Annotated in this window: 51 protein-coding genes (2 of these 51 running past the window's edge); 17 read left to right on the top strand and 34 right to left on the bottom strand. The window is 64.1% G+C overall.

Going from position 1 to position 57,355, the window contains the following annotated elements:
- From P3C39_RS23270 to P3C39_RS23245, 6 genes are all read left to right on the top strand, one after another.
- Window positions 1-1,342, top strand: partial view of an aspartate aminotransferase family protein gene (locus P3C39_RS23270; RefSeq protein ID WP_275954282.1) — the 3' portion only. The gene continues 32 nt to the left of window position 1, outside the view; the window shows 1,342 of its 1,374 coding nt (coding positions 33-1,374); its start codon lies off the left edge, out of view; the stop codon is at window positions 1,340-1,342.
- Window positions 1,343-1,578: 236 nt separating this feature from the next.
- Window positions 1,579-2,301 (top strand): HAD-IA family hydrolase, encoded by a 723-nt coding sequence (locus tag P3C39_RS23265; protein WP_275954283.1) that lies wholly within the window; start codon window positions 1,579-1,581, stop codon window positions 2,299-2,301.
- Window positions 2,302-2,364: 63 nt separating this feature from the next.
- Window positions 2,365-3,975 carry an ABC transporter substrate-binding protein gene (locus tag P3C39_RS23260; protein WP_275954284.1) on the top strand — a complete coding sequence of 537 codons (1,611 nt, stop codon included), beginning with the start codon at window positions 2,365-2,367 and terminating at the stop codon, window positions 3,973-3,975.
- Window positions 3,976-4,058: 83 nt separating this feature from the next.
- A complete protein-coding gene (locus P3C39_RS23255) occupies window positions 4,059-5,009 on the top strand; it encodes an ABC transporter permease (RefSeq protein WP_275954285.1) in 951 nt (316 codons plus the stop codon).
- A 2-nt stretch (window positions 5,010-5,011) separates the two neighbouring features.
- Window positions 5,012-5,857 carry an ABC transporter permease gene (locus P3C39_RS23250; RefSeq protein ID WP_275954286.1) on the top strand — a complete coding sequence of 282 codons (846 nt, stop codon included), beginning with the start codon at window positions 5,012-5,014 and terminating at the stop codon, window positions 5,855-5,857.
- The gene (locus tag P3C39_RS23245) at window positions 5,854-7,509 is read left to right on the top strand and encodes an ABC transporter ATP-binding protein (protein ID WP_275954287.1); all 1,656 of its coding nucleotides are present in this window, start codon (window positions 5,854-5,856) and stop codon (window positions 7,507-7,509) included. The genes P3C39_RS23250 and P3C39_RS23245 overlap by 4 nt, the downstream gene beginning before the upstream one ends.
- Here the strand turns inward: P3C39_RS23245 and P3C39_RS23240 are convergent, their stop codons facing one another.
- On the bottom strand, window positions 7,510-7,986 hold the full coding sequence (locus P3C39_RS23240) for an Lrp/AsnC family transcriptional regulator (RefSeq protein ID WP_275954288.1): 477 nt from the start codon (window positions 7,984-7,986) through the stop codon (window positions 7,510-7,512).
- 57 nt (window positions 7,987-8,043) lie between these two features.
- A complete protein-coding gene (locus tag P3C39_RS23235) occupies window positions 8,044-10,119 on the bottom strand; it encodes an NADH:flavin oxidoreductase (protein ID WP_275954289.1) in 2,076 nt (691 codons plus the stop codon).
- A 72-nt stretch (window positions 10,120-10,191) separates the two neighbouring features.
- On the opposite strand from P3C39_RS23235, the gene P3C39_RS23230 reads away from it, so the two are divergent.
- On the top strand, window positions 10,192-11,133 hold the full coding sequence (locus P3C39_RS23230) for a LysR substrate-binding domain-containing protein (RefSeq protein WP_275954290.1): 942 nt from the start codon (window positions 10,192-10,194) through the stop codon (window positions 11,131-11,133).
- Window positions 11,134-11,171: 38 nt separating this feature from the next.
- Here the strand turns inward: P3C39_RS23230 and P3C39_RS23225 are convergent, their stop codons facing one another.
- A complete protein-coding gene (locus P3C39_RS23225) occupies window positions 11,172-11,648 on the bottom strand; it encodes an Lrp/AsnC family transcriptional regulator (RefSeq protein ID WP_275954291.1) in 477 nt (158 codons plus the stop codon).
- 224 nt (window positions 11,649-11,872) lie between these two features.
- On the opposite strand from P3C39_RS23225, the gene P3C39_RS23220 reads away from it, so the two are divergent.
- Window positions 11,873-13,198 (top strand): FAD-binding oxidoreductase, encoded by a 1,326-nt coding sequence (locus P3C39_RS23220; protein ID WP_275954292.1) that lies wholly within the window; start codon window positions 11,873-11,875, stop codon window positions 13,196-13,198.
- A 38-nt stretch (window positions 13,199-13,236) separates the two neighbouring features.
- Here the strand turns inward: P3C39_RS23220 and P3C39_RS23215 are convergent, their stop codons facing one another.
- From P3C39_RS23215 to P3C39_RS23195, 5 genes are all read right to left on the bottom strand, one after another.
- A complete protein-coding gene (locus P3C39_RS23215) occupies window positions 13,237-14,604 on the bottom strand; it encodes an FAD/NAD(P)-binding oxidoreductase (protein ID WP_275954293.1) in 1,368 nt (455 codons plus the stop codon).
- Complete coding sequence (locus tag P3C39_RS23210; RefSeq protein WP_275954294.1) at window positions 14,601-14,903, bottom strand: (2Fe-2S)-binding protein; 303 nt, start codon at window positions 14,901-14,903, stop codon at window positions 14,601-14,603. The genes P3C39_RS23215 and P3C39_RS23210 overlap by 4 nt, the downstream gene beginning before the upstream one ends.
- A complete protein-coding gene (locus P3C39_RS23205) occupies window positions 14,900-16,885 on the bottom strand; it encodes a hydantoinase B/oxoprolinase family protein (RefSeq protein ID WP_275954295.1) in 1,986 nt (661 codons plus the stop codon). The genes P3C39_RS23210 and P3C39_RS23205 overlap by 4 nt, the downstream gene beginning before the upstream one ends.
- Window positions 16,886-16,889: 4 nt before the next feature.
- Window positions 16,890-18,968 carry a hydantoinase/oxoprolinase family protein gene (locus P3C39_RS23200; RefSeq protein ID WP_275954296.1) on the bottom strand — a complete coding sequence of 693 codons (2,079 nt, stop codon included), beginning with the start codon at window positions 18,966-18,968 and terminating at the stop codon, window positions 16,890-16,892.
- An 89-nt stretch (window positions 18,969-19,057) separates the two neighbouring features.
- The gene (locus P3C39_RS23195) at window positions 19,058-19,963 is read right to left on the bottom strand and encodes a LysR family transcriptional regulator (protein WP_275954297.1); all 906 of its coding nucleotides are present in this window, start codon (window positions 19,961-19,963) and stop codon (window positions 19,058-19,060) included.
- 113 nt (window positions 19,964-20,076) lie between these two features.
- On the opposite strand from P3C39_RS23195, the gene P3C39_RS23190 reads away from it, so the two are divergent.
- Entirely contained in the window at window positions 20,077-21,195 is a 1,119-nt protein-coding gene (locus tag P3C39_RS23190; protein WP_275954298.1) for an FAD-binding oxidoreductase, read from the top strand.
- 175 nt (window positions 21,196-21,370) lie between these two features.
- On the opposite strand, the gene P3C39_RS23185 is transcribed toward P3C39_RS23190, so the two are convergent.
- Window positions 21,371-22,243 (bottom strand): tyrosine-type recombinase/integrase, encoded by an 873-nt coding sequence (locus P3C39_RS23185; RefSeq protein WP_346016454.1) that lies wholly within the window; start codon window positions 22,241-22,243, stop codon window positions 21,371-21,373.
- 565 nt (window positions 22,244-22,808) lie between these two features.
- Between P3C39_RS23185 and P3C39_RS23180 the strand changes: the two genes are divergently transcribed.
- Window positions 22,809-24,737 (top strand): hypothetical protein, encoded by a 1,929-nt coding sequence (locus P3C39_RS23180; protein WP_275954299.1) that lies wholly within the window; start codon window positions 22,809-22,811, stop codon window positions 24,735-24,737.
- A 150-nt stretch (window positions 24,738-24,887) separates the two neighbouring features.
- Here P3C39_RS23180 and P3C39_RS23175 read toward each other — a convergent pair whose 3' ends face one another.
- From P3C39_RS23175 to P3C39_RS23140, 8 genes are all read right to left on the bottom strand, one after another.
- The gene (locus P3C39_RS23175) at window positions 24,888-25,541 is read right to left on the bottom strand and encodes a hypothetical protein (protein WP_275955453.1); all 654 of its coding nucleotides are present in this window, start codon (window positions 25,539-25,541) and stop codon (window positions 24,888-24,890) included.
- Between the two features lie 451 nt (window positions 25,542-25,992).
- Window positions 25,993-26,346: a cupin domain-containing protein gene (locus tag P3C39_RS23170; protein WP_024503728.1), complete on the bottom strand. Its 354-nt coding sequence runs from the start codon at window positions 26,344-26,346 to the stop codon at window positions 25,993-25,995.
- Window positions 26,347-26,683: 337 nt separating this feature from the next.
- On the bottom strand, window positions 26,684-27,577 hold the full coding sequence (locus tag P3C39_RS23165; RefSeq protein ID WP_275954300.1) for a sugar phosphate isomerase/epimerase: 894 nt from the start codon (window positions 27,575-27,577) through the stop codon (window positions 26,684-26,686).
- Window positions 27,578-27,641: 64 nt separating this feature from the next.
- On the bottom strand, window positions 27,642-28,580 hold the full coding sequence (locus P3C39_RS23160) for an ABC transporter substrate-binding protein (protein WP_013529341.1): 939 nt from the start codon (window positions 28,578-28,580) through the stop codon (window positions 27,642-27,644).
- A 76-nt stretch (window positions 28,581-28,656) separates the two neighbouring features.
- Window positions 28,657-29,655, bottom strand: a complete 999-nt coding sequence (locus P3C39_RS23155; protein WP_064993089.1) for a ribose ABC transporter permease — start codon at window positions 29,653-29,655, stop codon at window positions 28,657-28,659.
- Window positions 29,652-31,196, bottom strand: coding sequence for a sugar ABC transporter ATP-binding protein (locus tag P3C39_RS23150; RefSeq protein WP_275954301.1), 1,545 nt, complete (start codon window positions 31,194-31,196; stop codon window positions 29,652-29,654). The genes P3C39_RS23155 and P3C39_RS23150 overlap by 4 nt, the downstream gene beginning before the upstream one ends.
- Window positions 31,193-32,572 carry a carbohydrate kinase gene (locus P3C39_RS23145; RefSeq protein ID WP_064993090.1) on the bottom strand — a complete coding sequence of 460 codons (1,380 nt, stop codon included), beginning with the start codon at window positions 32,570-32,572 and terminating at the stop codon, window positions 31,193-31,195. Before P3C39_RS23145 ends, P3C39_RS23150 begins: the two co-directional genes overlap by 4 nt.
- On the bottom strand, window positions 32,569-33,345 hold the full coding sequence (locus tag P3C39_RS23140) for a DeoR/GlpR family DNA-binding transcription regulator (RefSeq protein WP_013529337.1): 777 nt from the start codon (window positions 33,343-33,345) through the stop codon (window positions 32,569-32,571). The genes P3C39_RS23145 and P3C39_RS23140 overlap by 4 nt, the downstream gene beginning before the upstream one ends.
- 192 nt (window positions 33,346-33,537) lie before the next feature.
- On the opposite strand from P3C39_RS23140, the gene P3C39_RS23135 reads away from it, so the two are divergent.
- From P3C39_RS23135 to P3C39_RS23125, 3 genes are read left to right on the top strand one after another with little or no spacing between them, the layout of a single operon-like run.
- Window positions 33,538-34,581, top strand: coding sequence for a class II aldolase/adducin family protein (locus tag P3C39_RS23135; protein ID WP_275954302.1), 1,044 nt, complete (start codon window positions 33,538-33,540; stop codon window positions 34,579-34,581).
- A 7-nt stretch (window positions 34,582-34,588) separates the two neighbouring features.
- Window positions 34,589-35,863 carry an FGGY-family carbohydrate kinase gene (locus tag P3C39_RS23130; RefSeq protein WP_275954420.1) on the top strand — a complete coding sequence of 425 codons (1,275 nt, stop codon included), beginning with the start codon at window positions 34,589-34,591 and terminating at the stop codon, window positions 35,861-35,863.
- Window positions 35,860-36,711: a TIGR01459 family HAD-type hydrolase gene (locus tag P3C39_RS23125; RefSeq protein ID WP_275954303.1), complete on the top strand. Its 852-nt coding sequence runs from the start codon at window positions 35,860-35,862 to the stop codon at window positions 36,709-36,711. The genes P3C39_RS23130 and P3C39_RS23125 overlap by 4 nt, the downstream gene beginning before the upstream one ends.
- Here P3C39_RS23125 and P3C39_RS23120 read toward each other — a convergent pair.
- A complete protein-coding gene (locus tag P3C39_RS23120) occupies window positions 36,698-37,708 on the bottom strand; it encodes a sugar-binding transcriptional regulator (protein WP_013529333.1) in 1,011 nt (336 codons plus the stop codon). The two genes, P3C39_RS23125 and P3C39_RS23120, sit on opposite strands and share 14 nt — an antisense overlap.
- Window positions 37,709-37,864: 156 nt before the next feature.
- Between P3C39_RS23120 and P3C39_RS23115 the strand changes: the two genes are divergently transcribed.
- On the top strand, window positions 37,865-38,662 hold the full coding sequence (locus P3C39_RS23115) for a hypothetical protein (RefSeq protein WP_275954304.1): 798 nt from the start codon (window positions 37,865-37,867) through the stop codon (window positions 38,660-38,662).
- A gap of 14 nt (window positions 38,663-38,676) precedes the next feature.
- Here P3C39_RS23115 and ptsP read toward each other — a convergent pair whose 3' ends face one another.
- The 5 genes from ptsP to P3C39_RS23090 form a co-directional block, all read right to left on the bottom strand.
- Window positions 38,677-40,656, bottom strand: a complete 1,980-nt coding sequence (ptsP, locus tag P3C39_RS23110) for a phosphoenolpyruvate--protein phosphotransferase (RefSeq protein WP_275954305.1) — start codon at window positions 40,654-40,656, stop codon at window positions 38,677-38,679.
- 56 nt (window positions 40,657-40,712) lie between these two features.
- Window positions 40,713-41,093, bottom strand: a complete 381-nt coding sequence (locus P3C39_RS23105) for a PTS glucitol/sorbitol transporter subunit IIA (protein ID WP_275954306.1) — start codon at window positions 41,091-41,093, stop codon at window positions 40,713-40,715.
- Between the two features lie 108 nt (window positions 41,094-41,201).
- The gene (locus tag P3C39_RS23100; protein ID WP_024503717.1) at window positions 41,202-42,203 is read right to left on the bottom strand and encodes a PTS glucitol/sorbitol transporter subunit IIB; all 1,002 of its coding nucleotides are present in this window, start codon (window positions 42,201-42,203) and stop codon (window positions 41,202-41,204) included.
- Window positions 42,204-42,219: 16 nt separating this feature from the next.
- On the bottom strand, window positions 42,220-42,981 hold the full coding sequence (locus tag P3C39_RS23095) for a PTS glucitol/sorbitol transporter subunit IIC (protein ID WP_013529328.1): 762 nt from the start codon (window positions 42,979-42,981) through the stop codon (window positions 42,220-42,222).
- A gap of 88 nt (window positions 42,982-43,069) precedes the next feature.
- Entirely contained in the window at window positions 43,070-43,507 is a 438-nt protein-coding gene (locus P3C39_RS23090) for a transcriptional regulator GutM (RefSeq protein ID WP_013529327.1), read from the bottom strand.
- Between the two features lie 196 nt (window positions 43,508-43,703).
- Between P3C39_RS23090 and P3C39_RS23085 the strand changes: the two genes are divergently transcribed.
- Window positions 43,704-44,345 (top strand): hypothetical protein, encoded by a 642-nt coding sequence (locus P3C39_RS23085; RefSeq protein ID WP_275954307.1) that lies wholly within the window; start codon window positions 43,704-43,706, stop codon window positions 44,343-44,345.
- Between the two features lie 94 nt (window positions 44,346-44,439).
- Entirely contained in the window at window positions 44,440-45,114 is a 675-nt protein-coding gene (locus P3C39_RS23080; protein WP_275954308.1) for an HAD family phosphatase, read from the top strand.
- On the opposite strand, the gene P3C39_RS23075 is transcribed toward P3C39_RS23080, so the two are convergent.
- The 6 genes from P3C39_RS23075 to P3C39_RS23050 all read right to left on the bottom strand — a co-directional run bounded on the left by P3C39_RS23075 (window position 45,111) and on the right by P3C39_RS23050 (window position 52,153).
- Entirely contained in the window at window positions 45,111-46,274 is a 1,164-nt protein-coding gene (locus P3C39_RS23075; protein ID WP_275954309.1) for a DUF930 domain-containing protein, read from the bottom strand. The two genes, P3C39_RS23080 and P3C39_RS23075, sit on opposite strands and share 4 nt — an antisense overlap.
- Before the next feature lie 108 nt (window positions 46,275-46,382).
- Window positions 46,383-47,141 carry a 5'/3'-nucleotidase SurE gene (locus P3C39_RS23070; RefSeq protein WP_275954310.1) on the bottom strand — a complete coding sequence of 253 codons (759 nt, stop codon included), beginning with the start codon at window positions 47,139-47,141 and terminating at the stop codon, window positions 46,383-46,385.
- Window positions 47,138-48,304, bottom strand: coding sequence for an MBL fold metallo-hydrolase (locus tag P3C39_RS23065; RefSeq protein WP_275954421.1), 1,167 nt, complete (start codon window positions 48,302-48,304; stop codon window positions 47,138-47,140). The genes P3C39_RS23070 and P3C39_RS23065 overlap by 4 nt, the downstream gene beginning before the upstream one ends.
- Window positions 48,304-49,383: an ABC transporter ATP-binding protein gene (locus tag P3C39_RS23060; protein ID WP_275954311.1), complete on the bottom strand. Its 1,080-nt coding sequence runs from the start codon at window positions 49,381-49,383 to the stop codon at window positions 48,304-48,306. The genes P3C39_RS23065 and P3C39_RS23060 overlap by 1 nt, the downstream gene beginning before the upstream one ends.
- Window positions 49,371-51,074 carry an iron ABC transporter permease gene (locus P3C39_RS23055; RefSeq protein WP_275954312.1) on the bottom strand — a complete coding sequence of 568 codons (1,704 nt, stop codon included), beginning with the start codon at window positions 51,072-51,074 and terminating at the stop codon, window positions 49,371-49,373. The genes P3C39_RS23060 and P3C39_RS23055 overlap by 13 nt, the downstream gene beginning before the upstream one ends.
- A 92-nt stretch (window positions 51,075-51,166) precedes the next feature.
- Window positions 51,167-52,153 (bottom strand): ABC transporter substrate-binding protein, encoded by a 987-nt coding sequence (locus tag P3C39_RS23050; protein ID WP_024503709.1) that lies wholly within the window; start codon window positions 52,151-52,153, stop codon window positions 51,167-51,169.
- Window positions 52,154-52,411: 258 nt separating this feature from the next.
- Here P3C39_RS23050 and P3C39_RS23045 point away from each other — a divergent pair, with 258 nt between their 5' ends.
- Window positions 52,412-53,383: a sugar-binding transcriptional regulator gene (locus P3C39_RS23045; RefSeq protein ID WP_275954313.1), complete on the top strand. Its 972-nt coding sequence runs from the start codon at window positions 52,412-52,414 to the stop codon at window positions 53,381-53,383.
- Here P3C39_RS23045 and P3C39_RS23040 read toward each other — a convergent pair.
- From P3C39_RS23040 to P3C39_RS23020, 5 genes are all read right to left on the bottom strand, one after another.
- The gene (locus P3C39_RS23040) at window positions 53,380-53,748 is read right to left on the bottom strand and encodes a hypothetical protein (protein WP_013529317.1); all 369 of its coding nucleotides are present in this window, start codon (window positions 53,746-53,748) and stop codon (window positions 53,380-53,382) included. The genes P3C39_RS23045 and P3C39_RS23040 overlap by 4 nt on opposite strands.
- A 114-nt stretch (window positions 53,749-53,862) precedes the next feature.
- Entirely contained in the window at window positions 53,863-55,257 is a 1,395-nt protein-coding gene (locus P3C39_RS23035) for a pyruvate dehydrogenase complex dihydrolipoamide acetyltransferase (RefSeq protein ID WP_275954314.1), read from the bottom strand.
- 3 nt (window positions 55,258-55,260) lie between these two features.
- Entirely contained in the window at window positions 55,261-56,259 is a 999-nt protein-coding gene (locus tag P3C39_RS23030; protein WP_275954422.1) for an alpha-ketoacid dehydrogenase subunit beta, read from the bottom strand.
- Window positions 56,259-57,287: a thiamine pyrophosphate-dependent dehydrogenase E1 component subunit alpha gene (locus tag P3C39_RS23025; RefSeq protein WP_063169131.1), complete on the bottom strand. Its 1,029-nt coding sequence runs from the start codon at window positions 57,285-57,287 to the stop codon at window positions 56,259-56,261. The genes P3C39_RS23030 and P3C39_RS23025 overlap by 1 nt, the downstream gene beginning before the upstream one ends.
- A gap of 2 nt (window positions 57,288-57,289) precedes the next feature.
- On the bottom strand, window positions 57,290-57,355 hold the final stretch of the coding sequence (locus P3C39_RS23020) for an NAD(P)H-dependent oxidoreductase (RefSeq protein ID WP_275954315.1). 1,263 nt of this gene lie beyond the right edge of the window; only the last 66 of its 1,329 coding nucleotides appear in the window; its start codon lies off the right edge, out of view; its stop codon occupies window positions 57,290-57,292.

Here is a 57,355-nt window from a genome sequence, read left to right as displayed (position 1 = left end):
CGCCCATCTCATCCACCCGGTCTCTTCATACCGTGGTCATGAGGCGCAAGGCGTGCACGTCTTGAAATCGGCGAAGGGGGCGACCGTGACCGATGCGTCCGGCCGGCAACTTCTCGACGGCTTCGCGGGGCTGTGGTGCGTCAATGCCGGCTACGGCCATGACAGCATCGTCGAGGCGGCGGCCCGGCAGATGCGCGAGCTTCCCTACGCCACCGCCTATTTCGACCTCGGCTCGGAGCCGGCCATCCGGCTCGCCTCGGAGCTGGCCGAGCGCACGCCAGGCGATCTCAACCACGTCTTTTTCACGCTTGGCGGGTCGGACGCGGTCGACAGCACGATCCGTTTCGTCCGCTACTACTGGAATGCCAGGGGCGAGCCGAAGCGCGACCAGTTCATTTCCATCGAGCAGGGCTATCACGGATCATCGGTGGTCGGCGCCGGCCTGACCGCCCTGCCCGCCTTTCACGCCGGTTTTGGCATTCCCTTCGAATGGCAACACAAGATCCCGTCCCCCTATCCCTATCGCAACCCGGTCGGCGAGGACGGCAACGCGATCATCGCCGCATCGCGCGCCGCGCTGAAGGCCAAGATCGAGGCGATCGGACCGGAGCGGGTCGCTGCCTTCTATGCCGAGCCGATCCAGGGTTCGGGCGGCGTCATCGTGCCACCGAAAGGTTGGATCAAGGCGATGCGCGAGCTCTGCCGGGAGTACGGCATCCTGTTCATCGCCGACGAGGTGATCACCGGTTTCGGCCGCACGGGACCCTTGTTCGCCTGCACCGATGAGGACATCGTTCCCGATTTCATGACGGCCGCGAAGGGGCTGACCTCGGGCTATGTTCCCATGGGCGCCGTGTTCATGGCCGATCATGTCTACGACGTCATCGCCGATGGCGCGGGCGCCTCGGCGGTCGGCCACGGCTACACCTATTCCGCCCACCCCGTCAGCGCCGCCGTCGCGCTCGAAGTGTTGAAGCTCTACGAAGACGGCCTGTTGGAGAATGGCATCAAGGCCGGCGCTCGCCTGATGGCGGGCGTGGAGGGCCTGAGGGATCATCCGCTGGTCGGCGATGTACGCGGTCGCGGTATGCTTGCCGCCGTCGAACTGGTGGTCGACAAACAGAAGAAGACACCGCTTCCGGCGTCGGCCATGCCGGCGCGGCGTGTCTTCGACAGGGCGTGGGACAACGGCCTGATCATCCGTGCCTTTGCGCATGGGGTTGTCGGCTATGCACCGCCGCTCTGCTGCACCGACAGCGACATCGACGCGATCATCGAGCGCACGCGCCGGACGCTCGACCAGACACTGGACGATCCCGACGTCCGGCAGGCCCTGGCATGACGGCGGACGAATACCATGTGTTTCGAAATAGCGCCGGGGAGACGATTTCGCAATTTTGTGCCGCCCCCTCGCGCCTTTTCGGCGAATCCAGCGCGGGGGAAGTGCCAGACTGCTCATAAGACAAGGCCAGAAAGCCCGGATTTCGGGGCCTTCGAAAAGGGCCTACGCCCCGGACAGCACGGAATTTTGTTCTGTTCAACACATGCAATTCGGCCGCGCGCAGAGGAGACCCAGTCTTGGCCAGGGGCTTTAGCGAATTCAAATACATGACCTTCGATGTGGTCGGCACGCTGATCGACTTCGAAGGCGGCATCACGACTTGCCTGGCCGGGATTGCCGCCGAGGCCGGCGTTTCGCTCGATGGCGAGGAGGCGCTGAGCCTTTACCGGCAAGCCCGCTACATGCCCGATGCAGGCCTGTTTCCCGACGATCTCCTACGTGTCTACATGGTCATCGCGCCACGGCTCGGCCTGCCGGCCGAGGAGAAATACGGCATCCGCCTGCGCGACTCCGCCAGCGCCTGGCAAGGCTTCCCCGACAGCGCGGAGGCATTGGCCGAGCTTGCGAAATCGCACCGGCTGATTGCCATGACCAATGCCCGGCGCTGGGCGCTCGATCATTTCGAGAAGCAGCTTGGTTCGCCGTTCTTCGCCACATTTACAGCCGACGATACAGGCACAGAGAAACCGGACCCGGCCTTCTTCCAGAAGGTCTTCGATTTCGTCGCCTCAAGGGGCGACAGCAAGGACGACATCCTGCACGTCGCGCAAAGCCAGTACCACGATATCGGCATATCCCGGGCGCTTGGCATGACCAATTGCTGGATCGAGCGCCGGCATGCCCAGAAGGGCTATGGCGGCACGATCGAGCCCGAGCGCTTCACCACGCCGGACTACCACTTCAATTCAATGGCGGCCCTTGCCGCCGCTGTGCGGGAAAGTCTGAAGGAACGAACCTGAGCCCAAGCCCGGAAAGCCGCGTCAAGACGAGCAAGCCGGAAAACAAACAGAAAGGGGAATGATATGACCGACAAGATCACGAACTGGACCAGTGCAGACGATGCCATGGTCGAAAATGCCATTCGGCGGGGCGCGAGCCGCCGCGAACTCCTCAAGATGCTGCTGGCCGGCGGCGCCGCGGTTGCCGCGGGCAGCATGGTGCTTGGCCGCGCCACCAATGCCGTCGCCGCCACGCCGGTTTCCGGCGGCAGCTTCAAGGCTGCCGGCTGGTCGTCCTCGACCGCCGACACGCTCGATCCGGCAAAGGCGTCGCTGTCGACCGACTATGTCCGCTGCTGTTCGCTCTACAACCGCCTGACGTTCCTCGACAAGGATGGTGTCACGCAGATGGAGCTGGCCGAAAGCTTCGACAGCAAGGACGCCAAGACCTGGACGGTGAAGCTGCGCAAGGGCGTCACCTTCCATGACGGCAAGGCCCTCACCGCCGACGACGTCGTCTTCTCGATGAAGCGCCATCTCGATCCGGCGGTCGGTTCCAAGGTCGCGAAGATCGCCGCGCAGATGACCGGCTTCAAGGCGGTCGACAAGTCGACCGTGGAAATCACGCTCGCCGATCCGAATGCCGACCTCCCGACCATCCTGGCGTTGCATCACTTCATGATCGTCGCCGATGGCACCACCGACTTCTCCAAAGGCAACGGCACCGGCGCCTTCGTGCTGCAAACGTTCGAGCCGGGCGTGCGGTCGGTCGTCACCAAGAACAAGAACTACTGGAAATCAGGCCAGCCCTATCTCGACTCGTTCGAATTCATCGCCATCAGCGACGACAGCGCCCGCGTCAACGCCCTGCTTTCCGGCGACATCAACTTCGCCGCCTCGATCAATCCGCGCGCGATGAAGCTTATCGGCGGCCAGCAGGGCTTCGAACTGTCGAAGACGACCTCGGGCAACTACACCGACCTCAACATCCGGCTCGACATGGATCCCGGCAACAAGGCCGACTTCGTGGCCGGCATGAAATACCTCGTCAATCGCGAGCAGATCGTCAAATCGGCGTTGCGCGGCCTTGGCGAAGTCGGCAACGACCAGCCCGTCTCGCCGGCGAACATCTTCCACAATGCCGACCTCAAGCCGAAGGCCTTCGACCCGGACAAGGCCAAGTTCCACTTCCAGAAGTCGGGCCTGCTCGGTCAATCCATCCCCGTCGTCGCCTCCGATGCCGCGACCTCGTCGATCGACATGGCGGTGATCATCCAGGCCGCCGGCGCCGATATCGGCATGAAGCTCGACGTGCAGCGTGTCCCGTCCGACGGCTACTGGGACAATTACTGGCTCAAGGCGCCTGTCCATTTCGGCAACATCAATCCACGCCCGACGCCGGACATCCTGTTCTCGCTCCTCTACGCCTCCAACGCGCCTTGGAACGAAAGCCAGTACAAGTCGGAGAAGTTCGACAAGCTGATGATCGAGGCGCGCGGCTCGCTCGACCAGGCCAAGCGCAAGGAAATCTACGGCCAGATGCAGGCCATGATCTCCGAGGAGGCCGGCACCATCATCCCGGCCTACATTTCCAACGTGGATGCCCTCTCCAGCAAGGTGAAGGGTTTGGAAGCGAACCCGCTCGGTGGCATGATGGGCTACGCAATGGCGGAATATCTCTGGCTCGAAGCCTGAGAGGCGCCTGCCAGGGACCGCTGGTCCCTGGCACCTTATTGCGCCAACATGGCTTGGCCGAACGCAACCGCAGGAGCGCTTCCATGACGTCTGGGGTTCTAAACCTCGTGTTGAAGCGGCTGGCGATCGCGGTCGTCACGCTTCTGATCGTCCTGTTCGCCGTTTTTTTCGCCACCAGCATGCTGCCCGGCGACACCGCGTCGATCCTGCTTGGCCAGGCGGCGACCCCGGAAGCCGTCGCCGGCCTGCGCGAGGCCATGCATCTCAACGATCCGGCAATCCTGCGCTTCCTGCGCTGGCTTCTCGGCCTGCTCCATGGTGACCTCGGCACCTCCTATGCCAATGAGATGCCGGTCGCGGCGCTGATCGGCGGGCGCTTCGTCAACACCCTGGAGCTCGCCGGCATCACCACGCTGCTCTCGGTGCCGCTGGCGCTGACGCTCGGCATCACCGCCGCGATGTTGCGCGGCTCCCTCTACGATCGCACCGTCACCGTTCTTTCGATCGGCGTCATCTCCGTGCCGGAATTCATGGTCGCGACGCTCGCGGTCCTGCTCTTCGCTGTCTATCTCAAATGGCTGCCGGCGCTGTCCTCGGTCAATGAGGCGCATACGCTGACCGACCTCGTGCGCATCTATGCGATGCCCGTGATCACGCTCACCTTCGTCATCTCCGCCCAGATGATCCGCATGACCCGCGCCGCGGTGATCGAAACGCTCTCCACGCCTTATGTCGAGATGGCGCTTCTCAAAGGCGCCTCACGCGGCCGCATGGTGCTCAAGCACGCACTTCCCAATGCGCTCGGGCCGATCGTCAACGCGGTTGCGCTGTCTTTGTCCTATCTGGTCGGCGGCGTCATCATCGTGGAGACGATCTTCAACTATCCAGGCATCGCCAAGCTGATGGTCGATGCTGTCGCGACCCGCGACCTGCCGCTGATCCAGAGCTGTGCGATGATCTTCTGCCTTGGCTATCTCTTGCTCATCACCGTCGCCGACATCATCGCCATCATGTCCAACCCGAGGCTCAGGTGACGATGGCGCGCGTAGCAGCTTTCCCACGGTCCTTCGTGGGCCACAGCTACAATCTCGTGGGCGTCATGGCCGCGCTGGTCATTCTGACGTGGACGCTGATCGCCATCTTCGCGCCCTATATCATTCCCCATTCGATCGGCGACATCGTCGACGACGATTATTTCGGTCCGATGCGTCAGGGCTTGTGGCTCGGCTCGGACTATCTGGGGCGCGACATGCTCTCGCGGGTGCTGATGGGCGCGCGCTATACCGTCGGCATATCGCTCGCCGCCGTCGCCATCGCCTGCTTTTCCGGCGTGGTGCTGGGGATGATCGCGGCCGTCACCGGCGGCTGGCTCGACAGTTGCCTCAGCCGCTTCCTCGACGCCATGAACTCCATCCCCAGCAAGCTGTTCGGCCTTGTCGTCGTTGCCGCCGTCGGCTCGTCGATCCCGGCGCTGATCCTGACGCTCGCCGTCATTTATATACCCGGCGCCTACCGTTTCGCGCGAGCGCTCGCTGTCAACATCAACAGCATGGACTTCATGACCGTCGCCCGCGTCCGCGGCGAAAGCACCGCCTATCTCATCGGCTCCGAGATCCTGCCCAACATCATCCGCCCGGTGCTGGCCGACTTCGGCCTGCGCTTCGTCTTCATCGTGCTCCTGCTCTCCGGCCTGTCCTTCCTCGGGCTCGGCCTGCAGCCGCCGCTCGCCGACTGGGGCGCGCTGGTGCGCGAGAACATCGGCGGCCTGCCCTTCGCAGCTCCCGCCGTCATCGTTCCCTCGCTGGCGATCGCCAGCCTCACCATCAGCGTCAACCTGCTGATCGACAACCTGCCGCAGAAAATCAGGGACAGGGACGCATGAGCAATCTCGTCGAAGTCAGGAACCTGAAGATCGAGGCGAGGACCGACGCCGGACGTATCGTCGAAATCATCAAGGGCGTCAGCCTCGACATCGCCGATGGCGAGATCGTCGCCCTGATCGGCGAGAGCGGTTCCGGCAAGACGACCATCGCGCTCTCGCTGATGGGCTATGCGCGGCCTGGCTGCCGGATTACCGGCGGCGAGATCAATGTCAACGGCAAGAACATGGCGGCGCTTTCTGAAAAGCAACGCGCAAGGTTGCGCGGCACCGACATTGCCTATGTGCCGCAAAGTGCCGCCGCCTCCTTCAACCCCTCGTCCACCATCATGGAGCAGGTGATCGAGGTTACGCGCATCCACGGGCTGATGCCGCCCGAGCAGGCGCGAAAGCGAGCGGTCGAGCTGTTCCGGGCTTTGTCGCTGCCGGATCCGGAAGAGATCGGCGCGCGTTATCCACACCAGGTTTCGGGCGGGCAATTGCAGCGGCTGTCGGCGGCCATGGCGCTCATCGGCGATCCCAAGCTGATGATCTTCGACGAGCCGACGACTGCACTCGACGTGACGACACAGATCGACGTGCTGAAGGCATTCAAGTCGGTCATGCGGGCGGGCGGGATAGCAGGTGTCTACGTTTCCCACGACCTCGCCGTGGTCGCCCAGATCGCCGACCGCATTGTTGTGCTGAAGAGCGGTGAAGTGCAGGAGACCGGCACCACGGCTCAGATACTTTCGGCTGCCCAGCACCCCTATACGCGCGAACTGCTGGCTGCCTTCGAGCCGAAACCCCGGCAAGCGCATGCGGACGCGGATGCCGGGACGAAGCCGCTGCTGCGCATCGACAATGTGACCGCCGGCTATGGCGCGGTGCGGGCCGACGGACTGCCGCTTATCCGCGCCGTCAATTCCGTCAGTCTGGTCGTCGAGAAGGGACGCAATCTCGGCGTCATCGGTGAATCCGGCTGCGGAAAATCGACGCTGGCGCGCGTCATCGCCGGCATCCATCCGGCGGCGGCCGGCGACATCGTCTTCGACGGCAAGGAGCTGGAGCGCACCGCCAAGAAACGCAGCCAGGACCAGCTGCGCGAGATGCAGATCGTGTTCCAATATGCCGATACCGCGCTCAATCCAGCCAAGCCGGTGGAGGACATCATAGCCCGCCCGCTTGCCTTCTATCACCGGCTCGACAGACAGGCGCGCTCGAAGCGCGTCGACGAACTGCTCGACATGGTTCGCCTGCCCAGGACACTGCGCTACCGCCGCCCGTCGGAGCTCTCGGGCGGCCAGAAGCAGCGCGTGAACTTCGCGCGCGCCTTGGCGGCCGACCCCAAGCTCATCATCTGCGACGAAATCACCTCGGCGCTCGACACGGTGGTGGCAGCGGCCGTGATCGAACTGCTCAAGGAGCTGCAGCGCGAGTTGGACCTTTCCTACATTTTCATCAGCCACGACCTCTCGGTCGTCGAAGCGATCTGCGACGAGATCGTGGTCATGTATAATGGGCAGCGCGTGGAGCACATCACGCCCGACAGGTTGCAGGCACCCACCCACCCTTATTCCAAGCTGCTGTTCTCCTCCGTGCCGAAGCTCGATCCGACGTGGCTCGACGGCCTCGTCCGAGATCCCGAGCTCGTCAGCCAGTATGGCCATCGCTGACTACAAGGGAAACAGGCTGGGCAGCGGCATGTGCGCCTTGACGATGGGAGACTTCAGCACCACGAAGCTGAAATACTTGTCGATGCCGATATCCATGTCGCTCAGCCGCTCCATGATCTCCTGATACTCGCCGATGCCGGCCGCCACGAATTTCATCAGATAGTCGTAACGGGCGGAAACGCGGTGGCATTCGACGGCCGCATCGATCTTGTCGACGGCGGCAAGGAAACGCGCGAAGTCGATCTGACGATGGTTCTTGAGCGTGATTTCCGTGAAGACGGTGAGCGTCCGCCCCAGCTTTGCGATGTCGATCTGCGCCGAATAACGCACGATATAGCCTTCGGCATGCAGCTTCTTTACCCGCATCAGGCATGGACTGGGGGAGAGATTGACCCGCTCCGCCAGTTCCACATTTGTGATGCGGCCGTTCTTCTGCAGCTCATACAGAATCTTGATGTCGACCCGATCGAGTTTCATCGGCTAACGTGCTTCCTGTCAGGGGAATCAGCCTGCCCCGGTCGGCTTTCACCCTGTCTACAATTGCGAGCCGAGCCGATAGGCCTCATAGATCGACGAGTAGATGTCCCGGCTGGCAACTGCGTCTCCAATGCGGTGCAGGACGAACGATCCGGCAGCCTGGGGACCATTGTCCCGCTTCGTTTCCGTTCCTGTCATCAGTGCTATGTCGGTGACGCCGTTATTGGCTGAGCGCGCCCGCAATTCCTGGTAGATATCCTCCATGGGTGCCGTGCCGCGCTCTACAATGAGTTGGGCTGCCATCATTTCCGTTTCGACACCGGTGAGCTCATGCCGGAACGTGGCGGCGATGCCGTTGCCCTGGCGCGCCGCCTTGACCAGGCGTACATCGCTGACGATCCGGATGCCGCGTTGCGCGGCGCGTTTGCGAAAACTCACCCGGTCCGGATAGGGCGTCTCGATCGCCAGCGTGTCATCCGCTATGGCCAAGCTGACCACGCGCCCCGGACGGGCAAGATGCAAGGCGCAGGAAACCGCGGCCTGGCGCCCAGTCTCATCGTAGATCAGCACATCGTCCTTCGCCGGCACGGCCCCGGTCAGGACGTCCCAGACGTTGTCGCAATGCTCAGTGCCCTCCAGCCGTTCCATATCGGGAACGCCGCCGGTGGCAACGATGACCGCATCCGGTTGGTCGGCGAGGACGATCTCTGCGTCCGCATAGATGTTGAGACAGACTTCCACGCCAAGCCGCGCGAGTTCGTCGACGCGCCAGTCGACTATGCCGATGAGATCCTTGCGATCGGACGCCGAGGCCGCGACGAGCACTTGCCCACCAAGCCTCGCTCCGGCTTCGAGCAGCCTCACTCTGTGGCCACGCTCGGCGGCAACCCTTGCCGCTTCCATCCCACCCGGACCTCCGCCGACCACGACCACCCGTTTCGGCGTTTCAGCCCGCACGATGATATGGCTGATGATCGTTTCATGGCCGCTGGCCGGATTGTGAATGCACTGCACCTTCTTGTACAGGCAGTAGGACGCGCCGACACACGGGCGAATGCGTTCTTCTTCTCCGCGCATCACCTTGTTGACGATATGGGGGTCGGCAATATGCGCCCGGGTCATGCCGACCAGATCGACAAGGTTTTCGCGGATGGCATGCCGCGCCGTGGCTATGTCCCGAATGCCCGCGGCGTGCATCACGGGCAGCCTGGTTTCCCGTTTGAACTGCCCGACCAGCGGCAAAAACGGCGCGCTCTGGCTGAACATGCCGGGCATGTTCTGCTCAGCCAGCGACAGGTCGGTGTCCATGCGGCCAAAGATGCAATTGAAGAAGTCGATGTGGCCTTCCCGTTCGAACAGCCTGGCGAAGGCAAGGCATTCCTCGAAATCCGACCCATCCTCGACCGCCTCGTCGATCACGAACCGGATGCCGATGGCGAAATCGTTGCCCACCGCGCGGCGGATCGCCTCGTGAACCATCAGGCCGAAGCGCGCGCGGTTTTCCAGCGAGCCGCCAAAACCATCCGTGCGTCTGTTCGTTCTGAACGATAGGAATTGACCGATCAGATGACCGCCGGTGACGGTTTCGACGCCATCCAGACCGCCGTCCACGCAGCGCCTTGCGGCACTGGCGTAATCCTTGATGATCCTATCGATGTCGGCTGCGTCCATCTCCTTTGGAAAATTCCGGTTTCGCGTCTCGCGAACGCGTGACGGCGCCACCGGCGGCAGCCAGTTCCCGGCATAGGCGGTGGCGCGCCGGCCAAGGTGTGAGACCTGGCACATGACGGCAGCGCCATGGCGATGCACCCGCTGCGACAGCGACTGGAGATGAGGCACGATGCGGTCGGTCGAAAGGTCCAGTTGACCGCCGCCCCAGCTCGAATCGGGCGACGTCATGGCCGAGCCGCCCACCATGGTCATCGCCAGCCCGCCGCGCGCTTTCTCCTCATGATAGCGCTGGTAGCGCTCGAGCGGCAGGCCGCCATCGTCCAGCATCGAGGCATGGCTGGTGCTGACGACACGGTTGCGCAGCGTCAGACCCTTGAGCCGAAACGGCTGAAGCAGAGGATCGCTGGATGTGCTGCCTGTTTGAGATGCCGCTGCCTTCACGTCCTGCTCCGCCCCATTCATGAGGGTTATAGTTTGCCATTTCCGGGGTCCTAGAAAGCTTGTAAATTGTTGGGGTAGCTATACGCTGGGCGTATGGCTGGTTTCGCAAAACTCGTTCCCTCCGCGCGCGGACTGCTTGTCTTCGAAGCCGCTGTCCGGTCGGGTAGCTTCACGGCCGCGGCGCGCGAGTTCAACGTCACCCAACCATCGATCAGCCGCAGCATTGCGCAACTCGAGGCCGATTTTGGTGTTCCTCTTTTCACGCGGGGTCCAGCGGGGTTGATCCCGACCCCGGACGGACGTGCACTCTATTCGGCGGTCCGGGAGGGATTTGACGGCATCGCGGAGGTGATCCGGAGAATCAAGCAGAACAGCGCTGCAAAGCCCGTCGTCACCCTTTCTCTTTCGAGTTCTCTGGCAACCTATTGGTTCGTTCCCAGGTTAGGGGCTTTCAACACGAGGTTTCCCGACGTCGACCTGAGGTTCGAACTGATCGCGGGCGTTCTGCGAGGACCAGCCGAGAACGTCGACCTTGCCACGAGAATCCTGGCCGACGACGACACCCACCATCACCACTGGGCATTCTCGCCGGAAATCATCGTTCCGGTATGCAGCCCATCCTATTTGTCGGCCCACGGCCGGCTGATCCATGCCGGAACCGGGGAAGGTCATGCCTTGCTTCACCTGACCGACGCCAAGGAGCAGTGGCTGGACGCCTGGGGCAGTGTGGCGGACCGCAAGACCAGCAAGGCAAAGTGGCTCGAATTCTCGGACTACGCGGTCGTGCTTCAAGCCGCGATGAACGGGGAAGGCGTGGCGCTCGGCTGGCTCAGCAACGTTTCAAGGGCGTTGCTTCAGGGAACCCTTGTTCCGGCCTCGGACAGACAGATCAAGACGGGCCGGGTCCATCAGCTGATTGCACCGCGCTCAAGGCCGGTACGACCTGTCGTCTCCGATATTCGCGCGTGGATGATCGCCGAGATGCAAGCCGAATTGAAAGCACTGCACCCGATCTTGCGGCTGGACACCTGGTAGCGGATTGCAGGCGCCAAGCGCGGCGCGGCAATCGCTGACTACCTCGGAAACAGGCTGGGCAGCGGCATGTGCGCCTTGACGATGGGAGACTTCAGCACCACGAAGCTGAAATACTTGTCGATGCCGATATCCATGTCGGTCAACCGCTCCATGATGGTTTGGTACTCGCCGATGCCGGCGGCCACGAATTTCATCAGATAGTCGTAGCCGCCCGACACGAGGTGGCACTCGATGACCTGGTCGATCTTCTCGACGACAGCGAGAAAGCGGGCGAAGTCCACCTGGCGGTGGTTCTTCAAGGTGATTTCGGTGAACACGGTCAGCGTCTGGCCAAGCTTGCCGATATTGACCTGCGCGGAATAGCCTTCGATGTAGCCTTCCGACTGAAGTTTCTTGACCCGCATCAGGCACGGGCTCGGCGACAGATGCACCAGTTCGGCCAACTCCACATTGGTGATGCGGCCGTTCTTCTGCAATTCGTACAGAATTTTGATGTCGATCCGATCCAGTTTCATGGTCGTCTCCGCAGAACGCATGCCACAGCACAAAATGCTGCCTTGCCAAGAGCCGCCGACACTACCACAGCCCGCCTGCCTGTCCATCCGAATGGACAGGGCTTTGAAACGCACGGGCTCTCGAATTGTGCAGGCTTATCGGAATAAAATTCTGCCTCGGCCCCAACTGCAGCAGCGGCTGCCTGCGCGACGCGGTAGATTGGCGCTTTAAGGTCGAGAGAACAATGCGCGCGCCGCTGCAGCAAATCGAGACATCCGGCGACCTGCCGCAATCCGCCGACGCGGTGGTGATCGGCGGCGGCATCGTCGGCATCTTCGCGGCCTACTACCTGGCACGGCGCGGCATGAAGGTTGCGCTTGTCGAAAAGGGACGCATCGGCGCCGAGCAGTCCTCCAGAAACTGGGGATGGTGCCGGCAGCAGAACCGCGACGCCCGCGAGTTGCCAATGGCGACCCGCAGTCTCGATCTGTGGGACAGCTTCGCGATGGAAACCGGCGAAGACACCGGCTTTCGCCGCTGCGGCCTGCTCTACCTCAGCAATGACGAGGCGGAGCTCGCCGGCTGGGCGCGCTGGCGTGATTTCGCCAGAACAGCCGACGTTACCACGCACATGCTCGACGGCACCGAGGCCAGCGAGCGAGGCAGCGCCACGGGCCGGACATGGAAGGGTGGCGTCTTCTCGCCGACCGATGGCACCGCCGATCCGTCGCGGGCAGCACCCTCGGTCGCCCGGGCCATCCTCAAGCTCGGGAGCACCGTGCATCAGAATTGCGCCGCGCGCGGCATCGAGACCGAGGGCGGGCGCCTGAGCGCCGTGGTCACGGAAAGCGGAACGATCCTGACGAAGATGGCGGTGCTGGCCGGCGGCGCCTGGGCCTCCTCGTTTTGCCATCAGTTCGGGTTCCGCTTTCCGCAGGCTTCGATCCGCTCCTCCATCCTGTCCGTCTCGCCGGGCGCGGAGGGCCTTCCGGATGCGTTGCACACGGCAAGGATTTCGGCCACGCGCCGTGGCGACGGCGGCTACACGCTCGCCATAAGCGGACGCGGCCGCGTGGATGTGACGCCGCAACAGATGCGCTTCTCCTCGCGGTTCCTGCCCATGTTCCTCAAGCGCTGGCGAAGTCTCGCGCCGGGCGGCCTGCAGGGCATGCGCTCGGGCCACGAAACGCTCCGGCACTGGCGGCTCGACCAGCCGACGCCGATGGAGCGGATGCGCATCCTTGATCCGGCCCCGGACGAGGCGACCATCCGCCTGACCCATGCCCGGGCGCTCGAACTTCTGCCGGCACTGCGCCAGACCAGGATCAGCGCGGCCTGGGCCGGCTACATCGACAGCACGCCGGACGGCGTGCCTGCCATCGGCGGGATCGATACCGTTCCGGGTTTCTTCCTGGCTGCCGGGTTTTCGGGACACGGCTTCGGCATCGGACCCGGCGCCGGACACCTTGTCGCCGATCTGGTGACTGGCTCCAAACCGATCGTCGATCCGAAGTCCTACGATCCCCAGCGCTTCGACGCTTCGGCCTGGGGGAAGGTCGCCGATTTCTAAGACCTGATCCGTGCCGACATCCAGCCTCCGCGATCACATCAGCCTTCCCCGAGAAAGGCGCCGATAGGCGCAGGCCGCACAGGAGCCTGCCCACGAAACCGGCCGACCGCGTCGGGCGTGCAACCGGCCTGCCTCGCCACAAGTTCAACTGCGGCCAACTGGCAATAGCGCCCCTGGCAGCGGCCCATGCCGACGCGCGACAGCGACTTCACCCGGTTGGCCTCGCCGCCGCCGAAACCCGCACTCTGGCGTACGGCTCCGGCAGTCACGTTCTCGCAGCGGCAGACAATCGCGTCGTCGGGAAGTGTGCTCACCATCTCGGACGGCCAGGGAAAGGCACGCGCCAGACCGCGGGCAAAGCGCTCGAGCCGCGCGAGCCTACGCAGGTCGACACTGACGGACGGCGCTGGGCGGCCGAGGTCGGAAAGGCACGCCGCCGCCGCAAGGCGCCCGGCGATCTCCGCCCCGTCAGCCCCGAGGAGGCGAACTCCATCGCCCGCAAGATAGACACCGTTGCCGGCCCGCCCCATCCGGTCGATCTTCGGCAGCCATTGCCGCCACTGCTCGTCGTAGGTGAAAGCGCATCCGACAAGGTCGGCCAGATGCGTCTCCGCCCGCAGGTGCCAGCCCACGCCTACCATGTCGCATGGAGTGAGGTGCTGCCTTCCGCCGGCGTCGCGCCAACACATCGCCGTGACACCTTGGCCGTCGGCCTCGATACGTTCGAGCGCAACGCCCGCATGATAGCGACCGCCGAGCCTTGCCCGCATTGCCAGACCGCGCAGCGTGACGAGCGGCCGGGCGGCAAGTTCCCAAAGCCCTCGCATTTGCTGATGCCAAGGTGAGGTGTCGAGCATCGCTGCCACATCTGCTCCGGCTTTGACGAGTTGGGCACCGACCAGTGCCAGCAAAGGCCCCGATCCGATCAGCACGATCCGCCGTCCCAGCGCCACGCCCTGCGCCTTGAGCGCGATCTGCGCCGCGCCAAGGCTGTAGACGCCGGCGCTCTGCCAGCCCGGAACCGGCGCGACACGGTCGGATGCGCCGGTTGCAAGGATCAGACGGTCATAGCTGACTAGCTGCACGCCGCCCTCCCCCAACACGTGCAGCCGCCCCTCTTGCACGGCCATGACCGAGCTGCTGGCGCAATGGGTGAGTCGCCCGCCCGCCGCCAGCCGGTCGAAGAGCGCATGCAGCGCGCGTGCCTTCGCCGCCTCCGACCCATAGAGCTGCTCCGGCGTGCGGACGAACCCGACCGGCGGGCGACGATAGATCTGGCCGCCGGCGCGATTGCCTTCGTCGATCACCACTGGATGGAGTCCGACCTCGACGAGCGCCGCGGCCGCCCTTATGCCGGCGGGACCGGCACCGACGATCACGACCCGTGGCGATAAGGTCTCGCTCACGGCCAGCTCTCAGGCGGCGTCGTGCGCAGCCGCACGCCGTCAGTGATAGAGGTCGAGCATGCCCGCAGGCGCGGTCCTTTCTCTTGCCAGACCCAGCAATCCTGGCAGGCTCCCATCAAGCAGAAACCGGCGCGCGGTTCTGGTCCGAACTCGGACATTCGCAATGCGTGCCCTGACGCCAGCATGGCGGTCAGCACAGTGTCGCCCGCCAAAGCTCTGCACATCTGCCCGTCGAGATAGAAATGCACCTCTGCGCGGTCGAACTCGGCCAGCCGGACGAAGCGGCCAGCGATGATCATTCCGCGGCCTCTCGCACGGGGCGAGGAAGCGGCAGTTCGGGGAAGCGTTCGCAAACGGCATCGAACGCCGCCTGGACACCTTCCGGCCCGGAGCGCCCCTTCATGCGGCGGAAGATTTCCGTCTTGGTGAAGAACCGCCAGTGGATGGGCAAGGCATCCAGGACAGCGTGGAGCCGGTCGTAGGCCGCCAGCGTCCATTGTGCTTCGTAGCCTTCGCGCTCCGGGCCGAAATCGAAATGGCCGGCCGATGGCTCATTGGTTGCGCGTAGCTGCTCCGTCGCCTGCTCGTCGGCCGCACCGTCGCGGATGACGACGCCGTAGTCGCGTTCGGCAGCTGTCGGCGAGAGATAGCCGCGCCGCACATCCTGCGCGACCCGCCAGGGCTCGCGTTGATGCGGATCGCCGCGCCCGCCGCCTCCGGCGGAGCGGATCTCGAGCACGTCGCCGGGCTGCAGCACCGCCGTGTCGATGTTGCCCAGCCGCCGCTCGTGCTCGGTCCCCGGATTGACGATCATATCCGACAAGCCGGCCGCCTTGCCCCCCAGCACGCCCCAGGGACGGAAGAAGCTGCGGTCCCGGTTACGCGCCGTGATCCTGGAATCGGGGGCGAAGACGCGGAAGGCCATCTCGGTTGCCAGCCCGCCGCGCCAACGCCCTGCCCCGCCACTGTCCCTGGCGAGCCCGTATTTCACGAATTCGACCGGGGTCTCGGTCTCGGTGATCTCGATCGGCGTGTTCTTGAGATAGGCGGCATCGGCGCCCGATCCGTTGGTGCCGTCGCGATGCGGCATCGCCCCGCCGCCGCCGACCACCGGGTTCACCGCCGTGATGACGGTCCGGTAGGTGCGCTCGTCCGTGGTCATGACGTTGACGATGCAGTTGTTGCCGGCCGGGGCCGCAGGCAGGCGCTCGGGCACTGCTTGCGAGAAGGCGCCGAAGATGACCGACCGCAGCCGGGCGCAGGTGAGCGAGCGCATGCCCACGGCGGCGGGGTGGACCGGGTTCAGCACCGAGCCCCAAGGCGCGATGCAGGTAAACGGCCGGGTCAGGCCAGTGTTGAGCAGGAGCTTCGGGTTGAGCGTGTAGAGCACGTAGTAGACGCCAACCAGCAGCATGGTGTGTCGCGGGTCGCCGCCCGAAGGCACGTTGAGCGAGGAGCCGAGCTGCGGATCGGAGCCGGTGAAGTCGAGTACCGCCTCGTCGCCCCTGATCGTCAGCGTCAGCTTCAGCCGGCACGGATTGGCCTCGACCGAATCCTCGTCGGCATAGTCGCAGAATTCCCATGTGCCGTCGGGCATGGAGCGCAGCACGTCGCGCGCCTGCGCTTCCGCTTGGTCGAGAAGCGCTGAAACACCTTCGATGAAGCCGGCCTTGCCGAACTTTCTCACCATTGCCTGGATCTTGCGCTCGCCGGTGTTGAGCGCCCCGACCAGCGCCTTGATGTCGCCGATGTTGAGGTCGGGCTTGCGCACGTTGGTGCTCATGATCCGCAGGATCGTCTCGTCGAAGACGCCCCCTCTCACCGGCTTCATGGGCGGAAAGCGGATGCCTTCCTGGTGGATTTCGGTCAGCGCCCGGCTGAGCGAAGCCGGCACTGCGCCACCCATGTCGGTGTTGTGGATATGCCCGCCGGTCCAGGCGACGATCTCGTCGTCGACGAAGACCGGCTTCCACAGATGCGTGTCGGGTGCGTGCGTGGCGACGTGGCCGGAATAGGGATCGTTGGTGAAGGCAACATCTCCCGGCCGGTAGTCGCCGACCATCGCGATCGCGCGGTGATAGGACAGCCCCGGATACCAGGTGGCGCCGAGTTCCATCGGCACGGCGAAGGTCGCGCCGGAACGGTCCATCAGCATCACGGTAAAGTCCTGCGTCTCCTTGACGAAGGCGGAGTGCGCGGTGCGGTGCAACGTGTGGGCCATGTTCTCGGCGGCCGCGCGGGCATGGTTCGCCAAAACCTGGAGGTTTGTCCGGTCAAACATGGCGTCACTCCGCGAAGGTCAGCAAAAGGTTGAGATGGCGATCGACCCGTGCCTGCGCTCCCGCGGGAATGGCGAAGGTGGTGTCTTCCTGAACAACCACGGCAGGCCCGTGGAACGTGCTGCCCGGCACCAGGGCTTGCCGGTCATGGAGGTCGACGGTCTCGACGCTCACGCCCGTGTAGACCGGGAGCCGGCGCGCCGGAATGGCCGGAGCATCGATCTCGTCGATCTCCGGGAGGGAAAGTTTCGGCCCGGCGCCTATGGCCGACAGCCGGGCATTCACAAGCTCGATCTCGCCCTCCGGGTCGTGGAAATCGTAGAGCCGCTCATGGGTGAGGTGGAAGGCCTGCGCGATGGCGGCGATATTGCCGTCCGCCAGCCATTCCGGCAGAAGGATGACCTCGATCTCATAGCTCTGCCCGACATAGCGCATGTCGCAGGTGAGACTGAGCTCCGCCGCCGCATCGTGCCCCTGCGCCGCAAGCCAGTCGCGACCCTCACGCGCCAGCGCCTCGAAAGCCTCGCGAATTCCGGCAAGCGACACGGCCGACAGTGGGCTGAAGATGGTGCGGATGAAGTCGCCGCGCAGGTCCGCCACCAGCCCGCCCAGCGCCGACACCACGCCTGGCCGGCGCGGCGCCATGACGCGCTTCATCCCGAGTTCGCGGGCAAGGAAGGTGCCGAGCATCGGCCCTCCGCCGCCGAACGGCATCAGCGTGAAATCGCGCAAGTCCACGCCGGCGCGCGAGGCGAGCTTCTCGACCTCTACGAACATTTCCGACACAGCGATGTCGAGGATCGCCTGCGCAGCCTGCTCAATGGGGCGGCCGAGCCGGGCGGCAAGCTCGCCGACGGCACGATGCGCCAGGCCGGTATCGATCCGCAACTGGCCATAGGCCATCTCGCTGTGGCCGAGCCATCCGCACACCACCATGGCGTCCGTCACCGTCGGCCTCTCGCCGCCACGGCCGTAGCATGCCGGTCCTGGCGTCGAACCGGCCGATTCCGGTCCGACCCGCAGCACCCCCTGCGCATCGACACTGGCGATCGAGCCGCCGCCGACACCGATCGAGCTCACCGATACGGAAGGGATATGGAGCGGGAATTCGCCGATCAGTTCGCCTGTGCCGAACTGCGCCTCGCCGCCGATGATAAGGGCGAAGTCGGCCGAGGTGCCGCCGATGTCGAGGGTAAGAACCTTGTCTTCGCCTGCCTGGCGGGCCAGCCACGACGCGCCGATGACGCCGGAGGCCGTTCCCGACAGCAGCATGTTCACGCAGGCGTGCTTGCCTTCGGCAGCGTTCATCAGCCCGCCGTTCGACTTGGTCAGCATGGGGCGGGCTGGCGCGCCGAGACCCTTCAGCCGCTCCTCCAGCGCCGTCAGATAGCCCGCGACGCGCGGATGGACATAGCCGTTGAGAATGGCGGTCGAGCTGCGCTCGTATTCGCGGATGACCGGCCAGACCTCGGCCGAGCAAAAGACGAAGAGGTCGGGCGCAAGGCGGGTGATCGCCGCTTTCACGGAAGCCTCCTGCGCGGCGTTGCGCCAGGAATGGAGGAAGGCCACGATGATCCCCTGCGCTCCGTTCGCTTTCGCCACGGCCACCGCCCTCTCCACCGCCGCCAGATCCGGTGCCTGGGATTCGCTCCCGTCGGCGCGCATGCGAGCCGGAATGCCGAAGACCATGTCGCGCGAGATCAGCGGGTCCGGCCGCGAGCAGAACAGCGAATACATGTCCGGCATTCGCAGCCGCGCGAGCTCGATCACATCCTCGAAGCCGGCATTGGTGAACAGCGCGAGCGGCGCGCCCTTGCGTTGGATGACCGTGTTGATGCCGACGGTCGTGCCGTGCACGAAGCGCGTCATGTGCCTGGGATCAAAGCCTTCGCGCTCAGCCAGAAGGGTGAGGCCCGTCATCAGCTCGGCGCCCGGGTCTTGCGGCGTCGTCAGCACTTTCAGCGAGGCGACACGACCGGAACGGGATTCAAGCGCGCAGAAATCGATGAATGTCCCGCCGATATCGACGCCGACCTTCCAGCCGGCTTCGTTGCGCGCCTCGTCCATCGCGATGGCATCATCCATGATGCGTCCCTTCCTGTCTGCCAACCAAAGCTGACACGACAGGATGGCCAGGGTCCAAGACGTATGACGAGCACGGATATAAGTTTTGCTTATGCCCTTGGGTCTCGCTGGCTCAAGACAACGGAACAGGCCGCGCGGATTTCATCGCGCATCAGCTCGTCGGCCAACGAAAGGGCTCGTGCGCGCGAAGTAAGCAGCGCGATTGGGAATTCCGGTCCTGCCGAGAGCGGCCTGACGGCAAGCCCGGCAAACTGGTGCCACGGCAGCAGGGCGTCGACGAGCCCGATACCCAGACCGGCCTGGACAAAGCCGACCGCGGAGATGGATATGTCGATCTCGAGCGACGGCGAAAGCGTGACGCCCTGCGCGCGGGCGGCATGGGCCAGTTCGTCGGCGGGACGCGTGTTCCCGCGATAGGATATCAATTCTTCGCCGACGAGATCGGCGAGCGTCACCTCGGTTTTCCCACCCAATGCATGCCCGGCGGGCAGCAAGCATGAGAAGCCGACGCTGCCGATCACTTCCGCCTCGATATCGGGAGGCAGGCGGTCGTCCATGGCCACGCCGACGCTGGCATCACCCGTGCGCAGCATGTCGATGATCGCCGCGATCGGCGCGCTGTGGGAACGCAACAATATATTGGGATGCTGCGCCCGGAATTTCGTGAACGCGCGCGGCAATATCGCCATGGCGGGCGGCGGAGACGCAGCAACCCTCACCAGCCCGGCGCGCCCCAATCGCAGATCCGTGGTCTTGCGGCGCAGCCCGTCGAGCCCTGCCGACAGCCTCTCGGCATCGGGGAAAATCTCCAGGGCCTCCGGAGTCGGGCGTAGCCGACCCTTCACCCGCTCGAACAAGGCGAAACCGAGTTCGTCCTCTGTGTGAAGCAGAATCTGGCTGAGCGCAGGCTGGGAAATGTTCAGCATCCGCGCCGCGGCGGTCACGGTGCCCGCGCGCATGACGGCGATGAATACCTCGAGCTGACGCGCCCGCATTGCCACTCCATAGGTCAAGCTTATGGCTGCTATCCAAACCCATCTTTGACGCAATGCAGCGACGCGGACAAGATCGGCGTTCAAGGATCACCCACCCTGCACAAGGAATGACGATGGACGTGATCGTGCTGGGCGGCGGACTGATGGGGACGGCTTCGGCCTATTTCCTCGCCGGGCGTGGCGTACGCGTGACGCTGATCGAGCGCAATCGGATCGGCACCGGGGCAACCGTCGCCTCCTTCGGCAACATCCGGCGCACCGGACGTCATCTGTCCCAGCTCCCGCTGGCTCACCGCTCGCTCAGGCTGTGGGGCGAGATCGAAAAAATGCTTGGGCGCGACGTGGAATTCCGCGCCACCGGTCATATCCGGCTGGTCTTCGATGCAGGTGGTCTCGCCGACATGCGGATCTACGCCGAGGCAGCGCGGCCCTGGGGCCTCGAGCTGGAGGAACTCGGACAGCGCGAGATTCGCGCCCGCTTTCCAGGCCTCGGTCCCGACGCCATCGCCGCTTCGTTCTCGCTGCAGGACGGCAGCGGCAATCCGCGGCTGATCGCGCCGGCCTTCGCCGAAGCTGCCTGCAAGCTCGGCGCGGAAATCATTGAGGAAGCCGAGGTCGGCAAGATCACGTACACAGGCTCCAGTTTCATTGTCGCCAGTTCAAAAGGTACATTCGCCGCCGGCTGCTTGCTCAACACCGCCGGAGCCTGGGGCGCTCGTATCGCCGCACAGTTCGGCGAGGAGGTTCCGCTCGACGCTCGCGGCCCGCAAATGGGCGTGACTGAACCGCTGCCGCATCGAATCCTGCCGGTGGTCGGCATCTGGACGCGCGACAAGGACTATGGCGCCTATCTGCGTCAGGTCGAGCGGGGCAACATCGTCTTCGGCGGAGCGGCCGAAAGAGTAGCGGTGGACCTCGATCGAGGCCACGCGGCCGCCGACCCCATGCGGCTGCCCACGCAACTGCGCGCCGTCGCGCGGCTGCTGCCGGCGATCGCTCAGGTCGCGGTCATCCGCACCTGGTCAGGCTGCGAGGGCTATGTGCGGGACATGCTGCCGGTCATGGGGCGTTCGGCGACGACGCCAGGGCTGTTCCACGCCTTCGGCTTCAGCGGACATGGCTTCCAGCTCGGTCCGGGCGTCGGCGACGCCATGGCAGAACTCATCACGACCGGCCGCTGCGAAACGCCACTCGATGATTTTGGGATAGACCGCTTCAATCTTGGAGCCTGACGAAGCGGGTCGATAACCAGGCCCCTGCTTCTTTTGACGGAGAAGAAGGAAGCTTGCATCTGTCCGAGTGCCCGCTATCGGACTACTCGTTTCGGACGGCTAACGTCCGCTTTGGGGGCGCGAAGCAGCCATTATCCCGCGCTATGTCCGGTGGAATGTGGCGACTGTGCAGCCACTAGTCCTTACCGCTCATCAGCCCATCAAGGATGCGCTTGGCCGGGAGCTCGGGCCAGGCAGAAGTGCGGCGCTGCGGTTCGTTTTGCCGTGAACGCCCCGCCTCAAGTATCCGTCGTGAGACGGCCTCCTGCTGCTGGCGCAGGTGGTCGCTCAGCAGCTTGTTGCGTGTGATGTAGCCGGCATTAACGCCCGGAATTGAGTGGTTCATCAGAAGGTGAACATCCAACTCCGCAACGCCTACGGCCTGCGCGATTGTGCGGAACGTCTGCCGCAGGTCATTGCCCCATTTCGACAGATCGTCGCGCTTCTCCTTGTGCTCGACCATGTGACCGCTTCCGCTGTCGGCGGGGAAGAGCCATTCACGCGATTGGTTGGCGTAGAGAGCCCGGCCAATACGCATCGCTCGAACCAGACAGCGGATCATGGCTCGCGAAAGCGGAATGTCAAAAGCCTTGGCCTCGCCGCCCTTCGGTCTGGGTATGTGCAGGGTACGCGCGCGAAAATCGACATGCTCGACCCTTGCCTTCCTGATCGCTTCAGGACGATGGCCCGAAAGCAGCATGAACAGATGGAACTCCCGCCGGACAGGGTTCTTCAAAGCAGCGAGCTGGGTGAACCACCCTTCCAGATCCGACAGGCCAAGCGCGGAGTTGCGCCGGTGTTCGGCATTCCAGTCTATGGCTGATACCGGATTGTCCGCAGGCAACGAGCGGGCAGCTTTGCGAGCATGGTTGTAAACAGCCCGCAGCGTTCGCATGCAGCCATTGGCGATGTAGGCGCCGTTTTCCTTGGTCAGTTTCTCGTGCCGTGCCGTTACCAAGGCAGGATCATTGCCAAACTTGGACAGAGGTTCGTCAAGCCAGTCAGCCAACAGCCGCTCTACATTCCTGTCGGGATCACCATGCTTTGCATCAGCTTAGCAAATTGACGTCGTACTTTTCGCGAAACAGTACGACGAATTCTAATCTCGGCGGGAATGCATCACCGAACAAGGAACGATCAGCTTCGCTACGAAGAGCGGGCACTACAATGGCCCTTTGTCTGGCCGAAGGCTGCCTGCAGGATCATTAGGAGCTGATGGTTGACCGTGGTGCGCTGTGACCTAGCTTAAAGTTCATGATGGACAGTCCTAAGCCCGGAAATGGCGAATTGTCCGCACCGGCGAACTCTCGCGAGGTTGCTATGCAGAGGCGCAAACCGGCGTTTCAGAGCCCTGCATGCGTCCTTGGTCGGCCATTGCCCGCTACGGAATATCAACTGCGGCGATCTATCGGCACGCGACCGGCGCCCCGCCATCCGCAACAATTCGCAAGGACCAGAAGGATCCCGAAGAAAGCGACGCTCCGAGAGCGGTAAGGCCTTGGCGAATACCAAGGCGAATGACCAGACATCGCTTTATGAACTTGGCAATACACCCAGAACGCACGGGCACGGCAATGCCAAATTACCTTGCCGAAATGTATGCAAACGACGTAAATCTGGCCATTCTGAGCGCAGTGGTGACGCTTGCATCGGTGGGCGTCTATCTTGTGCTCCGGCGTATCCTTGCCGCGGTGCGACGGCGCCGCCTTGCAGCGTTTGACGAAGGCAGATCCGGTATTGCCGACGAGGCTTCTTGGGAATGGGAAAGCCCGGCCGGACTTGTCGCCGGGCCTGCTTCTTCCAAGGCTGCCAACCCCTTGCATGCGGTCGGCCTGAATGTTCGGGCTCAAAATACCAACTACTCTCGGTTCGGAGTGCGAATCGAACATTTCGCCGCGACATCCGAACCCAGCGGGTGCTCGTCAGTGGTCGAGACCGGTGCTCCTGCACCGAACAGAGTGCAGTCTGGCCGGCTTGCAGCATCCATCAGCGCGATCGCGGAACGTGGGAAGCGGATTTGCGGGTCGGCATGGAACCAATTGCGCCATAAGGCTTCACCGCCAAAAACTGCTCCGTTGGCCTATGCTGCGGATCGCGGTTTGAATTTCACAGCTCAGATGGGAGATCCCGGCTCGGCCATGGCGCCTGCCTCAAACCCTGTCGTTCGCAGGCCGATCGTTCTTGTATCGCGCTTGGGTCTCGCCGCCATTTGTCTGGCCGCGCCGATTGGCTATGCGATGACGAGACAAATCTGGGTCGAAAGCGCTTCCGCAATCTCGCAAACCCAAGATCAGGCCCATCGAGACCTTTCGCGCCCGCTGGGACATCAGGCGAGTGCCGAATTGCTTGGCCCGGATCTCACGGCTAACCAGGCGCAAGCCGGGACGGATCGTGCTCAGGCTGCCGCTGCAAGACAATTGGCCGACCAGGAGCACCGGGCGGCGGAAGGCGAGCGTGCCAGGAGCGCCGCTCTGCAGGGAGCGCTCCTCGAGGCGAGCAAGCAGATCCACACGCTGAGGGCAAGCATGGCAGCTGCCGATGACGCGCGCGAGGAGCGGTTGCGCAATGAACTCGCGGCAGCCCGCACCCTTGACGCGTTGCGGCGCATTGCGGGAGAGGCCGGCACGATGCTGAGCGAGGGCGCCAGCTATGTCCTTAAGGAGATGCCCGCTGCTCATCTCGAGCAGGAGCAAGCCCAAAGGCAGGCGCGCGATTTATCGCAAGCGCGCGTCCAAATTGAACAGCTTGAGACCGAGGCCGCCAAGGATCGCGCCACGGCCAAGGCTTCACTGGTGCAGGCGAGCGGCATACTCGACGACGAGCGCCGGAAGACGGAGCTGCTTCGTGGCGATCTCGCCGAAGCGAAACTGGCCAATGCCGCACTCATGAAGCGTACGGCTGCGGCTGAGCGGGAACGGACCGACGCGGTCACAGCGAGACAACAAGTGGAGCGGACCGCAGCTGACACGGAGCGAACGCTCGCACGAGAACGCGCTGCAGCAGCAGCGGCCGTTGAGGAGCTGAAAGAAGCTCGCATCGAGCGCCAGGCGGCTGAACTGGAGCGAGCCAAAGCAGTCTCAGCGAAAGAGCGTGCCGAGCAGGCCGCAACCGAGACGGCACAGGCCCTGGCACGGGAACGTACTACAGCCGTCATGAATCGTAAGGATCTCGACAGAGCACGCATCGAGCGCGAAGCCGCCGCCCAAGCTCTTTTGGTGCGTGTCGCTAAGCTTCAGGAGGCTCTGGACGAGCAACGCGAGGCCACTGTTTCTCTTGCCCGCGACTTGGCTGCGGCGCGCGGGGACAACGACAGGCTCAGGACCGAGCGCCGCAGCGCGCAGATCGAACCGCCCCTGAAGCCGCGTTCTGGCCGCGCGGCAGCCAGCCAGGTGAAGGCCGTCAGCAAGAAGATTGGCAAGGTTCGCAACCCTTCGCGGATGACCCGGGTGCGTTCGATCACACTTCCTTATTCGCTCTTGCCAAGACACGTGACACCGCAGTGATTCCGACTGCGCGGTCGCTTCCGTGGAAGGCCATTTTTGATGCCCCGCACCCCTTCGTAACACATCCGAGGCCTGCTGCCATTTCGGCCAAAGATGAATGGCCTCTCGAATTCACCCTGCTTCATCAGCGAGAGTGTTCTGCGCGATGCGCTATGTCAGGCCGATCACGCTGCCTGTCGCGTCCAATTCGCATTGGATCGCCGCCTGCCGCGTTTCCACGCTGCCTTGCCGCGCATAGTCGATGCTGACCTCGATGGGGGCCGAGATCGTCGCCCGACTCAACTGATGTACGAAGCCCGCGCTGGTGACGCGCACGCTGGTCGCCCCCAACGGAGCGGCGGCCGACTCGATGGCATCATGGCAGGCCCGAACGACTTTATCCGGGACGCCCGGCAGCGCCTCGGTTCGGCTGACTGTTGATTGAGTTTTGCTGTCGCCGGGAGGCTGGAGAGCGGCCGGGAGGTCGAGCGACTGTCCGCCCCTTGCGGACGCAACAGCAGTGGCGGTGGCCGAACCTACAGTCCCCGGGGCTGTCGTAGTGCCGCTTGTGCTGGTCTCGCCGTCGTCCGCCGACGAACTGGAGCCGCCGGGGTCGTCGCCAGTCCCTTTGTGCGAGCCGCCCTCGTTGCCGCCGGCGTCATGACCTCCACCGCCCCCATGGTCACCAGAACCATGGCCGCCGTTGCCATGCCCTCCGCCTTGCTGACCACCGGTTGCAGCTCCTGCGCAAACTGCCGCGATCGAGCAAGCTAAGACGAAATACGCACAGGTGAATCGACGCGATTGACGCACGACGACCTCCATGGATGCGTCGGTCCAACCGTCTTTCCGCGGCGTGCAGTCAGAACGGCGCGAACCGCCGCTGCCCCCGAGGCAACCTCGCGATTGCCGCGCCCCCGAAAGAACTAGGGGATCAATCCGGTGTATCAAGGATACCTGGCCGGTAAGCACCGATGAGAGATCGCTTGGCTGGCGAGTGCCGTATCATTCATGTCGAGGCCGACCGTCTGGATGACGCCACAGACGCCTTCATGACCCAATGACCGGAGTCCGAGGAGTGGCCTGGCCGAGGCCCCGGCGAATGCAGAGATCAGCGAATACGCTTACCGCGCCCAGGTCAGCGCACCTCCTCCGAGCCCATCGGCGACACCCCACGCGATGTCGGTTGGGATGGCCTCCAAAAGGCCCCCGGAGGCACGAAAAAGCGTTCGCTTGAGCACTCGCCGCGATGGCGGGCCAGACGGATCACCCCGCTTCAGCCGACCCGCACGACAAAATGCTTCGTCACCGGCTCGATGATCTTCCAGGTTCCCTTGAAATCCGCTTCCACCACGAAGGCGTCGCCGGGGCCGACCTCGACCGGCGTGCCGCCGTCCGGCGTGATGATGATGCGGCCGGCGATCATGTGCACGAACTCATAGTCGGTATAGGTGGCGTGATAGGTGCCGGGCGTCGCCCGCCAGGTGCCCGACAACACCTTGCCGTCCTCGGTCGTGTGCTGGACGGCGGTTTGCATGGTCGGCCTGCCCTCGACGACGATCCAGCCAGCCAGATCGCCTGCGTCCGCGTGTTCGACGGTGCCGAATTTGAGGATTGTCTCGCGTGTCATGTGCCGAACTCCGTTTGGGGATTGCGTGGCGCTGTTTGCCTGGCCGGTCAGATAACCGATGCACCTGCCGCGAGCAATGCCGCCGCCATACGGCCGGCACCTTGGCTGACGGTGCATCAAACAAAAACCCGCCTGTGCGGCGGGTCACTGGCGCAAATCAGCACCATAGGCAAAAATGTACCATAGCTGAGGTCACCGAGTCAAGAAAAAATTCCTATCGCGAAAAGCTGGCGGCGCAAAAGCTGCCAGCACTGGCTGCCACGAGGCCGTTTGTTGATTTTGAAGTCAGAGCCCTGCATGCGGCGCACGCCGCGTCCTTCGGCCCTTGACAGGCGGGTCAGGGTTTGTGATGCGCCGAAACCAGTTCCGCCTTGCGCCTTGCCGTCTCCAGCCCGAGCCCGATGAAGGCGCGCGCGTGCTTGGCCAGCGCCATGTTGTCCGTCCACAGATTGCGCCAGATGGCGGTCTTCTTCGACAGGTGCTCATCGACGATTTCCGAAGAGAAGGATTCGAAGCTGAGATCGTCGCTGTAGCCGATCGCCGTCAGCGCATCGAAGATCGCGGCGAAATCGATATTGCCGGTGCCGAGGAAGCCGCGATGGCTTTCGCCGATATGGACATAGCCGATCTTGTCCGCGGCTTGACGGATGGCCAGCCCGACATCGGCCTCCTCGATGTTCATGTGGAACGTGTCGAGATGCAGGAAGATGTTGTCCGAGCCGGTGTCCTCGATGAAGGCCAGTCCTTGCGCGGCGGTGTTGAGCAGATTGCTTTCGAAGCGGTTGACGATCTCGAGGTTGAGCGTGACGCCGGCCGCCTTGGCTGTCTCGGCAACCTTGGCCAGCGTGCCGGCACTGCGCTGCCATTGATCGCGCGTCGGCGCCTCGACCTGCAATCCGTGGCTGGTCGAGAGAATGCCGGCGACCTTCCGGCCGCCGAGGTCGCGCGTCAGCGCGATGGTGTCGTTGAGGATTTCGACGCCGCGCGCGGCAATCGCCCTGTCGGCGCTCGAAATATCGCCGTCACCAGGCAATCCGATGCTGATCGCCACGCCGAGGCCAAGATCGGCGATGCGCCTGGCGAGCCCGCCGATGTCGACATTGGCGGGGTCGAGATAGGAGAATTCGATGAGGTCGAAGCCGGCCTCCCTGGTGTTGGCCAGCGTGCGCTCCAGATCGGCCTGAGCCGAGCTCGCCGACCAGACGAAAGAATGGATTCCAATACGCGACATCATCGTCTCCGGTGCTGACAAGGTGCGGCCGGGTCATCCCGGCCGCACCGGCCTTGGGAAGAATTTAGCGGGCTGCGGTCCAGCCCTTGTAGTCCTTCAGGTTCTCGGCCGTGATCAGCTTCGGGTCGAGCAGAACGGTCGGCTCCGCCGGCTTCTTGCCGGCCAGCAGTTCGGCCGCCATCGTCAGTGACTGGCCGGCCATTACATAGGGATCCTGCGAGGCCGAGGCCTTGATCATCGAGGTGCCGGAAGAGAGTTCCTTCTCGATATCGGGCGCGCCGTCGACGGCGGTGAAGATGAACTCCGAACGGTTGAGCTGCTTGGCCGCGAGCTGGGCGCCGATCGCCGTCGGGTCATTGATGGCAAACACCGCATCGATCTTGTCGAAGCGGGTGAGCAGCGACTGGAACACCTTCAGGCCGCCGTCGCGCGAGCCTTCGGCATTCTGGTCGTCGGAGAGGATCTTGATGTCGGGATGCTGCGAAAGCACGTTCTTGCAGCCCTTCACCCGCTCCAGGATCGACGACGATGCCGGTCCATTGAGAATGACGTAGTCGCCCTTGCCGCCGGTGTGGTCGACCAGGTACTGGCAGGCCTCTTCGCCGGCCTTGACGTTGTTGGTCATCACGGTGACGTCGGCGCCCGGAGCCGAAACGTCGAAGGCGGCAACGACGATGCCCGCGGCCTGTGCCTTCTTCACCGCCGGCGCGATCGCCTTGGCGTCGACGGCATTGAGCATGATCACGTCGACACCGGCGGCGATGAACGAATCGACCTGCGAGACCTGCTTGTTGAGGTCATAGTCGGCCGATACCGAGGTCACCTCGACTTTCGGGTTGATCTTCTTGGCCGCGTCCTCGATGCCCTTGATGGTGGCGACGAAGAAGGGATTGCCGAGTAGGCCGACCGAGATACCGACCTTGTTGAGGTCCTTGGCCGAAGCAGGCGCGATGGCGAGCGACGCGAGTGCGACGCCGCAGAGCAGTTTGGCGATGGTTTTCATTGCTTTCCTCCGATTGCCCCGCGCCTCTCACGGTGCGTTACACAAACCGGTCGTTGACGCCGGCGACTAAGGTCAATCACGTTCTTGCTCCTGCCTGGAGCCTGTAGCGGTCGAGGGCGACCGCCACGATGATGACCAATCCCTTGATGATGTACTGCCAGATGTCCGAGACACCGGCCAAGATGAGCCCGTTGGAGAGCACCGCGATGATCAGGCCGCCGATCAGCGTTCCCCAGATCGAGCCGACGCCGCCGACGAAGCTGGTGCCGCCGAGAATGACCGCGGCAATGGCGTCGAGTTCGTAGGACTGGCCCAGCTGCAAGCCGTTGGCGGCGTAGAGCCGGGCCGCCGACATGGCGCCGCCGAGGCCGGCCAGCAGGCCGGAAACGCCATAGACGAAGAGCAGCACCAGCGGCACCTTGATACCGGTCAGCCGCGCCGCTTCGGCATTGCCGCCGACGGCGTAGATCCAGGTGCCGAGCACGGTGCGCTTGAGCACCAGCCAGGACAGCACCACCACCGACAGTGCGATGATGACCAGCCACGGGATGCCGAACAGCGAACCGTTGCCGATGAAATCGAACGGCAGGTCCGAATTGAACACCGTCGTGTCCTGGCCGAGCAGGCGGGCGACACCGCGCACCGCGGTCAGCGAACCCAGCGTGACGATGAAGGGCGGCAGCTTGATGTAGGCGATGAGCAGCCCGTTGATGAGGCCGAAGCCGAGGCCGACCAGAATGGCCGCCGGCACGCCGAGCAAACCCCAGTCCGACACCAGCGATACGATCACCGCCACCATCGCCGATGCGGCGAGGATGGCGCCGACAGACAGGTCGATGCCGCCGGTGAGGATGACGAAGGTCATGCCGGCCGCCAGCACGATGTTGATCGACGACTGCTGGGTGACGATCAACAGGTTGGTCTCGGTCAGGAAGCGCGGGTTCAGGAACTGGAAGCCGGCCGCCAGCAGGATCAGCACCGGCAGCATGCCAAGGGCAGCGAAAGCCGTGCGCAACCGTCGGCTCGTGCCGGTGGCCTGGCCGCCTGCGCTGATCTCGGTCGCCTTGTCGGTCATTGCTGAGCCGCTCCCGTTGCAAGTTCCATGATTTCCTCCTGGCTTAGCGGTTCGCCTTGCGATGCCGTCACCTCGCCCGATATCTTTCCGTCGCGCATCACCAGCACGCGATCGGCGACACCGATCACCTCGGGCAGTTCGCTGGAGATCATCAGGATGGCGATGCCCTGCTTGGCGAGATTGTCGATCAGCCGGTAGATTTCCGATTTCGCTCCGACATCGACGCCGCGGGTCGGCTCGTCGAGGATGACGACCTTCGGCTCGGTCTCGAGCAGGCGGGCGAGCAGCACCTTCTGCTGGTTGCCGCCCGACAGCGAGCCGGCATTGGCCTGCACCGAACTGGTGCGGATGGAGAGATCGGCAACGGCCTTGGAAGCACGCCTTTCGGCGGCCGCGAAGTCGCGCAAGCCGCCGGCGCGCGAATCCCGCGCCAGCACGCCCATGCTGATATTGTCGGAGATCGACATGTCGAGGAACAGGCCGAGTTCCTTGCGGTCCTCGGTCAGATAGGCGATGCCGGCATCGAGCGCCTCGCGCGGCGAGCCGATGGTTACAGGTTTGCCGTCGAGTTCCAGCGTGCCTGAAATGTGCCTGTCGGCGCCGAAGATCAGCCGCGCCAGCTCTGTGCGGCCGGAACCGACCAGACCCGCCAGCGCCAGCACCTCGCCCTTGTGCAGGTCGAACGAACAGTTTTTCAGGAGACGGCCGTCGGACATGGCGCGCACCGAGAGCGCCACCGCGCGCTTTTCGTCCGGCGGCCGATGATCCTTCTTGTAGAAAGCCGACAAATCGCGGCCGACCATCATCGAGACGAGGCGCGAGGCACTGAGGTCGGCACGCTCGAGCGTGCCGACATAACCGCTGTCGCGCAGCACGCTGACGCGGTCGGCAAGCTGGTAGACCTCTTCCATGCGGTGGCTGATGTAGATGATGGCGATGCCTTGCGATTTCAGCGTCGCGATGACCTCGAACAGCCGGTCGGTCTCGCGCGAGGTCAGCGACGTGGTCGGCTCGTCCATGACGATGATGCGCGCATTGGTCGATAGCGCGCGGGCGATCTCGACCAGCTGGCGCTCGCCGAGCGACAGGCTGGAGACCATGTCGCGGGCCGAAAAGGAAACGCCGAGCCGCTTGATGATCTCGCTGGCGCGCCGGGTGCACTGGTCGCGATCGACGATGCCGAAGCGTCGCGGCTCGTTGCCGAGGAAGATGTTCTGCGCCACCGTCAGATTGGGCGCCAGCGACAGCTCCTGATAGATCACCGCGACGCCGCTGGCGCGCGCCTTGATCGGATCGCCGGTCGCAGCCGGCATGCCGTCGATCAGGATCTCGCCGCCGGCATCCGGCCGATAGGCGCCTGAAAGCACTTTCATCAATGTCGACTTGCCGGCGCCGTTCTCGCCCATCAAGGCGTGCAGCTCCCCGGCATGGGCGCTGAGCGAGACATCGTGCAAGGCACGGATCGCGCCGAACGTCTTGGAGATGTGCCGCATCTCCAGCACCGGCTGGCGCGCCGTCTCGGCCTGGGCAATCGCACTCATCGCGCACCTCCCACTGCCGCACCGGCGACGCCCTGGTCCATCGTGGCGTCACGCCAGTTGCTGCGATAGCCTGCCAACCCGGTGAAACGCGACGCGTGCACCGGCTCTGGAACTTCGGCGGCGAATTCGCGCCCGACGCTCTCGAAGGCGAGCGCCGCTGCACCCGTGGCGCTGCCCTCCAGCGTGGCGCCCTGCAGGAAAGCCTGGCCGGGACGCAACTGCGCCAGCAGTCCGGCCAACACACCGCCTGTGTTCAGCCCGCCATCGACGATCACCGTGTTGTTCGAATGGATGAGGTCGAGCGACAGATCGACCATCAGCGCGACGTAGAGCAGCGCCGCCGCCGCGCGTTCCTCGGCATCGGGCGTGCGCCCCACCAGCCGGCCGGACTGACTGGGCATCGGCCCACCTGGCGCGAAGCTCGGCAGCGCCATGATGCCGGCATCGATCACCCGCTGCACCACCGGACGGGCGATCTCGCCTTGCCAGCCGCCGCTGATGGTTGCGAATTCGCGCCCGCCCATGAAGCGAATGGTCGGCACCGGGCCGCCATCGACATCGACGTTGACCAGCATGTCGCGATCCCGGTCGAGCGTGTCGAGCGGGCAGTCCGGATTGAGCACGACGACCCAGGTGCCGGTCGAAACGACGGTGACCGGGCCAAGCTCCTGCCGGCGATAGGCATAGAGCGCCGCATTCGAATCATGGACGCCGTTGTGGATGGCGATCGGTCGCGCCGCAGCGCCGAGGCGGTGCTCGCCGATAACGGTGCCGGCGCGCTCGAAGCCAGGCATCCGGTCACGCCAGCCCTGCGCGTCGACCAGCGAGGAAAAGTCCTGGCTCCGCGGCGCCCACAGATGCGAATGGCAGCCGAGATAGGACACTTCCGAGACCGCCCGCCCGCCAAGGCGCCAGCTCCAGTATTGCGGATAGCCGAGGATCGATTTCGACGTAGCGAACGCGTCGGGATCGACCTCCTGCAGCCACAGCATGTGGCGGCCGTAGTTGAAGCCGAGCGGCAGCCGCGGCGAAAAGGTCTCCGAAAAGTCCGGAATGCGGCGATCGATCCGCGCGGCAATCTCGGCCGGCGGCTCTTGCTCGTAGTCGAGGATCGGATGCGTCAGCGCCGCTTCGTCGACCAAGGCAAAGGTGCAGCCATGGCCCGACACCATGACCCCTTCCACTCCATGACCGTCGACCGTATCGGCAACGGCGCTGAGCGCCCAATGGTGGAGCGCCGCCTCGTCGAGCACGCTGAAGCCGCCTTGGCGCATCCATTTCGGCTGTGTCCGGCGCTCGTCGATGATCCGCCCGTCCTGGCCGAAGACGAACAGCTTCGAATTGGTCTTGCCGAAATCGAGGACAGCCACCTTCACTGGATGGCTCCCGAGGCTATCCGCACCATGACGCCGGCGTCTTCCAGCATGCGCGCATCGGCGTCGGAGAGACCGTCGTCGGTGACCAGCGTGCCGATGCGGGAAAGCGGCAGCGCGACATTGCGCGCGTGGATCGACAGTTTGCGGCTGTCGGCCAGCACCACGATCTGGTCGGCGCAAAGGCTGAGATCGACGATCGAGCGTACCAGCAGCGGGTGCGATTCCATCACGCCTTCCTGGCCAAGGCCTTGCGCGCCGAGAAAGAATTTGGAGGCATAGAAGGGCACGGCCTGGCTGAGCGAATGGATGATGCCGGGTTCGCGATGCAGATCACCGCCCGCAACCGTCAGGCTGCAATGGCCGTGGTCGCTGAGATAGGCCGCCAGCGGCATCGAGTTGGTGTAGAGGCGGATGTTGCGCTCGGCCAGCTTGACGCCCAGATGGAAGCAGGTCGAGCCGCCATGCACGATGACGGCGTCGCCGTCGCGCACCATGGTCGCCGCGAGAGCGGCGATCTGCCGCTTGGCCTCGACCGCAAGGTCGCGGTTCTCGTCGTAAGGCCTGGCGTAGGCAACACCGGCCTGGGAAGCGCCGTCGAGCGCCGAGATGCCGCCATAGACCTTCCGCGCTTCGCCGGCCTCGTCGATCCTGTCGATATCGCGCCTGACCGTCGCGGCTGAAACGCCAAGCCGCTCCTGCAACTCGCGCACCGAAGCGAACGGACGATCCCGCAACAGTTCGACGATCTGACGCTGACGGCCGGAGTCGCTCAATTCTTTCCTCCCGGATGCCATTTTCCATGGCAATTGGCGTAACTTACTCAACATTAGTCGGATTGCAAGCGTGTTTGATGACAGTAGATCACTATTGACGTAGATCACTCGTTTCTGCGATATCAGCGCCAATTCGATCCCGGCAACGGGATTTCGCGCAGGACACGGCCGAGCCGTTGGAGGAAAAGCGCCATGGCGACCCAAGCTGACGCGCAGGAACTGGCGGCCTTGCGGGCGCTTTCGGCCAGCATCGGGCGGAGCCCGCATCTCACCCAGGCGGCAGGCGGCAACACCTCGCTGAAAGCCGGCGACACGCTGTGGATCAAGGCCTCCGGCACCTGGCTGAAAGACGCGCTCGTCGATGACATCATGGTGCCGGTGGCGATGGCGCCGCTGCTGAAAGCCGTCGAACAGCGCGATCGCGCCGCCGACCAGCCGCAGGGTTTCACCATTGCAGCGCTCAACCCGCGCGGCCTGCGGCCATCGATTGAGACCACGGTGCACGCTTTGATGCCGCAGCGCGTCGTTCTGCATGTCCATTGCGTCGACACCATCTCGCTTGCCGTGCAGGCCGATGGCGAGGCCGAGGTCGCCAAGCGGCTCGATGGCATCGAATGGGCCTATGTGCCCTATTTCCGGCCCGGCCTGCCGCTTGCACGCGGCATTGCCGAAAAACTGCGGCCTGGTGTCGACGTGCTGATCCTTGGCAATCACGGGCTGGTCGTCGCTGCCGAAACCGTCGCCGGGGCGGAGCTTCTGCTGCGCCGTATCAGGTCATTGCTGGCCCGGCCGGCGCGCGCGACCGCCGCACCCGACCTCGACGCCTTGGCCGCGCTCGCCGGCGACAGCGGCTACAGATTGCCGGCCGATGTCGAAGCGCATGCGGTTGCGCTCGACCCTGAGAGCCGCCGCATGGCGCAGGCCGGCAGCCTCTATCCGGACCACGTCATTTTCCTCGGCCAGGGCTCCGTCGTGGCGAAGTCAGGCGAGGCCGTGGCCGATGTCGTTGCACGACTGGGCACGTCGCCTGCGGCGATCCTGTTTCCCGGCGCAGGCGTGCTGATGCGCGGCGACGCCAGTGCCGGCGCCGATGCCATGCAACGCTGCCTCGCCGACGTGACGGCGCGTGTCGACATCGCCGCGCGGCTGAACTATCTCACCGCCTCCGAGAATGACGAGCTGGTCAACTGGGACGCCGAGCAATATCGCCAGAAGCTCAACGCGGGTGGCGGCTAGCATGGACATGATGCCACTTGTCATCGGCATCGACATTGGCACATCAGGTGCGCGCGCCGTCGCCATGCGCCCTGATTTTTCCATAGCCGGGCATTCGGCCGTTCCACTCGACAGGTTTGGCGGCGATGGCCGAGCCCCCACGGCGTGGTGGCAAGCGGTCAAGGCGGCGCTGACGGAGCTGCTTTCCGGCATCGACCGCACGGCGGTCCGCGCCATCGCCGTCGACGGCACCTCCGGCACGCTGCTGCCGGTCGACGCCGCCGGGCTGCCGCTGGCCGAACCGCTGATGTACAACGACAAGGTCGATGACGACGACATCCTGGCCGCGATCGCCCGCACCGCGCCGGCTGCAAGTGCAGCGCACGGAGCGACATCCGGCCTCGCCAAGGCCCTGCGCTTCCAGCATCTACCGGGCATTGCGGCAGTGCTGCATCAGGCCGACTGGATTGCCGGAAACTTCTCCGGCCGCTTCGACGTCAGCGACGAGAACAATGCCCTGAAGACAGGTTATGATGTCGAGGCCCGCCGCTGGCCGGAATGGATCGCGGCGACCGGAATGCGCATGGAGTTGCTGCCGCGCGTGGTCGTGCCGGGCGAGGTCACGGGCGCCCTCACCGCGGAAGCCGGGGAACTGTTCGGCTTGCCGCGCGATGTGGCCGTCGTCGCCGGCACCACGGATGGCTGCGCCTCGTTCCTGGCGACCGGTGCTGCCGCGATCGGCGACGGGGTCACTGCGCTGGGATCCTCGCTGACCATCAAGATCCTGTCCGACCGGCCGATTTCGGCGCCGCGCTTCGGCATCTACAGCCATCGGCTCGGCAACGCCTGGCTGGCGGGCGGTGCCTCGAACTCAGGCGGCAAGGTGCTGGCCCAGCACTTTCCGCTCGCCCGTATCATTGAACTCAGCGCGACAATCGACCCGGAGACGGGCACCGGCCTCGATTACTATCCGCTTCCCGCCACGGGCGAACGGTTTCCGATCGCCGATCCGGCGCTGCCGCCTCGCCTTGCGCCGCGGCCGGCGGACGACGCCGATTATCTGAAAGCGATGTTCGAAGGCATCGCCGCGATCGAAGCGCTCGGCTATGACAGGCTTGCCGAACTCGGCGCGCCCACGCTGATATCGGTCAGGAGCGTCGGAGGCGGGGCAGCGAACCCGGCCTGGACGGCAATCCGGCGTCGCAGGCTCGGCGTCGATTTCCTGCCCGCGCTTTCCGACGAGGCCGCCGCCGGCACGGCGCGGCTGGCGCTGATGGGTGCAAGCCGGGCAGGACTCCTATGAGCGCGAAAACGATCGAACGTCTCGACGGCCTCGGGCCGCTGGCGGAGCGCTATAATGTGTTCCTGCTCGACCAGTTCGGCGTGCTGCACGACGGCACGCGGCCCTATCCAGGCGCGGTGGCAGCGCTATCGGCGCTGAAACGCGCCGGCAAGACCGTGGTGCTGGTTTCGAACTCCGGCAGGCGGGCTCAACCCAATGAAAGCCGGCTCATGAAACTCGGCTTCGAACCGGGAAGCTGGGATCATTTCGTTTCTTCCGGCGAGGTGGCGTGGCGATCCTTTGGGGAGATGGCGGCGTCGGGAAAGCTGCGCCCGGGGACAAAATGCCTGCTGATCAGCCGCGACAATGACCGCTCCGCGATCGAAGGCCTGCCATTTGCGCTGACCGGGTCCGGCGATGAGGCCGAGCTGGTGCTGATCGCGGCCAGCGAGGGTGACCGCTTTGACTTTGACCATTATCGCAGGCTGTTCGCGCCGGCGGCGGAGCGGCGGGTGCCGTGTTTCTGCACCAATCCCGACATCATCATGCTGACGGCCGTTGGCCCTCGTTTCGGCGCCGGCCGGTTGGCCGATCTCTACGAAAGCCTGGGCGGCAGCGTTACCCGCATCGGCAAGCCCGACACCGCGATTTTCGACGCCGCGCTGGCGCTGGCCGGCGAGCCGGACCGTGGCACCGTGGTCTGCGTCGGCGACAGCGTCGAACACGACATATCGGGGGGAAACAGCACCGGCATCGCCACCGCGCTGGTGCTGAGCGGAATACTGGCGGACACACCGGATCTCGCCGCTGTTTTCGACGAACAGCAGGCTTGGCCGGACTACATCATGGACAGCTTCAGCTTCCGCTGACCGCTTCCAGCATGCGCCGCGCGCTCTCCTCGTCGGTGATCAGGATGGTTGGGGCGATGAGGGTCATGGCGCCGAGCAGCGCTTCGGTCTTCTCCTCGCCACCGGAGGTGAGGATGCGGATCGGCGCCTTGCGCAGACGGTCGACATCCACCGACATCACGTGGCTGTTGACGGGATGGTCGACCAGATCGCCGTTGCGGTCGAAGAAATGGAACAGGAGGTCACCCACGGCGCCACGCGCAAGCAGGGCCTCCCGATCCGCCTCCTTGAGGAAGCCACCACGAGAGAAGGTGGTGGCCGAGGCGATCCCGCCGACGCTCAGCAGAACGGCATCGAGCACGTCGGCCATTTCGAAAATCTCCTGCAGGCCGCAGCGCTCGATCAGGGCGATCTTGGTCTCGACGCTGTCGACCACGGCTGGTGTCGGCATCAGATAGCCGTCGCCCTGGAATATCTGAGCGAAGCGCCAGGCGAACTCGGCTGGGTTGACCCGGCGCACGACGCCGACACCGCCAAGCAGCGAAATCACCTTGAAGTCGGTGAGCGACTTGGCGCTGATGAAAGGCAGGCTCGAGAACAGCGTCTGCCCCCAGCCGACGCCGACCCGCATGCCGGACTTCATCGTGTCCGACAGGAAGCTGCCGGTCTTGGCGCTGATCGCTGGTATCGGATCGGCATCGGCTGCCGAAAGCGGCGCCACCAGCGCCTGCTGCAGCCCGAACGTCTTCTCCAATGCGCGCTCAAGCCGCACGATTTCCGACAATTCGCTCTCGATGGTGATCTTCACTTCGTTGCGCGCCCGGGCATCCGCCAGCATGCGCACGATGGTGACGCGACCGACGCCGAGCACGTCGGCGATCTCGTTCTGCGTCATCTGTTCGACGAAATACATCCAGGCGGCGCGAATCCTGAGGCGATCCGTCCGGCTTTCGCTGGCGACCTGCTCGGTTGCCTCGCCTCGACCGTCTTCGCTTTCGCCCTGTCGTCGTCTGCCCAAGTCTGTCTCTCCCCCTGCGGCGACGGACGAGGGCGCCGCCGCCGATTCTGCATGCTGGTCTAGTATCGCCTATTGATCTACCTATCGATAGGAACAATGTAGAGAGTGGCGGCTGCCCCGGTCGGCTATCCGCAGCAAATTTCAAGGCGATCCGCGATGCTCCGACAAATCTCCGAAGATGTCCGCGTCAATCTGAAGGACCGGCTGCGGGAAGTCCGCGAAATCATCCGCCAGAGCCGCCATGACGGCAGCGGCCATGCCAGCATCCTGCGCGAAGCAACCAGCCATCTGCCGCCGTTTCCAGGCAAGGGCATCGAAGGCCTGCTCAGCCATGCCGCGAGTGCCGTCGACGAAGCACTGTCGATCGCCGAAGCTTTCGTCCCGCATGAGCGCCCGATCAAGGTGGACGGCACCACGGTGAAGGGCCTCGGCACCTATTTCCCGGTCGGCAACGAGGATCGCCAACTGGACGCCGAGCGCCTGTTCCGGCGCGATATGTATTATCTGACCAAAGCGGTGCTTGCCGGCCTGAACATCGACAATGCCCGCATCCACGAAGCCGATTTCGCGGCCGTCCATGCCACGATGCGCAAGCGGCATGGCGATCTCCTGGCCGCATTGGCCGCGCCGGGTGCCGGACTGCAGGCAATCGCGGCCACCTGCTCGGCGCTGCTGGTCGAGTGCCTCAATCAGCGTCCCGTTCGCTTTGCCGAGACCGTGCCGGGAACGCCGGCGGGCGGCCGGGCGCTCGACATAAGCTGCCTGGCGCCGCTCGCTTTGGCCTGCGGCCTGGCGACCACCGGCAGCGACGGCGCGCCGGAGCCGGACATGCTGGAGATCGCGATCCTGGCGGCGGATATTCGCCACGATCGCATCGTTCAGGCTTGCGCCAAGGCAAACCCGATCAGTGAATTGACACCGGTCTTCGCCACCTTGCTTGCCCATCTGCCGTAGTCAGCCGGCCTGGGCTAGCCTTCGGCGGCCATGGCCATAATCGCTTTCTTGGCGCGCTGGATCGAAGCCGGGCTCATCGAGAGTTCGGTCAGCCCCATCTTCACGAAAGTCGCAATCAGATCCGGACGGCCGGCTGCCTCACCGCACATGCCGACCATGATACCGGCGGCGACGCCGGCTTTTGCCGTCATTTCGATCGCCGACATGACGGCCGGATTGGTGACGTCATTGAGCTTGGCGACGGTCGGATTGAGCCGGTCGGCGGCCATGATGTACTGGGTCAGATCGTTGGTACCGATCGAGAAGAAAGCGACCTCCTTGGCCAGCGCCGGGGCAATCAGCACGGCGGCCGGGGTTTCGATCATGACGCCGAGACCGAATGATGCGTGCGGCACGCCTTCGGCTTTCAGCTCGGCCGTGCATTCGTCAACCAGCACGCGCGTCTGCCTGACCTCCGAGATGTCGGACACCATCGGCAGCATCACCTTGATGTTGCCGTGCACGGCTGCGCGCAGCAGCGCCCGCAGTTGGCGCTTGAAGATGTCGGGCCGGTCGAGACACATGCGGATGCCGCGCCAGCCGAGGAAGGGGTTCTCCTCGTCGGGAAATTCGATGCCGGCAATCGGCTTGTCACCGCCGATGTCGAGCGTGCGCACAATGACCGGATAAGGCGCAAAAGCCTTGGCCAGCGCCGCATAGGTCTCGGCCTGCATGTCTTCCGAGGGCAGATGCATATGGCGCATGAACAAAAGCTCGGTGCGGAACAGGCCGATGCCCATGGCACCAGCCTCTTGCGCCGCTTCGATTTCCTCGAGTGAGCCGATATTGGCCGCCACCTCGATGATCCTGCCGTCCGCGAGCTTCGGCGTCACCGTCTTGAAGATGGTCAGCCCGGCGCGCTCCTTTGCCGCCGCTTCGACGCGGCCGGCGAAATCGGCACGGGTCGCCTCGTCGGGGTCGATGATCACATGGCCGGCATTGCCGTCGAGCGCGACGTCTCGCGCGGTACGCAAGGCATTGACCTGGTCGCCGAGGCCGAGCACGGCCGGAATGCCGTGCGAGCGCGCGATGATGGCGATGTGCGAGGTGGCGCCGCCATGGCCGCACACCACGCCGCCGATACGCTTCAGCGGCGCGCGTGCCAGATCCCAGGCGCCGATGTCGTCGGCGATCAGGATAGCGCCTTCGGGGATGTTTTCGAGGCTGAGATCGTCTTGGCCCAGCAACACCAGGCAAATCTGCCGCCCAACGGCGTGGACATCATCTGCCCGCGCGTTGAGATAGTGATCGTCGACGGCGCTGAATTCGGCGGCAATGGTGGAGGCGGCGGTGATGACGGCGGAAACCGCGTCGTTGCCGCCCTTGATCAGGCCCTCGGCCTCACCAGTCAGGCTGTCGTCGGCGGCGATATCGCGCAGCGCGGCGACGATGCCGCGGTCTCCAGCCGACAGGCTGTCCTGCGCCAACGCATGATCCATGCGGGCCTGGACCGCGCCGACAGCCGTGCGGAACCGGTCGATCTCGCCTTCTATCTCCTCGGCCCGCAACATCCGGCCCTGTCCAGCGATATCGGGTGGGAAATGCGCAAAGGCCGGGCCGATGGCGAAACCTTCGCTGGCGGCCACGCCACGCAAGCGGTTTGCCCCGCCAGGTGCCGCCAGCAGGGATCCCGGCGCGGGTGCCGCTTCCTGCCCGGCATCGTTGGCTGGGCTCTGTGCTTCCGCTTCATCATCGAGGCCGGCCCGCGGATTCTCGAGATAGCCGATCAGCGCCTCGAGCGCCTCGATGGCATCGGCGCCATTCGCCCGCACCGTGACTTCCTGGTTCTCCTTGACCGCCAGCAGCATCAGCTTGACCGAACTCTTGGCGCTGACCGCCTTGCCGTCCTTGATCAGTTCGACGTCGGATTCGAAGCCCTTGGCGAGCTTCACGAACCGCGTCGCGGGACGGGCGTGCAAGCCTTCATGCACTCTGACGATGGTCGAGCGTTCCATGGCAAATACTCTGGTTTTGGGCGCCGCTCCCAACATAGGCCGCGGCGCGAATGCTGTCAGGCGGCGATGGTGATGATCGCGCCGGTCTTCAGGGCGGCCACGAGCGCTTGCGGGTCGACTTGCGACGCACAGATCTCGCCCGGCCTCTCGGCCTCGGTAGCGCCGTTGAACGAAATGACGACATGACCCATTTCCAGCACCTTGCTCCACGCGCTGGAGCCGACCGCTGTGATCACAGCGGCAACCGGGCCGAGGGTGATCGAAGCGCCCTTGGCGGGCGCTCCGTCAATGGGTCCCTGCTCCGCCTTGTGGAGCACCGAAACCTCGGCAAGCTCCGGCGGCGAGCCATCCGCAAACAGGATGACCACGCCCCCTTCGGCAAGGTCCGCCACTTCGGGGCCGATGGCAGTGACCCGTGTTCTCAAAAGAACCGTCATATGGCGAACCTCATTTTTTCAACTTTCCCTAGAGCGGTGAACCGCTCTATCTCTTTGTTTTGACGCAATTTCCAAGGGAAAGCATTGAGCGCTTTTCCCGGAATTGCCTTAGAACACGATCAGGCTGACGACCCAGGCGATCAGCACCGAGACCGGACCCATGATCTGGCGGCTGATGAGCACCGCCGGAACGCCGATTTCGATCGTCTTAGGCTTGGCCTCGCCGAGCGCCAGGCCGACGGGGACGAAGTCGCAGCCCACCTGGGTATTGTAGGCAAACAGCGCCGGCAGTGCCATTGCCGGCGAAATCGTGCCGTTGGCGATCTGCGGGCCGATGATGGCAACGCCGATGACCTGCGCGATGACAGCGCCTGGCCCGAGGATGGGCGACAGGAACGGCAGGCCGCAGATCGCCGAGATGATCAGCAGGCCGACGATGTTGTTGGCCAACGGACCCATCGGCTGCGCCAGCACATCGCCGATCCCGGTATACAGGATCAGACCGATGAGCATGGTCACGAAGGCCATGAACGGCAGCACGTTGCGGATGACCTGGTCGATGGTGCGGCGGCCGGCATTGAAGAAGATGCCGACGATACGTCCCATGACGCGGCCGATCGTGCTGATGAGGCCGATCAGCCCACCTTCGCTCGGCAGCGGCTGTGGTGCCGCGGTCGCATTGTTGCTTGAACTCATCGCTGCTGCTCCCCCTGCAGTCGTGATCGTTTCGGATCCGTCCGCCATTGTGATGTTGGCCGGCTTCACGCCCGAAACGTAGATGTCCTCGGTGATGAACTGGGCCAGCGGCCCGGATTGACCGACCGGCGTCAGATTGACGGTCGGGATACGTTTGCGCGGATAGACGCCGCATCGTGCGGTGCCGCCGCAATCGACGACGACAACCGCCATCTCGCTTTCGATCGGCGGTGCCCTGAAGCCGTCGACGGCCTCGGCGCCGGTCATGTCGGCGATGAGCTGCGCCACCGGGTGAATGCCACCACCGGTGACGGAAACCACCTTGCTGCGCTGTTCGGTCGGCTCGATGATGAGCGGGCCACCCCAGCCGGTTTTGCCCTGGGAGATCTTTACGGCTTTATATGTCTTGGCCATGATGTCCTCCCCGCCCTTACAGCTCGACGCCCTGGCGGCGTGCCATGATCGCGGTGATGCGTTCGGTCAGCATGCCCTTGAGCAGGATGACGACGAGGCCGACGATGGCGTACCAGATCGCCACCTTGACGTGGTAGCCGGCGACGACGACGCCCTTCTTTTCCAGCTCCAGCAGCGCGACGAGAATGCCGCCCCAGACGAAATACTCGCCGGGATTGATGTGCGGGAACAGGCCGAGCGGCGGGTGCACATAGGACACGGCCGCGTCATAGAAGGCTGGCTTGTGCTTTTCTTCCAGGAACGATCCGAACGTATAGGCCATCGGATTGGTGAGGAAGAACACCGCCAGCAGCGGCAAAAGCGTGTAGCGCGTCAGCGCGATCCGGCCGGCGCCGCGCGCCAGGCCATGCACGCGCTCTTCACCGACCAGTTCGGTGACGGCATAGAAGGCCGTCATCAGCACCACCAGCGTCGGAATGATGCCGGTGACGAAGCCGGCGAAGACCTCGCCGCCCTTCTGGAAGATGCCGATGAAATACTTGCCGATGGCGGTCAGCCAGCCGAGCTGCTCTTCCTGCTGGACGTCCTTCAGCTTTTCCTTGAACTGATCGACGGTAATCGGTCCGCTGTCCGCTTGTGCGAGGACAACGAGATGGTCGGAGGCATGCTCGACAGCGAGCTTGCCATGCAATGCGGCATCCGAAACCATGGCACCTGCGACATGCAGATTGTGCACGGCCATGTCGGCATGCTGCGCCAACAACGAAAATACAGACATTTCTCCTCCTTATGCCACCCGCCGGTTGATCCCAGTCGGTGCGCGGCGTCCTCTATCCCTTTGATTTAGAGCCCGAAATCATCCGGCTCTAAGCCCTTGCTACGTTCAAACCGGACAGGCCCGGCTTCTTCCCCGGCTCCGACCGTGTCTTGTCGATCTGCTCGATCGCCCGTTTCACGGCCTCGGCCACACCGGGTTCCCCCTCCCCCATGATTGCAGGGTTGGACCGGAGTCGATCGAGGGGAACACCCTCGAATTCTTCATGTCTCTTGAACTTGGTGAAGACGGAACGGCCGCTCATCACCATCAGGCGGCGCACGACCAAATCGGGCGTCACCACCACGAGCGCGATGGTGCCCTTGGCCAACCGGCCGCGAAAATTGCCGGCTCCGACGAAGCCGTCCTTGTATTGGTCGGTGACGCCCCTGAAGACATCCGAATAGTGCCGCATCTGCAGCCAGACGCCGAGCGACTGCAGCGCCCACACGATAACCAGCAGAAGCAGTCCCCACTGCCAAATCGCCATTCGGTTCTCCTCCCGAAGCCTCAGTTGAATCGCACCTTGGACTGGCGCGTGACAACAGCAAAGTGAGAACATTTGTTTCCGAGAATGTCAATATGTATGATATTGGCCTCTGAAGCGGTCCTCCACAGGGCCGCTGACAGATTTCGGCGGCGGCGCGCTTGTGCTAGGCTGACCGGGAAACAGGATACGAGGAAACATGAACCTGCCCTTCAGGGACGAACTGGCCTTGATGCCCGATCTTCGCCATCGGCTGCGGCAGTTGCGCTGGTTCCGCGCCACCTTTCGCGGCAGCGCCAAGGTGGTCTCGGACACGTTCGGCGTGCGCTTCGAGATCGACGAGGCCAAGCTCACCAGGGCCTTTCTCGACTGGGTCGAGATCATGGAGGCGCAGAAGCGCTTCGCCGCGATCGACCGCGCCGACTTCATCGTCTTTGCCGCCGGCCTCGTGCTGCGTGAGCTGATAAAACAGGCGCCGGCCAGGGAAATCTCCGGCCTCACGCAGCTGATCGAGACGGAAACGAACGCCGGCACGCTGGAAATCGTCCGCTTCTGGCCGGAGGGTTTCCTCTACACCAACTACTGCGTCTCGGTGATTTCGGCGATCCACGAGCAGGAATTCGGCACGGCACCCGGCATCGACAAATGCGCCGACGATTTGCGCACCTGGTGGTCCTATCGCGAGAATGTGACCGAGATGCCGGCCTATGCGGTGGCTTTCCTCGACCGCTTTCTCGGCGCCGAACCGAACTGGATCACCCCGGATCGCGCGCAGTCCCGGCAAGCCATGCAGCGGGCGCTCGGGTCTTCCCGTGCGAGCGATGCGTTGCGCCAGCTTTGAGCCCGCTCTTCGCGTCCCCAAAACCGCACGTGCTATTGAACATTTGACTTTTTGCCGATAGCGATGTGCGAAAATTGACTCGAGAGGGAAACGCGTGGCGCGACCAAGGCCTATTATTTTCGATTGCGACGGCGTTCTTGTCGACAGCGAGCCTCTGGCCGCCCGCGCCTATGAGCGCGTCTACGAAAAGCACGGCATGCCCGGCGTCAACACCAGCATCATCGCCCAATGCATCGGCATGAAGCAGTCCGATATCATCGCCAGGATCAAAGATTTGACCGGCCACCAGTTTCCGGCGGCGGCGGACGGCGACATCTGGGCCGAGACCAAGGTGCTGTTCTCGCAGGAATTGAAGCCGACACCGGGAATCACTGCCTTTCTGGAGGCGCTTGCAGGCGACCGCTGTGTCGCCTCGTCCTCCTCCGTCGAGCGCATAAACCACAGCCTTGCGGTGACCGGGCTGGCGCGTTTCTTCGGCGATGCGATCTACAGTTCCTCGATGGTCAAGAACGGCAAGCCCGCGCCGGACATCTTCCTCTTCGCGGCGGACAAGATCGGCGCCAATCCCGGTGACTGCATCGTCATCGAGGACTCGCCCTTCGGCATCCAGGGCGCGATCGCCGCCGGCATGACGGCGATCGGCTACACCGGTGGCGGCCATACCTATGCCGAGCACGCCGCGCGGCTGACGGCTGCCGGTGCCGATTTCGTCTGCGCCGACTGGCAAGAAGTTAGCCGGCAATTGGCTAGATTTGGTGTGCCGGCCTAGTTTAGACGATACTTTGTGAATCCACGGCTGGCCCATTCGCCAGGCGGCACGAGTGAGCCCACACGGAAGTTGAAGGACAGGACCCTCGTCGCATCGGCGTCGACTTCGCATCGGAAATTTAGGTTGTACCAAGCGTTTCTGGTGCTGAAGGCGGCCTGCGGAGGATTGAGAACATTGCCTTTGTCCAGCGTAATGGTTGGCACCCATTTGACCGTATAGTCGGCACTTTGCAGTTCCCGGCTCAGAACGTTGCCGCAAAGGGTGGCCACCCGCTGACCGCGCGGCACATTCTCCATAGAGCTTGTAGCGAACGCATTGCCGGTTGCCCCTTGCGAGTAAAGCTTTCTGACGCCCGGAAGGCCGGAATAGATTGGTGATCCTGCAACGTCGTCGTTGGTGGGATTTGACCTTCCAGCATTCCCGATCGGCGCTTTGAAAGCTCTTGCGGGTTTGAACGTCATTGTCTTGGCAGGTTTGGACTTTGCCTTTCCAGTCGAAGCTGGAGGCGCCGGCTTGTCACCGGTCTCAGCCGTCAATGGCTTTGGCGTCACGACGGCTTGCTTTTCGTCAGGTTGCGGTGCGAGTTCTTGTTTGTCCGGCTGCTGTTTGTCGGTGTCCTCGGTCGCCTGCTTTTCCTCGCCTTGCGCGGGCTTTTCGTCCGGCGCAACGGTGGCCGGCTTCTCGTCAGGCTTGCTGGGGTCTGCCTTCTGCTGTGGCGTTGCAGCCGGGGCGGGCTCCGTCGGCGCGGGTGTCGGCGCGACAGGCGGCTTTGCAGCCTCATCCTTGGCCGGCGACGGCGTGTTGGGTTTAGCGCTGCTTCCGTCGAGCGATTTCTCCGGCCCGGTATCTTTCTGGCCGTACTGGAAAACGCGCTTCAGAACCTGGTCGTCTGGCGGTTTCGGCGGCGGCGGCTTTTGTTCAGGCGGCTTTTCAGCCTTCTTTTCAGGTGTCGGTTCCGGCGGCTTTGGAGCAGGTTTCGGCTTGGGCTTCTCGGGCGGCGGCACGATCGCGACATTGACGGGCTGTTCCTGCTGAACCGGCTGCTGCTCGGGTCTCGGCAGGCCATAGATCAGAAACGCTGCGATGAGCGCATGCAGGATCAGCGATGCGGGCAAAGCCCACAGCAAATGCCGCCGCCGTTCTCCTGTTTCGCCCTTCATCCGCACCGATGTGGAATGAAATAGCGGCGGCTTCAAGCATAGGTAGTGGATTGGCTTGATTTAACCGCTGACAGGTTGGTGATCGGATGACGACGCGCAGACCTCAGGTCAGCCAGTTTGCCGCTGGCGCGGGATCCCGTCCAGAAACCGTTCGTCCAGCCGCGTCTCGCCAAGCCAGTTCAGCCGGTTGATGCTGATGAAGCCGGCATCGATCGCGTCGTTCTCGTCGCCCGACTGGCTGTCGTGAGCCCGCCCGCGCGGCACGGTGATGACCGTGCGGTCGCCGTCGCTCTCCACGATCTCGGCCTTGCGGGCGATCTTGTCGCGACCGATGCGCGGCTGGCGGATTTCGGCCGGCAGCGAGGTCGGCAGGTTGATGCTCAGCCAATGACCCTCAGCGGCCCAGTCGGCGCGCGATTGCCATAGGGACACGATCAGCGCGCCAAGCCATTGGTCGTCGCCATCGGTGAAATCAGGATTTTTCACGCGTGAGAAGCCAATGGCCGGAACGCCCCAGAAAGTCGCCTCCCGCGCAATGCCGAGCGTGCCGGAATAGGCAAGGTCCTCGGCAACGTTGCGGCCATCGTTGACGCCCGACAGCACAAGGCCCGGTTTCTCGGAATTGGCGAACAACCAGGTCATGGCGCTTACCACGCAATCGGCCGGGGTGCCGGAACAGGCGTACCAGTTCGGTTTGACGCGCCGCATGGTCAACGGCCTGGCAATCGTCAATGACGAGCCGGCGGCGGTGCGCTTGCCGTCGGGCGCGACCACCCAGACATCGTCGCACAACGCGCTTGCCGCATTGACCAGACGGGCAAGCCCCGGCGCTTCGATGCCGTCGTCGTTGCAGATCAGAATTCTCATCGTTTTCTTGCCTCCGACACCACTATGCGCTGGCCGGTGCGGCATTGCGTGCGCAGCGAGGGGATGTGGGTTTGCAGGTCGCCGAGAAGGTCCGGCGTGCAGGAATGGCCGAGTGCCGCGGGACGGCCGGCCTTCTCCCAGATATCGACATTGCCCGACAGCGTCGGATGGGTCGGCATGCGTACCCAGTCCGCCCGGCCGGCCTTGTGCAACAGATCGCCCGGCGAACCTGACGGCAGATGCCCGGTAAGCAGCACCGGAAAACCGGAATGGTCGGCACGCGGCAAGAGGCGCGACGATGGGCCGGCTTCACCCATGCCGTCATCCGCCAGCAGCGGCATGGACGGCAGGGGATCGGCATCGGTCCAGTCGGCTGCGTCTTGCAGGCGGCGGCGCAGCAACGTTGAAACGCCCGGCAACAGGGCTGCCGTGGCGCCGATCTGCGCTTCCAGGGACGAGCGCATGCCGGCATGGATGGCGAACGGCCCTGGCAAGGCCGCGATCAGCTCGAGCGAGCGACCAGAGAGCGGCGTCGGCAAAAGACACCCGTCCGAATGCCTCGCAACCCATTGCGAGATTTCGAGCGCCCGCGCCGCCCCCGGCACCGGATCGGCGCCATAGGAAGCATCAAGGACAAGCAGGTCGCAGTGCGGGATGGTGTCCATGACGAAGACATTGCTGTCCGGCACCACATCGGCGGAATAGGCGACGCGGCTCTCGCCATCGTCGACGGCAAACCACACGCCGCCCACGACATGTCCGGAGCGTCCCGTCCGGATCGTAAGATTGCCGCTGTTCAACGTGTCGCCGGGTTCGAACAATTCGATGCGATCTTCGGGAAAAGGAAACCGCCTGAAATCCTCGGGCTCAGCATAGCCGGCGAGCGTGGCAGGCGCCTCGTCTCGGGTCTCGGCGGTCATGAAGATCGGACCGGCATAACCGCGCGACAGCAGCCAGCTCAGCGCGCCGACATGATCCTCATGCGCATGCGAGACGAACAGCGCATCGATGTCGGCGACCGAGCCGTTCAGCGCCGGATAGTAGTCCGCCCCCGAGGCGCCGACCTTGATGCCGACGTCGAGCAGGATGCGATCCTTGCCGCTGCTGACAGCAAGGCTGGTGCGGCCCTTTTCGCCAAAGCCGCCGAGCAGGTCGAGCATCATCACGATGCCGCCCCCGCCGCCGGGATCAGCCAGCCGGAGCGTATCCGCAGACGCGCCTTCGCTCCGCTCTCCAGCGCGACCGGATCGGGCTGTTCGAAATGCAAGGTGAGGTCCGGATTGGTCGAAGGCGTGAATTCGATGCGCGCCGAGCCGCCCTGATAGATCACCCGCTTGACCAGACCATCGAAGCCGGGACCATCCGGCGACACGTCGAGATCGGCCGACCGGCAGCAGACCTTCGCCCCGGTTCGCGGCCGCTCGCCTGGCCGGCAGCGGACAATCAATTCAGCGCCGAGAACGCGGACCTTGCAGTGCCCTCTTTCTTCCGCGCTCAACACATCCGCAGGCAGCAAAATGCCCTGCGAAATGAAGGAAGCCACCATTTCATTTGCCGGCTCATGATAGAGTTCGCGTGGCGTCGCCAGCTGGGCAAGACGCCCGCCATCCATCACCGCGATCCGATCGGCCAGCGCCATCGCCTCGGCCTGGTCATGGGTGATGTAGACGATCGTCGTGCCCGTGCGCTTGTGGAAGGACGCGAACTCGTCCTCCATCGAAGCCCTCAGATGCACGTCGAGATTGGCCAGCGGCTCGTCGAACAGAACCAACGAGGGCGCGGCGACAAGGCAGCGCGCCAATGCCACGCGCTGGCGTTGGCCGCCGGACAGATTGGCCGGCCGACGCTCGCCCAGCCCTTGCAGATTGACCAGGGCGAGTGCGTCTTCAACCTTCCGGCGCGCGACGGCCTTGTCGAGCTTCGCCACCTTCAGCGAATAGCCGATGTTTTCGGCGACCGTCATGTGCGGCCACAGCGCGTAGTTCTGGAAGACGATGCCGACGCGCCGCTTTTCCGGCGCGACGCTGCCGCCCTTGCCCGACACGACCTCGCTGCCGATACGGATCTCGCCTGACGTCACCTTCTCGAATCCGGCAACGAGCCGCAGCAGCGTGGTCTTGCCGCAGCCGGACGGCCCGAGCACTGCCAGGAACTCGCCGTCGCCGACATCGATCGATACGTCCTTGACGGCATCGAAATTGGCGAAGCTCTTGGTCACATTGTCCAGGCTCAATCGCGCCATGGCAGCACTCCGGTCGGAAGGTAGGGGGCAAGCAGATTGGTCACCAGCATCAACAGGAAAGTGACCGCCACAGTGATGACGGACATCGCCGCCGCATAGTTGGAATCGCCGCCCTGCTCGAAGGAAAACATCACGACACCGATCGTCTCCGACCCGGACGACCACAGCAGCGCCGAGACGGTGAGTTCGCTGAGCGCCGTCATGAAGATCAGTAGCCCGCCGGCGATCGCCGCCGGTGCCACCAGCGGAAAGATGATCGTGCGCATGCGCGTGAACAGCCCGGCGCCGGCCACTTGCGCCGCCTCCTCCAGCGCCCGGTCGATCTGGTGATAGCCGCTGATGGTTGGCCGCAGCGCCAGCACCAGGAAGCGGGCGAGATAGGCGTAGAGGATGATCCAGACGGTGTTGTAGAGCTGGATGCCGGTCAGCGGGATCGGCCGCAGGAACATGAGCAGCGAGGCGATCGCCAGCACCACGCCGGGCAAGGCATAGGGCAGTTCGACCGACAGATTGAGCAGCCGCACCCAGCGCTGCTTGCCCCAGGCGATCAGATAGCCGATCGGCACGGCGACCAGAACCGCGAAGAAGGCGGCCGCGATCGACAGCCAGAAGCTGTTGAAGAAAGCCCTACTGGCGGCATCATGCTCGAACAGCACGAAGCGATAATTGTCGAGCGTCGCCGTCTTGGCGGTGAGCGCAATGCCGTAGCCCGGCACCAGCGATGTCAGAACCAGCCCGAACAGCGGCAGGACCAGCACCACGATGATCAGCAGCCACATGCCGGCGTGCACGGCGGGCCGCCAGCGGCCGAGCTCATAGGGCTCGGCCGGAAGCGACGTGGAGCTGATGCGATAGTCGCGGCGGCGGCTCATGATCTCCTGGGTAAGGATGCCCGCCATGGCGATAATGCCGATCAGCACCGATAGGAATGCGGTTTCGCCGAGCACGGCGGGGCCGCCGCCGGCCAGCTTCTGATAGATCAGCGTCGGCAGCACGAGATAGTTGGCGGGAATGCCGAGAAAGGCCGGAATGCCGAAATTGCCGACGCATGAGACGAAGGCAAGAGCAGCGGCCGCCATGATCGACGGCGTCATCAAGGGCAGCACGATGGTGACCAGCACGGTGAACCAGCCGGCGCCGCCCGCCCGCGCGGCTTCGACCAGCTCGCGCGGCAGCTTGCGCAGCCCGGCGCGCACCAACAGGAAAACCAGCGGGCCATACTGCACGCCGAGCAGCAGGATGATGCCCGATGTCGAATAGAGCGGGTTCCTGGTACCGAGCGGCGGTGCCGCCCCGAACAGCTTGAGGAACGGGCTTGCCGGGCCGAACAATTGCAGCCAGGCCAGCGCCGTCACCTGCGGCGCGATCATCAAGGGCATGACGTAACAGAGCACCATGGCGCTGCGAGCGCGGATATCGGTCAGGGTGACGAGGACGGCCACCAGCGTTCCAGACAGCACCGCAAGCAGGGTGCCGCCGATACCGACGACCAGTGTGTGCCAGGTGGCGATCCAGGTCGCCGGACTGGCGAGCCCCGCCTTTATCGCGACGGTCGACAGCGTGCCGCCGGGCGCCACGATCTCCTTGATCAGGCGCAGCATCGGCAGCAGGGAAAGCAGGATGATGACGATGGCTACCGCCGCCGTCAGGACCATTTCCTGGCCCCGGCTTTCCCTGATCCGTGTTGACATGATTGCGTTTCCTGGGGTCGATCAGCCGATGCGATCGGGGTTTTGCCCGTCAGGGATACCGCTGGGACGGCACCCCTGACTGGATTGCCGGCTCAGCCGCCGAACAGTTCCGAGAACTTCGCCTTGTCGGCGTCGGTTTTGGCGACGATTGCCTTGGTGTCGAACGGCATCACCTTGACCTTGACGCCTTCCGGCAGCCATTCGGGGCGGCCGACCGAGGCGCGCGCCGGCAGATAGCCCATCGAAAGCGCAAGCTTCTGGCCGTCATCGGAAAGAATGAAGTCGACGAACTTCTTGGCGCCGTCGACATTCCTGGCGGTCTTCATGATGGCGACCGGTTCGGTCACTGCCGGCACACCTTCCGAGGGGAACACGAACTCGACCGGGGAACCCTTCTTCTTGGCGTTCATCGCCATGAAGTCGACCAGGATGCCATAGGGCTTTTCGCCCGATGCCACCGACTTCAGCACCGCACCATTGCCGCGCACGCTGACGGTGTTGTTGGTCTTCAGCTTCTGGAAGAAATCCCAGCCATAATTGGCGTCGCCGACGAAGCCCGAAAGCAGGTAGGCGGCGGCACCCGAATAGAGCGGGCTCGGCATGACCAGGCCATCGGCATAGGCGGGCTTGGCAAGATCGGCCCAATGCTGCGGCTTCTCGGTCGCAGCGGTGTTGTAAACGATGCCGGTGGTGATCAGCTTGCTGCCGAAATAGGTCTTGTCGGCGTCATAGGCATCCGCTTCGATGCCATCGAGCTTTGCCTCGGGATAGGGCAGTAGCCGGTCGTCCTTCTTCAACAGCTCCATCGAGACCGCATCGGCGATCAGAAGCACGTCGGGCTGCGGGCTGCCGGCGGCAAACTCGGCCGCCATCTTGGTCAGGATGTCGCTCGTTCCGGAGCGATAGATATTCACATCGATACCCGGCTGCGCCTTCTTGAAGGCATCCACGGTCTTGGCCGCGTCGGCTTCCGGCTGGGACGTGTAGAGCGTCAGTGTTTCGGCGTTTGCCACGCCGGCAAACAAAGTTGCTGCGAGCGCCAGCTGGCTGGCCAGCAGCTTGATGAAGTGCGTCTTCAATGAGACCTCCTGTCTTTCTGTGCATGACCGGTCCGGCTCTGGCCGGCTCCCCGTCTCTTCCTCCCTGCACGGCGCATATGACTGGTGGATGACACAGCGCGTGAAACCCACAAAATATGTTCATATGTACGATGTCAATTACAAATGAACAGAAATGTGCGACAATCGACACGCCGCAGATCCGGCATCAGTTGACATCCGGCCGGTATTTCCTTGATGAGCACCGGTCAGGCCACGGCTCATGAGGGACAGGAACCGATGACCACAGAAAAACCCAGACAGGCTCGCCTGCCGATGGTATCGTCGGACCTTACCGTCAAGACGGCATGGCTCTACTATGTCGAAGGTTTCACCCAGGAACAGATTGCCGAAAAGCTCGATGTCTCCAGGGTGAAGGTCATGCGTACGCTGGCCTCCTGCACCGCCGAGGGCATTGTCGTCACCATGATCAACGCGCCGACCGCCGGGCAGGTGGCGCTCGAGCGGGGACTGGAAAAGCGCTGGGGTCTGAATGCCGCCGTCGTCATCCCGACGCCTTCGGCGCATGACCATCTGGAGAAAGCCATCGGCCATGCCGTCGCGGCCTATCTCGGCGAGCAGATGCAGGACGGCATGACACTGGCCATCGGTGGCGGCGCGACCCTGCATGCCAGCCTCGGCTTCCTTGCCCGCCGGCAGTTAAAGCATGCCTGTGTGGTGGCGCTCGTCGGCAGCCTGCCGCACTCGCAATGGATCAATCCATCGATAGTTGCTGCCAAGGTCGCCGATGTCTTCGAGGTCGACAGCTACCAGATCACCGCGCCGGTCACGGTCGACAATCCCTCGCTGCGCGATCTCCTCTGGGCACAGCCGACCCTGCAGGATGTGCGCCAACGCGCGGCCGCCGCCGACATCGCCCTGCTCACCGTCGGCGACATGTCGCCCGACGCCACCATCTTCCGGCATGGCATCGTTCCGTCATCGCTGATCGCTCCGTTGAAAGCGAAGGGCGCGGTCGCCAACATGCTGTGCTATTTCGTCGATGCCAATGGCCGTTTGGTAGACCACGAGGTCAACGGGCGTGTCATGGCCATCGATCTCGATGTGGTCGGCCAGGTGCCGAATGTGGTTCTCGCCGCGGGCGGCAAGCGCAAGGTCGCGGCGATCCTCGCCGCACTGAAAGCCGTCGACACCAATGTGCTGATCACTGACAGCGATACCGCCGCGGCGCTGCTTGCCAAAGGCGGTTAGATGAGCCCGCGCTCGCGCAAAAAATCCTCGACGCCGACATGGGTCATGGATTCGAATTCGGCGATCGCCTCGGCCACCCGCTTGCGCTGCGCCGCCAACAGTGTGAACACCTGCTTCATCTCGCCGGAAACACCAAAACGGCTCCACCGCTCGGCGATATGCGTGGGCAGACCGATGTCGGCGCAGAACGCGTCCAGACTGTCATAGCCGAGGCTGGCGACGAGCTGCCTGGTCTCCTCCGCCGACATGCGAGGCTCGAAGGCGTGGTCGTGAAGGCGCTGCGCCACCAGCTTGATGTCGGATGGCGACGCACCCATGACCTTGCCGAACAGGGTTTTGACGTCAGATGGGTCGAATGCAGGCATATTTGGCCTCCCTGGATCGCAATCCAGATAGAACATGGGTCAAGGGTCAGCGCCTGACAAGTCGTTTCTGTCGCAAGCCGGCGCATCAGTCGGCGCCGGCTTCTGCTTGGTGGATCAGACCAGCAGGCCCATCGGATTTTCAAGGAGGTTCTTGAAGGCGACCAGCAGTTCGGCACCCAGCGCACCGTCCACGGCGCGGTGGTCGGTCGACAGCGTCACCGACATCACGGTGGCTATTCTGATCTCGCCATTCTTGACCACTGCCCGCTCCTCGCCGGCGCCGACTGCCAGGATGGTCGCGTGCGGCGGGTTGATGACGGCGGCAAAGTCCTTGATGCCGAACATGCCGAGATTGGACACCGCCGTGGTGCCACCCTGATACTCTTCCGGCTTCAGCTTGCGGCTGCGCGCGCGACTGGCCAGATCCTTCATCTCGTTGGAGATGGTGGACAGCGTTTTTTCGTCGGCATGCCGAATGATCGGCGTGATCAGGCCGCCGGGGATCGACACCGCGACGCCGACATCGGCGTGCTTGTGCTTGACCATGGCGCTTTCAGTCCACGAGGCATTGGCATCGGGCACTGCCTTCAGCGCCATCGCCATCGCCTTGATCACCATATCGTTGACCGACAGCTTGTAGGCCGGAGCATCACCCTTGTCGGTCTTCTTCACCGGGGCTGCCGCATTGATCTGCGTGCGCAGCGCCAGCAGCGCATCGAGCTCGCAGTCGAGCGTCAGGTAGAAATGCGGAATGGTGGTCTTGGCCTCGACCAGGCGGCGCGCAATGGTCTTGCGCATGTTGTCATGCGGGACGAGGTCGTAGGAGCCCTGTTCGAACAATTTCAGCACCTGATCGTCCGACATCGCCTTTACCGGCGCGGCAGGAGCAGCAGCGGGCACGCCAGCCGGAGCCTTGGCGGCAGGCGCCGTCTGGGCGCCGCCACCGGCAATGGCCGCGTCGACATCCGCCTTCACCACCCGGCCATGCGGACCGGTGCCAGATATGGCCGAGAGGTTCAGGCCGGCCTCACGGGCCAGGCGCCGGGCAAGCGGTGTTGCACGGCCGGCCGATGGCGACTGGCCGATCTCCGCCCTTGTGGGGGAGATGCCAAGTGGCGGCAAAGAGGGCAGGGCAGAGGGGTGCGTGACAGAATGAGATGTTGGCGCGACAGCGCCCCCCTCTGTCGACTTCGTCGACATCTCCCCCGCGGGTGGGGAGATTGGCGCCTTGTCCTGCTTGGCCGCAGCAGCATCAGCCCCATAGGCCTCACCGTCGGCATAGATCCACGCCACGGCAGCGCCGACCGCAATATCGACACCCTCTTTGCCGGTGACATCGCGCAGCACGCCGCTGGCCGGCGCATCGATTTCCATCGCCGCCTTGTCGGTCTCGATCTCGAACAGCACATCGCCCTTCTTGACGTGCGCGCCCTCCTCGGCAAACCAGCGCGAGATCTGTCCGGTCGCCATGTCCATGTCGACCTTGGGAAGAATGACTTCGGTCGGCATGGGCTAGCGGACCCCTTTCACGAGGTCGCGCGCGGCGGTGATGATGTCCGGAATTTGCGGCACCGTCGCCTTCTCGAGTTCCGGATTGTAGGGGATCGGCGTTTCGGCGCCGCCCAGCCGCACGATCGGCGCGTCGAGATAGTCGAACGCTTCGCTCTCGGCGATCATGGCGCTGACCTCGGCGCCGATGCCCAGCGTCTTGACCGCTTCGTAGACGCATAGCAGCCGCGACGTCTTCTTGACGCTGTTGATGACGGTCTGCTTGTCCATCGGCCGGATGGTCCGGAGATCGACGACTTCGACGTCGATGCCTTCGCTCTCCAGCACGGCCGCCGCGTCGAGCGCCTTCTGCACCATGATCGAGGTGGCGACGATGGTGAGATCCCGGCCCTCGCGGCGGATATCTGCCTTGCCGATCGGCACGGTATAATAGCCTTCGGGCACCGGTCCCTTCATCTTGTAGAGCAGCTTGTGCTCGAAGATCATGACCGGATCGGGATCGGCGACCGCCGCCAAAAGCATGCCCTTGGCATCATAGGGGGTCGCCGGCTGGATGACTTTCAGACCCGGCACATGGCCGAGCCAGGCTTCGAGGCTCTGGCTGTGCTGAGCCGCCGCACCGGTGCCGGAACCGGCGGGAAAGCGCATCACCACGGGAACCGAAACCTCGCCGCCCAGCATGAAGCGCATCTTGGCCGCCTGGTTGACAATCTGCTCCATGGCAAGCGTGGCGAAATCGGAAAACTGGAACTCGAAGATCGGCCGCATGCCGGTGAGCGCAGCCCCCACCGCAACGCCCGCGCCGCCCAGTTCCGAAATCGGCGTGTCGATGACGCGGTCAGCGCCGTAACGTTCGACCAGGTCGCCGGTGACCTGGAAGGCGCCGCCATAGACGCCGATATCCTCGCCCATCAGGAAAACGCGTTCGTCCATGTCCATGGCGATCGCCATGGCCTCCTGGATCGCCTGGGCGTAGCTCAGTTCACGCACCATCGCGTCCATCACGCCTGCTCCGTATACACGTAATTTCCCGTCTCGCTGATATCGGGCGATGGGCTCGCCTTGGCGAACTCGATGCCCTCGGCGATCTCTTGCGCCACGGCATCGCGAATGGCCTCGATGCCCTTGTCGTCGATGAAGCCGAATTCCCTGAGCTCGCTTTCGAACAGGGTGATCGGATCGCGGTTCGACATCCAGTCCTCGATCTCTTCCTTGGTGCGATAGCGGTTGCGGTCGCTCTTGGAATGGCCGCGATGGCGATAGGTCTTCGACTCGATCAGCGTAGGCCCCTCGCCGGCGCGGGCTCGGGCAACAGCCTGATGAGACGCCTCGGCGACCTCGGAGAAGATGTTGCCGTTGACGATGACGCCGGGCATCGAATAGGCGGCGGCGCGCTCGGCGATGTTCTTGACCGCGGTCGAGCGGGCTGTCGATGTCGACATGCCGTAGCCATTGTTCTCGCAGACGAAAATGACAGGCAGCTTCCAGACCGCCGCCATGTTGAGCGCCTCGTGGAAAGCGCCTTCATTGTTGGCGCCATCGCCGAAGAACGAGACCACGACCTTGCCGGTCTTCATCATCTTGGAGGACAATGCCGCCCCCACGGCGATCGGGATACCACCACCGACGATGCCATTGGCGCCGAGATTGCCCTTGCCGACATCGGCGATGTGCATCGAGCCGCCACGGCCCTTGCAGTAGCCTGTGGTCTTGCCGAAGAACTCGGCGAACATGCGCTTGACCTCGGCGCCCTTGGCAATGCAGTGGCCGTGACCGCGATGCGTCGAGGTGATCTGGTCATCCTCGGCAAGCGGCATGCAGATGCCCATGGCGCTGGCTTCCTGGCCGATCGACAAATGCATGGTGCCATGGATGAGGCCGCGCGTGTAGCACTCCTCCGCGCCCTCTTCGAAGCGGCGGATCAGGTACATCTTGTGGAGCACCTGCTTGAGCTGCTCGGCGCTGTACTGGCGGTAGACGAAGGGCAGATTGGCGCGACTGTCAGTGACGGCTTTGCTGGCTGTGGCCATGATCACGCTCCCCCGGTCCCATAGACGAGCTTGTCCTGGCGAGCGCGCAGTTCGGCGATCTTGGAGCC

This window comes from Mesorhizobium sp. XAP4 (genome assembly GCF_029269325.1).
Taxonomy (GTDB): Bacteria; Pseudomonadota; Alphaproteobacteria; order Rhizobiales; family Rhizobiaceae; genus Mesorhizobium; species Mesorhizobium ciceri.
The sequence above is the reverse complement of the archived record's forward strand: the minus strand, read 5'-3'. Positions and strand labels throughout refer to the sequence as shown.

Coding starts and splice junctions, on each gene's coding strand:
- P3C39_RS23260 (WP_275954284.1), top strand. CDS start 2,365: ATGACCGACAAGATCACGAACTGGACCAGTGCAGACGATGCCATGGTC.
- P3C39_RS23255 (WP_275954285.1), top strand. CDS start 4,059: ATGACGTCTGGGGTTCTAAACCTCGTGTTGAAGCGGCTGGCGATCGCG.
- P3C39_RS23250 (WP_275954286.1), top strand. CDS start 5,012: ATGGCGCGCGTAGCAGCTTTCCCACGGTCCTTCGTGGGCCACAGCTAC.
- P3C39_RS23245 (WP_275954287.1), top strand. CDS start 5,854: ATGAGCAATCTCGTCGAAGTCAGGAACCTGAAGATCGAGGCGAGGACC.
- P3C39_RS23240 (WP_275954288.1), bottom strand. CDS start 7,986: ATGAAACTCGATCGGGTCGACATCAAGATTCTGTATGAGCTGCAGAAG.
- P3C39_RS23235 (WP_275954289.1), bottom strand. CDS start 10,119: ATGAATGGGGCGGAGCAGGACGTGAAGGCAGCGGCATCTCAAACAGGC.
- P3C39_RS23230 (WP_275954290.1), top strand. CDS start 10,192: ATGGCTGGTTTCGCAAAACTCGTTCCCTCCGCGCGCGGACTGCTTGTC.
- P3C39_RS23225 (WP_275954291.1), bottom strand. CDS start 11,648: ATGAAACTGGATCGGATCGACATCAAAATTCTGTACGAATTGCAGAAG.
- P3C39_RS23220 (WP_275954292.1), top strand. CDS start 11,873: ATGCGCGCGCCGCTGCAGCAAATCGAGACATCCGGCGACCTGCCGCAA.
- P3C39_RS23210 (WP_275954294.1), bottom strand. CDS start 14,903: ATGATCATCGCTGGCCGCTTCGTCCGGCTGGCCGAGTTCGACCGCGCA.
- P3C39_RS23205 (WP_275954295.1), bottom strand. CDS start 16,885: ATGTTTGACCGGACAAACCTCCAGGTTTTGGCGAACCATGCCCGCGCG.
- P3C39_RS23200 (WP_275954296.1), bottom strand. CDS start 18,968: ATGGATGATGCCATCGCGATGGACGAGGCGCGCAACGAAGCCGGCTGG.
- P3C39_RS23195 (WP_275954297.1), bottom strand. CDS start 19,963: ATGCGGGCGCGTCAGCTCGAGGTATTCATCGCCGTCATGCGCGCGGGC.
- P3C39_RS23190 (WP_275954298.1), top strand. CDS start 20,077: ATGGACGTGATCGTGCTGGGCGGCGGACTGATGGGGACGGCTTCGGCC.
- P3C39_RS23180 (WP_275954299.1), top strand. CDS start 22,809: ATGCCAAATTACCTTGCCGAAATGTATGCAAACGACGTAAATCTGGCC.
- P3C39_RS23175 (WP_275955453.1), bottom strand. CDS start 25,541: ATGGAGGTCGTCGTGCGTCAATCGCGTCGATTCACCTGTGCGTATTTC.
- P3C39_RS23170 (WP_024503728.1), bottom strand. CDS start 26,346: ATGACACGCGAGACAATCCTCAAATTCGGCACCGTCGAACACGCGGAC.
- P3C39_RS23165 (WP_275954300.1), bottom strand. CDS start 27,577: ATGTCGCGTATTGGAATCCATTCTTTCGTCTGGTCGGCGAGCTCGGCT.
- P3C39_RS23160 (WP_013529341.1), bottom strand. CDS start 28,580: ATGAAAACCATCGCCAAACTGCTCTGCGGCGTCGCACTCGCGTCGCTC.
- P3C39_RS23155 (WP_064993089.1), bottom strand. CDS start 29,655: ATGACCGACAAGGCGACCGAGATCAGCGCAGGCGGCCAGGCCACCGGC.
- P3C39_RS23150 (WP_275954301.1), bottom strand. CDS start 31,196: ATGAGTGCGATTGCCCAGGCCGAGACGGCGCGCCAGCCGGTGCTGGAG.
- P3C39_RS23135 (WP_275954302.1), top strand. CDS start 33,538: ATGGCGACCCAAGCTGACGCGCAGGAACTGGCGGCCTTGCGGGCGCTT.
- P3C39_RS23130 (WP_275954420.1), top strand. CDS start 34,589: ATGATGCCACTTGTCATCGGCATCGACATTGGCACATCAGGTGCGCGC.
- P3C39_RS23125 (WP_275954303.1), top strand. CDS start 35,860: ATGAGCGCGAAAACGATCGAACGTCTCGACGGCCTCGGGCCGCTGGCG.
- P3C39_RS23115 (WP_275954304.1), top strand. CDS start 37,865: ATGCTCCGACAAATCTCCGAAGATGTCCGCGTCAATCTGAAGGACCGG.
- ptsP (WP_275954305.1), bottom strand. CDS start 40,656: ATGGAACGCTCGACCATCGTCAGAGTGCATGAAGGCTTGCACGCCCGT.
- P3C39_RS23105 (WP_275954306.1), bottom strand. CDS start 41,093: ATGACGGTTCTTTTGAGAACACGGGTCACTGCCATCGGCCCCGAAGTG.
- P3C39_RS23100 (WP_024503717.1), bottom strand. CDS start 42,203: ATGGCCAAGACATATAAAGCCGTAAAGATCTCCCAGGGCAAAACCGGC.
- P3C39_RS23095 (WP_013529328.1), bottom strand. CDS start 42,981: ATGTCTGTATTTTCGTTGTTGGCGCAGCATGCCGACATGGCCGTGCAC.
- P3C39_RS23090 (WP_013529327.1), bottom strand. CDS start 43,507: ATGGCGATTTGGCAGTGGGGACTGCTTCTGCTGGTTATCGTGTGGGCG.
- P3C39_RS23085 (WP_275954307.1), top strand. CDS start 43,704: ATGAACCTGCCCTTCAGGGACGAACTGGCCTTGATGCCCGATCTTCGC.
- P3C39_RS23075 (WP_275954309.1), bottom strand. CDS start 46,274: ATGAAGGGCGAAACAGGAGAACGGCGGCGGCATTTGCTGTGGGCTTTG.
- P3C39_RS23070 (WP_275954310.1), bottom strand. CDS start 47,141: ATGAGAATTCTGATCTGCAACGACGACGGCATCGAAGCGCCGGGGCTT.
- P3C39_RS23065 (WP_275954421.1), bottom strand. CDS start 48,304: ATGATGCTCGACCTGCTCGGCGGCTTTGGCGAAAAGGGCCGCACCAGC.
- P3C39_RS23060 (WP_275954311.1), bottom strand. CDS start 49,383: ATGGCGCGATTGAGCCTGGACAATGTGACCAAGAGCTTCGCCAATTTC.
- P3C39_RS23055 (WP_275954312.1), bottom strand. CDS start 51,074: ATGTCAACACGGATCAGGGAAAGCCGGGGCCAGGAAATGGTCCTGACG.
- P3C39_RS23045 (WP_275954313.1), top strand. CDS start 52,412: ATGACCACAGAAAAACCCAGACAGGCTCGCCTGCCGATGGTATCGTCG.
- P3C39_RS23040 (WP_013529317.1), bottom strand. CDS start 53,748: ATGCCTGCATTCGACCCATCTGACGTCAAAACCCTGTTCGGCAAGGTC.
- P3C39_RS23035 (WP_275954314.1), bottom strand. CDS start 55,257: ATGCCGACCGAAGTCATTCTTCCCAAGGTCGACATGGACATGGCGACC.
- P3C39_RS23030 (WP_275954422.1), bottom strand. CDS start 56,259: ATGGACGCGATGGTGCGTGAACTGAGCTACGCCCAGGCGATCCAGGAG.
- P3C39_RS23025 (WP_063169131.1), bottom strand. CDS start 57,287: ATGGCCACAGCCAGCAAAGCCGTCACTGACAGTCGCGCCAATCTGCCC.